Annotated in this window: 57 protein-coding genes (1 of these 57 running past the window's edge); 53 read left to right on the top strand and 4 right to left on the bottom strand. The window is 58.8% G+C overall.

The window, feature by feature from the left end; translation table 11 throughout:
* From H4Q31_RS14190 to yjcZ, 17 genes are all read left to right on the top strand, one after another.
* Window positions 1-578 carry the final stretch of a 2-isopropylmalate synthase gene (locus H4Q31_RS14190; RefSeq protein WP_185179719.1) on the top strand. The gene continues 976 nt to the left of window position 1, outside the view, so 578 of the gene's 1,554 nt are visible here — the last part of the coding sequence; its start codon lies beyond the left edge, outside the window; the stop codon is at window positions 576-578.
* 114 nt (window positions 579-692) lie between these two features.
* Window positions 693-1,886 carry an aminotransferase-like domain-containing protein gene (locus H4Q31_RS14185; RefSeq protein ID WP_185179718.1) on the top strand — a complete coding sequence of 398 codons (1,194 nt, stop codon included), beginning with the start codon at window positions 693-695 and terminating at the stop codon, window positions 1,884-1,886.
* Between the two features lie 435 nt (window positions 1,887-2,321).
* A complete protein-coding gene (leuB, locus tag H4Q31_RS14180; RefSeq protein ID WP_185179717.1) occupies window positions 2,322-3,401 on the top strand; it encodes a 3-isopropylmalate dehydrogenase in 1,080 nt (359 codons plus the stop codon).
* Window positions 3,402-3,539: 138 nt separating this feature from the next.
* The gene (locus H4Q31_RS14175; RefSeq protein WP_185179716.1) at window positions 3,540-4,088 is read left to right on the top strand and encodes a peroxiredoxin; all 549 of its coding nucleotides are present in this window, start codon (window positions 3,540-3,542) and stop codon (window positions 4,086-4,088) included.
* Window positions 4,089-4,280: 192 nt separating this feature from the next.
* Complete coding sequence (locus H4Q31_RS14170) at window positions 4,281-4,706, top strand: hypothetical protein (RefSeq protein WP_185179715.1); 426 nt, start codon at window positions 4,281-4,283, stop codon at window positions 4,704-4,706.
* Between the two features lie 128 nt (window positions 4,707-4,834).
* Window positions 4,835-5,653, top strand: a complete 819-nt coding sequence (gene sigI, locus H4Q31_RS14165; protein WP_260440159.1) for an RNA polymerase sigma-I factor — start codon at window positions 4,835-4,837, stop codon at window positions 5,651-5,653.
* Window positions 5,650-7,059, top strand: coding sequence for an anti-sigma factor domain-containing protein (locus H4Q31_RS14160; RefSeq protein ID WP_185179714.1), 1,410 nt, complete (start codon window positions 5,650-5,652; stop codon window positions 7,057-7,059). The genes sigI and H4Q31_RS14160 overlap by 4 nt, the downstream gene beginning before the upstream one ends.
* A 159-nt stretch (window positions 7,060-7,218) precedes the next feature.
* On the top strand, window positions 7,219-8,595 hold the full coding sequence (locus tag H4Q31_RS14155) for a two-component system sensor histidine kinase NtrB (protein ID WP_185179713.1): 1,377 nt from the start codon (window positions 7,219-7,221) through the stop codon (window positions 8,593-8,595).
* A gap of 119 nt (window positions 8,596-8,714) precedes the next feature.
* On the top strand, window positions 8,715-9,215 hold the full coding sequence (locus H4Q31_RS14150; RefSeq protein ID WP_185179712.1) for an FUSC family protein: 501 nt from the start codon (window positions 8,715-8,717) through the stop codon (window positions 9,213-9,215).
* Between the two features lie 107 nt (window positions 9,216-9,322).
* A complete protein-coding gene (locus H4Q31_RS14145) occupies window positions 9,323-11,650 on the top strand; it encodes a xanthine dehydrogenase family protein molybdopterin-binding subunit (protein WP_185179711.1) in 2,328 nt (775 codons plus the stop codon).
* The gene (locus H4Q31_RS14140) at window positions 11,647-12,477 is read left to right on the top strand and encodes an FAD binding domain-containing protein (RefSeq protein ID WP_185179710.1); all 831 of its coding nucleotides are present in this window, start codon (window positions 11,647-11,649) and stop codon (window positions 12,475-12,477) included. The genes H4Q31_RS14145 and H4Q31_RS14140 overlap by 4 nt, the downstream gene beginning before the upstream one ends.
* 17 nt (window positions 12,478-12,494) lie before the next feature.
* Window positions 12,495-12,968, top strand: a complete 474-nt coding sequence (locus H4Q31_RS14135) for a (2Fe-2S)-binding protein (protein WP_185179709.1) — start codon at window positions 12,495-12,497, stop codon at window positions 12,966-12,968.
* 154 nt (window positions 12,969-13,122) lie between these two features.
* Entirely contained in the window at window positions 13,123-13,908 is a 786-nt protein-coding gene (locus tag H4Q31_RS14130) for an ABC transporter ATP-binding protein (protein ID WP_185179708.1), read from the top strand.
* Window positions 13,905-14,711: an ABC transporter permease gene (locus H4Q31_RS14125; RefSeq protein WP_185179707.1), complete on the top strand. Its 807-nt coding sequence runs from the start codon at window positions 13,905-13,907 to the stop codon at window positions 14,709-14,711. Before H4Q31_RS14130 ends, H4Q31_RS14125 begins: the two co-directional genes overlap by 4 nt.
* A 5-nt stretch (window positions 14,712-14,716) precedes the next feature.
* Window positions 14,717-15,499, top strand: coding sequence for an ABC transporter permease (locus H4Q31_RS14120; RefSeq protein WP_185179706.1), 783 nt, complete (start codon window positions 14,717-14,719; stop codon window positions 15,497-15,499).
* 96 nt (window positions 15,500-15,595) lie between these two features.
* Window positions 15,596-16,318 carry a class I SAM-dependent methyltransferase gene (locus H4Q31_RS14115; protein WP_185179705.1) on the top strand — a complete coding sequence of 241 codons (723 nt, stop codon included), beginning with the start codon at window positions 15,596-15,598 and terminating at the stop codon, window positions 16,316-16,318.
* Window positions 16,319-16,416: 98 nt separating this feature from the next.
* The gene (gene yjcZ / locus H4Q31_RS14110; protein WP_185179704.1) at window positions 16,417-16,515 is read left to right on the top strand and encodes a sporulation protein YjcZ; all 99 of its coding nucleotides are present in this window, start codon (window positions 16,417-16,419) and stop codon (window positions 16,513-16,515) included.
* 195 nt (window positions 16,516-16,710) lie between these two features.
* Here yjcZ and H4Q31_RS14105 read toward each other — a convergent pair whose 3' ends face one another.
* Window positions 16,711-17,181 (bottom strand): hypothetical protein, encoded by a 471-nt coding sequence (locus H4Q31_RS14105; protein WP_185179703.1) that lies wholly within the window; start codon window positions 17,179-17,181, stop codon window positions 16,711-16,713.
* Between the two features lie 160 nt (window positions 17,182-17,341).
* Here H4Q31_RS14105 and H4Q31_RS14100 point away from each other — a divergent pair, with 160 nt between their 5' ends.
* The 6 genes from H4Q31_RS14100 (at window position 17,342) to H4Q31_RS14075 (ending at window position 19,897) form a co-directional block, all read left to right on the top strand.
* Window positions 17,342-17,839 carry an Hsp20/alpha crystallin family protein gene (locus tag H4Q31_RS14100; protein WP_185179702.1) on the top strand — a complete coding sequence of 166 codons (498 nt, stop codon included), beginning with the start codon at window positions 17,342-17,344 and terminating at the stop codon, window positions 17,837-17,839.
* 35 nt (window positions 17,840-17,874) lie between these two features.
* A complete protein-coding gene (locus tag H4Q31_RS14095; RefSeq protein WP_185179701.1) occupies window positions 17,875-18,099 on the top strand; it encodes a hypothetical protein in 225 nt (74 codons plus the stop codon).
* On the top strand, window positions 18,096-18,620 hold the full coding sequence (locus H4Q31_RS14090) for a hypothetical protein (RefSeq protein ID WP_185179700.1): 525 nt from the start codon (window positions 18,096-18,098) through the stop codon (window positions 18,618-18,620). Before H4Q31_RS14095 ends, H4Q31_RS14090 begins: the two co-directional genes overlap by 4 nt.
* A 5-nt stretch (window positions 18,621-18,625) precedes the next feature.
* Window positions 18,626-18,907, top strand: a complete 282-nt coding sequence (locus H4Q31_RS14085) for a hypothetical protein (protein ID WP_185179699.1) — start codon at window positions 18,626-18,628, stop codon at window positions 18,905-18,907.
* Between the two features lie 36 nt (window positions 18,908-18,943).
* Entirely contained in the window at window positions 18,944-19,402 is a 459-nt protein-coding gene (locus H4Q31_RS14080; RefSeq protein ID WP_185179698.1) for an Hsp20/alpha crystallin family protein, read from the top strand.
* Window positions 19,403-19,483: 81 nt separating this feature from the next.
* Window positions 19,484-19,897, top strand: a complete 414-nt coding sequence (locus H4Q31_RS14075; RefSeq protein WP_185179697.1) for a hypothetical protein — start codon at window positions 19,484-19,486, stop codon at window positions 19,895-19,897.
* Window positions 19,898-19,932: 35 nt separating this feature from the next.
* Here H4Q31_RS14075 and H4Q31_RS14070 read toward each other — a convergent pair whose 3' ends face one another.
* Both H4Q31_RS14070 and H4Q31_RS14065 read right to left on the bottom strand, forming a co-directional pair.
* Window positions 19,933-20,430 (bottom strand): hypothetical protein, encoded by a 498-nt coding sequence (locus H4Q31_RS14070; RefSeq protein ID WP_185179696.1) that lies wholly within the window; start codon window positions 20,428-20,430, stop codon window positions 19,933-19,935.
* A gap of 18 nt (window positions 20,431-20,448) precedes the next feature.
* On the bottom strand, window positions 20,449-20,919 hold the full coding sequence (locus tag H4Q31_RS14065; protein WP_185179695.1) for an Hsp20/alpha crystallin family protein: 471 nt from the start codon (window positions 20,917-20,919) through the stop codon (window positions 20,449-20,451).
* A 163-nt stretch (window positions 20,920-21,082) separates the two neighbouring features.
* Here H4Q31_RS14065 and H4Q31_RS14060 point away from each other — a divergent pair, with 163 nt between their 5' ends.
* From H4Q31_RS14060 to H4Q31_RS13985, 16 genes are all read left to right on the top strand, one after another.
* Window positions 21,083-21,313, top strand: a complete 231-nt coding sequence (locus tag H4Q31_RS14060; RefSeq protein WP_245347157.1) for a hypothetical protein — start codon at window positions 21,083-21,085, stop codon at window positions 21,311-21,313.
* Window positions 21,314-21,337: 24 nt separating this feature from the next.
* On the top strand, window positions 21,338-21,595 hold the full coding sequence (locus H4Q31_RS14055; protein ID WP_185179693.1) for a hypothetical protein: 258 nt from the start codon (window positions 21,338-21,340) through the stop codon (window positions 21,593-21,595).
* Between the two features lie 12 nt (window positions 21,596-21,607).
* Entirely contained in the window at window positions 21,608-21,841 is a 234-nt protein-coding gene (locus H4Q31_RS14050) for a hypothetical protein (protein ID WP_185179692.1), read from the top strand.
* A gap of 30 nt (window positions 21,842-21,871) precedes the next feature.
* Window positions 21,872-22,108, top strand: coding sequence for a hypothetical protein (locus tag H4Q31_RS14045; RefSeq protein WP_185179691.1), 237 nt, complete (start codon window positions 21,872-21,874; stop codon window positions 22,106-22,108).
* A gap of 111 nt (window positions 22,109-22,219) precedes the next feature.
* Complete coding sequence (locus H4Q31_RS14040) at window positions 22,220-22,345, top strand: sporulation protein YjcZ (protein WP_185179690.1); 126 nt, start codon at window positions 22,220-22,222, stop codon at window positions 22,343-22,345.
* Between the two features lie 176 nt (window positions 22,346-22,521).
* The gene (locus tag H4Q31_RS14035; protein WP_185179689.1) at window positions 22,522-23,529 is read left to right on the top strand and encodes a LacI family DNA-binding transcriptional regulator; all 1,008 of its coding nucleotides are present in this window, start codon (window positions 22,522-22,524) and stop codon (window positions 23,527-23,529) included.
* Between the two features lie 77 nt (window positions 23,530-23,606).
* Window positions 23,607-25,400 (top strand): L-fucose isomerase, encoded by a 1,794-nt coding sequence (locus tag H4Q31_RS14030; RefSeq protein WP_185179688.1) that lies wholly within the window; start codon window positions 23,607-23,609, stop codon window positions 25,398-25,400.
* 19 nt (window positions 25,401-25,419) lie between these two features.
* Window positions 25,420-27,090, top strand: a complete 1,671-nt coding sequence (locus tag H4Q31_RS14025) for a ribulokinase (RefSeq protein WP_185179687.1) — start codon at window positions 25,420-25,422, stop codon at window positions 27,088-27,090.
* An 83-nt stretch (window positions 27,091-27,173) separates the two neighbouring features.
* Entirely contained in the window at window positions 27,174-28,283 is a 1,110-nt protein-coding gene (locus H4Q31_RS14020) for a glycoside hydrolase family 172 protein (RefSeq protein WP_185179686.1), read from the top strand.
* Window positions 28,284-28,325: 42 nt separating this feature from the next.
* Entirely contained in the window at window positions 28,326-29,447 is a 1,122-nt protein-coding gene (locus tag H4Q31_RS14015) for a glycoside hydrolase family 183 protein (RefSeq protein WP_376698250.1), read from the top strand.
* A gap of 180 nt (window positions 29,448-29,627) precedes the next feature.
* Window positions 29,628-31,043, top strand: coding sequence for an ABC transporter substrate-binding protein (locus H4Q31_RS14010; protein ID WP_185179684.1), 1,416 nt, complete (start codon window positions 29,628-29,630; stop codon window positions 31,041-31,043).
* 74 nt (window positions 31,044-31,117) lie between these two features.
* Window positions 31,118-32,005: a carbohydrate ABC transporter permease gene (locus tag H4Q31_RS14005; protein ID WP_185179683.1), complete on the top strand. Its 888-nt coding sequence runs from the start codon at window positions 31,118-31,120 to the stop codon at window positions 32,003-32,005.
* 24 nt (window positions 32,006-32,029) lie between these two features.
* On the top strand, window positions 32,030-32,854 hold the full coding sequence (locus tag H4Q31_RS14000; RefSeq protein ID WP_185179682.1) for a carbohydrate ABC transporter permease: 825 nt from the start codon (window positions 32,030-32,032) through the stop codon (window positions 32,852-32,854).
* Between the two features lie 28 nt (window positions 32,855-32,882).
* Window positions 32,883-35,117, top strand: coding sequence for a DUF6259 domain-containing protein (locus tag H4Q31_RS13995; RefSeq protein ID WP_185179681.1), 2,235 nt, complete (start codon window positions 32,883-32,885; stop codon window positions 35,115-35,117).
* A gap of 73 nt (window positions 35,118-35,190) precedes the next feature.
* Entirely contained in the window at window positions 35,191-37,143 is a 1,953-nt protein-coding gene (locus H4Q31_RS13990; RefSeq protein WP_185179680.1) for a DUF4185 domain-containing protein, read from the top strand.
* A 120-nt stretch (window positions 37,144-37,263) separates the two neighbouring features.
* The gene (locus H4Q31_RS13985) at window positions 37,264-38,262 is read left to right on the top strand and encodes a zinc-dependent alcohol dehydrogenase family protein (protein ID WP_185179679.1); all 999 of its coding nucleotides are present in this window, start codon (window positions 37,264-37,266) and stop codon (window positions 38,260-38,262) included.
* Between the two features lie 174 nt (window positions 38,263-38,436).
* On the opposite strand, the gene H4Q31_RS13980 is transcribed toward H4Q31_RS13985, so the two are convergent.
* Window positions 38,437-39,333 carry a helix-turn-helix domain-containing protein gene (locus tag H4Q31_RS13980; protein WP_185179678.1) on the bottom strand — a complete coding sequence of 299 codons (897 nt, stop codon included), beginning with the start codon at window positions 39,331-39,333 and terminating at the stop codon, window positions 38,437-38,439.
* Between the two features lie 165 nt (window positions 39,334-39,498).
* On the opposite strand from H4Q31_RS13980, the gene H4Q31_RS13975 reads away from it, so the two are divergent.
* The 14 genes from H4Q31_RS13975 (at window position 39,499) to H4Q31_RS13910 (ending at window position 57,386) form a co-directional block, all read left to right on the top strand.
* A complete protein-coding gene (locus H4Q31_RS13975; RefSeq protein ID WP_185179677.1) occupies window positions 39,499-39,924 on the top strand; it encodes an RbsD/FucU family protein in 426 nt (141 codons plus the stop codon).
* Between the two features lie 29 nt (window positions 39,925-39,953).
* A complete protein-coding gene (locus H4Q31_RS13970; RefSeq protein ID WP_185179676.1) occupies window positions 39,954-42,431 on the top strand; it encodes a GH116 family glycosyl-hydrolase in 2,478 nt (825 codons plus the stop codon).
* A gap of 92 nt (window positions 42,432-42,523) precedes the next feature.
* The gene (locus tag H4Q31_RS13965) at window positions 42,524-44,386 is read left to right on the top strand and encodes a beta-L-arabinofuranosidase domain-containing protein (RefSeq protein ID WP_185179675.1); all 1,863 of its coding nucleotides are present in this window, start codon (window positions 42,524-42,526) and stop codon (window positions 44,384-44,386) included.
* Between the two features lie 44 nt (window positions 44,387-44,430).
* A complete protein-coding gene (locus H4Q31_RS13960) occupies window positions 44,431-45,513 on the top strand; it encodes a glycoside hydrolase family 172 protein (RefSeq protein WP_185179674.1) in 1,083 nt (360 codons plus the stop codon).
* 298 nt (window positions 45,514-45,811) lie between these two features.
* Entirely contained in the window at window positions 45,812-46,663 is an 852-nt protein-coding gene (locus H4Q31_RS13955) for a bile acid:sodium symporter family protein (RefSeq protein ID WP_185179673.1), read from the top strand.
* A gap of 8 nt (window positions 46,664-46,671) precedes the next feature.
* Window positions 46,672-47,328, top strand: coding sequence for a bifunctional 4-hydroxy-2-oxoglutarate aldolase/2-dehydro-3-deoxy-phosphogluconate aldolase (locus H4Q31_RS13950; protein WP_185179672.1), 657 nt, complete (start codon window positions 46,672-46,674; stop codon window positions 47,326-47,328).
* Window positions 47,325-48,125: an MBL fold metallo-hydrolase gene (locus H4Q31_RS13945; protein ID WP_185179671.1), complete on the top strand. Its 801-nt coding sequence runs from the start codon at window positions 47,325-47,327 to the stop codon at window positions 48,123-48,125. Before H4Q31_RS13950 ends, H4Q31_RS13945 begins: the two co-directional genes overlap by 4 nt.
* 18 nt (window positions 48,126-48,143) lie before the next feature.
* A complete protein-coding gene (locus H4Q31_RS13940; protein WP_185179670.1) occupies window positions 48,144-49,574 on the top strand; it encodes an aldehyde dehydrogenase family protein in 1,431 nt (476 codons plus the stop codon).
* A 76-nt stretch (window positions 49,575-49,650) separates the two neighbouring features.
* Window positions 49,651-50,565, top strand: coding sequence for an ABC transporter permease (locus H4Q31_RS13935; RefSeq protein WP_209703521.1), 915 nt, complete (start codon window positions 49,651-49,653; stop codon window positions 50,563-50,565).
* A 37-nt stretch (window positions 50,566-50,602) separates the two neighbouring features.
* Complete coding sequence (locus H4Q31_RS13930) at window positions 50,603-51,484, top strand: carbohydrate ABC transporter permease (protein ID WP_185179668.1); 882 nt, start codon at window positions 50,603-50,605, stop codon at window positions 51,482-51,484.
* Window positions 51,485-51,528: 44 nt separating this feature from the next.
* Window positions 51,529-53,115: an extracellular solute-binding protein gene (locus H4Q31_RS13925; RefSeq protein WP_185179667.1), complete on the top strand. Its 1,587-nt coding sequence runs from the start codon at window positions 51,529-51,531 to the stop codon at window positions 53,113-53,115.
* Between the two features lie 67 nt (window positions 53,116-53,182).
* Window positions 53,183-54,331: a galactonate dehydratase gene (gene dgoD / locus H4Q31_RS13920; protein WP_185179666.1), complete on the top strand. Its 1,149-nt coding sequence runs from the start codon at window positions 53,183-53,185 to the stop codon at window positions 54,329-54,331.
* A gap of 35 nt (window positions 54,332-54,366) precedes the next feature.
* On the top strand, window positions 54,367-56,331 hold the full coding sequence (locus H4Q31_RS13915; protein ID WP_185179665.1) for a beta-galactosidase: 1,965 nt from the start codon (window positions 54,367-54,369) through the stop codon (window positions 56,329-56,331).
* 11 nt (window positions 56,332-56,342) lie between these two features.
* Entirely contained in the window at window positions 56,343-57,386 is a 1,044-nt protein-coding gene (locus tag H4Q31_RS13910; protein WP_185179664.1) for an iron-containing alcohol dehydrogenase, read from the top strand.
* The last annotated feature ends 5 nt before the right edge of the window (window positions 57,387-57,391 follow it).

The following is a 57,391-nucleotide window of genomic DNA, read 5'->3' as shown; positions in this document are numbered from 1 at the left end:
TACTCGGCAAGCACTCCGGCCGCCATGCGTTCCGCGAGAAGCTCGTCGATCTCGGCTTCGAGAACTTGACCGAAGAACAGCTGAACGCTGCATTCGGCAAGTTCAAGGACTTGGCCGACCGCAAGAAGGAAGTCAGCAACGAGGACATTATTGCGCTGCTGGAAGAGAAGCTGGTTGAGATCCCGGAAGTATTCGCTCTCGAACAGTTGATCGTATCATTCGACAGCCATGCTACGCCGACCGCGAAGGTCCGGCTGAAGACGCCGCAGGGCGTCGTGGAGACGACATCGGAAGGCAACGGTTCTGTCGACGCGATCTACCAAGCGATCGGTTCGCTGGCGCAGGTGGAAGCAATTCTCGACGACTATATGATCAAGTCGGTCTCGGACGGCACGGACGCGCTGGGCGAAGTGCATGTCGTGCTCATGAAGGGCGACGTCAGCGCACAAGGCCGCGGCATCAGCACGGACATTCTCGAAGCGAGCGCACGCGCTTATGTCGATGCCTTGAACAGGCTCTCCGACAAGCGCAACGCGCCGCGCAGCCGCAAAGACCGCGACAACGTCACGCTGGTGTAGCGCAGCAATTGTTAACGACAGGCAAGCAATAGAACCGCCGCCCCATTGGACGACGGCAATATCATTGCGGGGCCGTATTTAGCAAGGCTTCGCATAAGAAATGGGGAACTGCGAATGAAATACCGTTTTTCCGCTAGAATGGGAAGCTTCTCTTCGTCGGCGGTTCGAGACATTCTGAAGCTCACGCAAGGCAATTCCATCGTCTCCTTCGCCGGAGGACTGCCCGCCGAGGAGCACTTCCCCGTCAAGGCGATCTCCGAAGCGTTCCAAGGCGTGATGGAGCAAGGCAAGAAGGCGCTGCAATACGGATTGACGGAAGGATTCCTGCCGCTCCGCGAAGCGCTCTGCAAACGAATGGCCGCGAAAGGGATGAACGTCACGCCGGACAACATGCTGATCGCGACCGGCTCGCAGCAAGTCATCGATCTGCTGACCCGAGTCATTATTGATCCGGGCGATGTCATTCTGGTCGAGCGTCCCACTTACTTATCCGCCCTGCAAGTATTCCAATCCTACGGAGCGGTGCTTGTCTCGGTGAACGGCGACAGCGATGGCATTGACCTGGATGATCTAAAGGCAAAGCTGGCGCAATATAAGCCGAAAATGCTCTACGTCATCCCGACGTTCTCGAATCCGACGGGCAAGGTGTGGAGCGAGGAACGCCGCCGGGGAACGCTGGAGCTGTGCCGCAATACGGATACGCTCATTCTCGAGGACGACCCGTACGGCGAATTAAAGTTCGGCGACGCATCGAAGAGCTATCCGTCGTTGTTCTCGTTGGATCAGCATCCGGAAGGCTCCTGCGTCGTCTACACGAGCACCTTCTCCAAGACGGTCGCGCCAGGGCTGCGCACCGGCTGGGCGCTCGGCGACTCGGAAGTGATCCGCCAGCTCGCCCGTACGAAGCAAGCGGCCGACCTGCAGTCCAGCTCGCTGGACCAGCAGACGCTGCATTACTTGCTGGAGCACTTCGACCTGGATGGCCATATCTCCCGCATTCGCACGGAGTACGAATCGCGCATGCGCGTGATGGCCGATCTGCTGAAGCAGCACGATTGGCGCGGCGCCAAGTGGGAAGAGCCGAAGGGCGGCATGTTCTTCTGGGTGGAACTGCCGGAGGAAGTGAATACCGCTGAACTGCTCAAGACTGCAGTCGAGCTTGGCGTGGCGTTCGTGCCGGGCTTCACGTTCTTCGCCGACAATCCGCAGATGAACGCGATGCGGCTGAACTTCTCGTACAATGACGCCGCGGTAACCGCGACCGGCATGGAGCGCCTCAACAAGGCGTTGTCCGGCGTATTGGTGTAGCGCGAGAGGCAGAGGCGATAATAGACCGTTCATCTGGGCCAATGCGGCCCGGGTGAACGGTTTTTTTTGTGAAGCTTAGGGGGGATGGGCTTGGCAGATGTATTTTTGACACATTTAGAGGCTTATCCCTTCTGCTCAGCGCAGGGTCGTGTTCGGGGTTATGTTCAGGGGGGCTGGCATGATGTGTCCCGGCGACTGATTGCTGACGTATGGGGATAGGCCTATAAATGTCGTAAAAAGAGGTGTTGCCGCAAGGAAGGCTTTAAAATGAGGGGGGGGGATTGGAAAGATTAGGTGTGAAGGTTCACCGCGCAGAGTCTCTAATAGTTTGAATCTATAAAAACGATAGCTTTTATCTATTTTGCCAATGGGGCGATCTGTGCTACAACTGATATAGTGCTTGATTGGACAATTGATAACGGGAGTGAATGCGAAATGGCAGAGGTAAAGAAAATCGCCGTCATCGCCGGCGACGGAATCGGCCCTGAAGTGGTGGGCGAAGCGATCAAAGTATTGAGAAAGACGGAAGAGCTATTCGGCTACAAATTTGAGTTGGAGCACGGCTTGTTCGGCGGTATTGCAATTGATGAGAAAGGAACGCCGCTGCCGCAGGAGACGCTTGACATGTGCAAACGCGCGGATGCGGTTCTGCTCGGCGCGGTCGGCGGACCGAAGTGGGACAACAATCCGAAGGAGCTTCGCCCGGAGACCGGCCTGCTCGGCATCCGCAAAGCGCTCGGACTGTTCTCCAACATCCGCCCGGCGGTCGTGTTCGACTGCTTGAAGGATGCCTCGACGCTCAAGCCTGAAGTGCTGGAAGGCACCGACCTGATCGTTGTCCGCGAGCTGACGGGCGGGATCTACTTCGGTGAGAAGTTCCGCCGCGAAGGCGCGAACGGCCAAGAAGCAGTCGACACTTGCGTCTACAACGTGCAAGAAGTCGAGCGCATCGTGCGCCAGGCGTTTGAGATCGCGCAGAAGCGCAGCAAGAAGCTGGCTTCCGTCGACAAAGCGAACGTGCTCGAGACGAGCCGCCTGTGGCGCGAGACGGTTAACCGCATCGCACCGGAATATCCGGACGTCGAGTTGGAGCATGTGCTCGTCGACAACTGTGCGATGCAGTTGCTCCGCCGTCCTTCGAGCTTCGATGTGATCGTCACCGAGAACATGTTCGGCGACATTCTGAGCGACGAAGCCGCTATGCTGACCGGTTCGATCGGCATGCTATCGTCCGCTTCGCTCGGCGAAGGCAGCTTCGGCCTATATGAGCCGGTTCACGGCTCCGCGCCTGATATTGCAGGTCAAGGCATCGCCAACCCAATTGCGACGATTCTGTCGGTGGCGCTTATGTTCCAGCTCACTTTTGGCTATGCTGAAGCAGGGCAAGTCATCGAAGAGGCGGTTAAGAGCGTGCTTGACGCAGGGCACCGTACCGGCGATATTGCAGTCGATAAGAGCAAGGCGATCGGCACTTCCGCGATGGGCGACCTGATCGTTGCCGCTATGAGCCGTTAATTAACGAAACTTCTTATTTAGAATCACTATAAATAACTACTGATTCTATATTGATTTTCGTTCTCAGTAGTGGTAGGATTCTAAATGAGACAATCGTCCCGGCTACATAATGGTCGGCATTACAGGGGGTAATCTTTAATGGCAGAACGTTTGGTGGGCCGTCCGGCTCCGGATTTCACGCTTGAAACAGCGCTTGGCGACGGCACTGGCTTTGGCAAGGCATCTTTGTCCGACTACAAAGGCAAGTGGCTCGTATTCTTCTTCTATCCGCTCGACTTTACCTTTGTATGCCCGACGGAGATCACTGCTCTCTCCGATGCGGCAGAACAATTCAAGGCGCTCGACACCGAGATTCTCGGTTGCAGCGTAGATAGCATTCACAGCCACCGTGCTTGGATCAACACGCCGAAGAACGACAACGGCCTCGGCAAGCTGAACTTCCCAATCGCCGCTGACATCACAAAGAAGACGGCGAAGGATTACGGCGTCCTGATCGAAGAAGAAGGCGTCGCTCTGCGCGGCCTGTTCATCATCGATCCGGAAGGTGAACTCAAATATCAAGTCGTTAACCATAACGACGTCGGCCGCAGTGTGGAAGAGACCCTGCGCGTGCTTCAAGCGCTGCAATCCGGCGGTCTGTGCCCGATGAACTGGAAGCCGGGCGACAAGACGCTGACGGCGAAGTAAGATTCTTAAGGATCTTCTCAAGCTCCAGTATAGGCGCATGCTTAGGCATGCGTCTTTGCTTTTTCCGCCGAAATGCGTCAAAATCATCGGGAAAGGGCAAAACATATTCGGCAGGAATTCCGTTTAAGTTAAGAGAATATAGTGAATAGCACGGATCGTTCGAAGACGTTCTTGTTCGAGGAGGGGAAGACGATGAGTTTCTGCTGCGGAGCCAGCATGATCGGAACGAAGGGAACGTTGACGCATTACCGTACGCGCATCCATAACGTGCCGATACTGTTCTGCCCGGTATGCCATCGCGTGGAAGTCCATTATCTGGTAGAGAACGAATACGAGATATTAGCGGAGTATGCTCATGGCGACGGAGCCTCGGATGTCGACTTCCACGATTACGTTGACGAATCGGACAAAGCGTTAAGCGAGAATTGCGTGAATCACGAGGAAGAAGATCCGGCGGCTATCGTGCAGAATCAGATCGACATGGCGCTTGATCTATTGTCGTTCGCCAAGCAGCTCGGCGACGGGGAATGGGAGCAGCAATTGAAGAGGCGGCTCGGCGTATTAGCTGGGCGTAAGCATAAGCTGCGGCTCAAGCGGATGTCCGGCGGACCCTATTAGCCGTCTATCCTCCTAGACCTTGCTGAAGCAGAACACGATCCGACCGAGGACGAATAGCCCCTTCTTGCAGGGGCTTTATTTTTTTGGGACGACCCCCTCATATGGGATTCGAGGAACGAACGATATAAATGTGGGGTGAGCTCTTGCTGCTCTTATTATGGAGAAAATGGACCGGACGAGGAAGCGCTGCTCCGGCCGCCGTCCCCGCCATGCTTCCGGAAGAGGCAGTAGCGGCGATCCAGAACGGCGACGAAGCGCTTCGCAACGAATGGATTATCCAATACGAACCGTTTATCGCGAAAACGGCTAGCAAGTTCGCCAAACGATACATAGATCCGGAGCGTGACGACGAGTACAGCATTGCGCTCACAGCTTTCGATGAAGCGATCTCGCGTTATTCTCCTGATGCGGGAAGCAGCTTCCTATCCTTCGCATCGCAGGTCATTCAGCGCAGGCTGATCGACCATTTGCGCCGGGAACAGCGGCATGCCGCAGCTGTACCATACAGCGCGCTGCAAGGCGACAGGGACGAGGATACGTCGCTGCTCGCCGCGATCGAAGCGCAAGAAGCAATCGAGGTATATGCACGCGATCGCGCGGCTGAAGAACGCAGAGCCGAGATTGAAGCGCTGACGGCGGAGCTTGCGCATTATGGCATATCGTTCGCCGATCTGAGCGAGCAATCGCCGAAGCATCAGGACTCTCGCGATATGCTGTTGGGCATCGGAAGGCGGCTTGCGCAGAACGCTGTTTTATTTGGCATGCTCGCCGACAAGCGTCAGCTTCCATTGAAAGAGTTGTGCGAAATAGAGAACGTATCCCGCAAGACGCTGGAGCGCAATCGGAAATATTTGATTGCGGTCGCTTTGATCGCTAGAGGACCATATCCGCTCATGCAAGAATATATCATTCCATCGCCGGCTACAAAGGAGGAGGTAGTATCATGAACCGCGCTGTCGTGATGTCGTTGGAAGGCAAGAAGGCGGTCGTCCTCGCTCCAGGCGGGCAATTCATCCGGGTGCCCAACCGAGAACGCCTGCAAGTCGGCGATGAGATTGAACTTGAAGAGGGAGCGCAACGCTTAGGCGTGCGCGGCAATACCCGCAGAAGAGTGTGGACTGCAGGCTCGGCAGCTTGCGCCGCGGCTATTCTGCTTCTGGCGGGAAGCTTGTGGCTGCGTCCGTCGCCCGTCGTGGCCTATGTGTCGATGGACGTGAATCCGAGCTTCGAGCTCGGTATCGACAGCAAGGAACGGGTGGTTGAGCTTCAGGCGCTGAATCGAGATGCCGAGCCGATTGTCGCCGAATTGAAGTTCAAGGGCAAGGATGTCGGCGAGGTCGCGGAGGTCATTGCGGAAGAATTGGCGGAGCGTGAGCTCTTAGTAGGCGCGGATAGCGAGGTCGTACTGGCCAGCGTCGCCGTGAAGAAGGTCGATGAGCAGTGGGAAGCCGAAGTGACGGATAAGCTCAGACAAGCGATCGAGAAGGCGGGAACGACGGAGCCTGCCGACCCTGCTGATCCAACCGGAGAAGGCGCAGCTGCTGGCGAAGGAACGGCTGTTGGCAATGGTTCGCAACCGTCGACTGCGCCCGAGGTGACGACCATCTCGCTGCCGAAGGAAGTTCGGGAAGAGGCGAAGGAGAACGGCGTATCGGCAGGCAAGATGGCCTTCTGGTTGAAGGCCGAGAGCCAAGGACACCAGGTGTCCCTTGAGGAGCTGAAGAACAGCTCGATGAAGAAGATCGCGGAGTCTTGGGGCGGCGTCAAGCAGGTATTCGGAGACAGCGAGTTGTCTTCGTCTGAGGGAAGCTCGGATTGGAAGAACCTGCTGCAGAACGCACAAGAGATAGCTAAGGATAAGGCAAAAGAAAAAGAGAAAGAGGAGGAAAAGGAAAAGGAAAAGGAAAAGGAAAAGGGATCGAAGAATTCCGGCCTTCCGTCCAACACAGCAGGAGGAGGGATCGGATCGGCTTCCACCGGCAATAACGGCTCGCCCGCGAAGCGCGGCGATAGTCAGACGAAGGATAAGCCGGGGCGGGGCGTTCCGAATCAGCTCCAGGAGAAGGACCAGGATAAGGACCAGGATAAGGATAAGGATAAGGATAAAGAAAAGGATAAGATGAAGGATAAGGACAAGGACGAAGACGCCGGTAATCGCAAGGCCAGCGGTAGCGAAGCTGGCCTCGGCTTCGGCAGCGGATCCGGGATCGTTGGCAGATTCGGCTTCGACAACTCGAACGACTTCGCGGGAAGCAGCGCTAGTATGAACGGACGTCAGAATATCGGCTTTGGCAGAGGCTCGACTCGCGATCTCGAGTCTAGCATCCGTGAGAATATAGGCTTTCGGAGATAGAGAGACAACAATTTTGAAGGAAATTGTCCGATTCGACAATCGTTCAAGCCATTCGACATGATCTCTCATTGACAGTCATCTGCCCGAATGACTATGATAAATGTGAAATTTTGTCGGCTAGTCTTATGGCTAATAACGGTATTTCCTGGAGGTACCTATATGGAAGGCTGGGAAGCACGTTATTTCCCCGCCTTGGCCAACTTCGTGCTATTCGAAGGGAGTCAAGGCAAGGAAATTGCGGATTTGCGGCTTGAGCTGCTGGGCGTTCCAACCGATGTGATCCTTCGCCAACATGAAGAGAGCGTGCGAATTCTGCTCTTGAACGCCGAGATGGAAGACCGGATGACCGTTATTCACCGGTCTCTTTTATTTCTTGTCGAAATTCTGGCTGCGCTGCGCCTTCCGGAGGCGGCTGCAGACCGGGAGGAAGACCATGATCAGCTAAAGGCTGCGCTAGTCCAAGCGCTGCCAATCCCGGGGGAGAAGCCAAGCCAATTCGAGACAGTGCTTCAGCATATGGATAGCGGCATCGCACTGTTCAGCGCGGACGGGCGATTGCGCTTCCTGAACGTTCAGATGGCGAAGCTGCTGCAAGCTCCACGGCGTATGATGATCGGCAATACGTTTAAACAGCTACTTTTCCACCCCTACCTTCGCAAGCCGGTACGGGCGGTCTTCCTGCGCATGTACAAGGAAATGGTTCTCTACCGCCGGTTCTATTCGGAATTCCAAGATGCGGGCGGCCGATTCGTGCTGGTCAGCATCACGCAGATCGAAGAGCTCGGCGGCGACTATCTGGTCAGCGTGAAGGATGTATCCGAGTATAAGCATATCGAACAGACGGCGCTGCAGAATGACAAGCTGGCGATGCTCGGCAAGATCGCCGCTTCGATCGCGCATGAGATTCGCAATCCGCTCACGTCCATTCGCGGCTTCATTCAGTTGCTTAGGCCGTATCTCGAATCGGTTGGCAAGCAAGAGTATGCCCGGATCATTCTGTCGGAGATCGACCGGGCGAACGACATCATCTATGAATTCCTTAACTCCTCCAAGCCGTCAGCTCCTATGAAGCAGAGGATAGCGGTCGCTTCGCTCATTAAGGAGACGATTCTGCTCACGGAGAGCGAAGCCCATATGAAGGGCTGCGAACTTCAGTACGAGATCTATGACCCGGACATCTGCGTCGCCGTTGACGTCAAGCAGATCAAGCAAGTGCTGCTGAACATCGTCAAGAACGCGATGGACGCCATCCTAAGTGCCGGAGACCGGCGCAAAGGGCTTATCGCGATCTCTGTTCGCCGGGAGGGGCGCATGGCCGCCATTCGGATCCGCGATAATGGCAAGGGCATGGACCGGGCAACGCTGGGACGATTGTTCGATCCGTTCTTCACGACGAAGGAGGAAGGCAACGGGCTGGGACTGTCCGTCAGCTACCGGATCATTCGCAACCATGGCGGAACGATCCAGGTCGACAGCCAGTTGAACGAAGGGACGGAGTTTATCATCTATTTGCCGCCGGATATGGATCGGGAGTAGGAAGCAAGTCAAGCGCGAATAAGGAATATTTCTGGCCGATGCCGCTAACCCCGGTATCGGCCAGTGGTCTATAGCGCAATCTATTCCGTGTCATTAGAAGAAGGAACGGAGGAACACTCGTGAGCAAGACGGCATTCGCGGGATCCCAGCCCTCCATCTCGAATTTGCTCCTGACAGCGCTGAAGATGGCGCTCGCTTCCGGCATCGCTTGGGAGCTTGCTAAGCTGGCAGGCTCCAAGCATCCCTTCCTCGCGCCAGTCTCCGTCATTCTGTGCATGCAGCCTTCTGTTCAGCAGACGCTGCAGTTCTCCCTCTACCGTGTGGCCGGGACTGTGATCGGCGTCATACTGACGGTTATCGCGTCGATCTGGCTCCCGCTCGCCTCGTGGTCGATGGCGCTGCTCATTGTATTCGGCTGCGCCTTGTCCCTGGCAGCGGAGCGCCATCCGACGCTCATTCGCGAAGTGGCTTTGAGCGTTGTGCTGGTCTTGGAGCTGCAGCGGCAATCCGAGAGCTACGCGATCGACCGTATCCGCGATACGTTCATCGGCGTCGGTGTCGCGTTGGTGCTCCATCTGCTCGTACTGCCGCCTAAGGAGCAGCCGCAATCCTCATCCTAAAGCGAAGCTAAGGCGTAAGCTGCGCTGCCGCCCGTGAGCAGGCATATCCTCTCTTGTCCCGCCCATATAAATGAGAGATCAACGGGCACGGACGGGAGGGAAGCGTGATGGAGACGATCGGCCAGAGCGTGCCGAAGAAGGAATCGCCGGACAAAGTGTCGGGTGCCGCTATGTATACGGCTGATCGAATCGAAGCGCGCATGCTCCATGCGCGGTATGTGATCAGCCCGTATGCGCATGCGCGGATCGCCGGTGTCGACGCGGCCGAGGCGTCGCGCATGCCCGGCGTGCGGGCGATCGTGACCGGACAGGACAGCGACGTGTTGACCGGAGAGGAGCTCAGGGACCGGCCGGTTATCGCACGGGATCGGGTTCGGTACCAAGGAGAGATCGTCGCCGTCGTCGTCGCGGATACGGAAGCGCAGGCGAAGGGGGCGGCGGATGCTGTTCGCGTCCGCTATGAGCCGCTGCCAGTCGTCCATTCGCCGGCGGCGGCGCTGCGTCCGGACGCTCCGATTCTGCATGAACGGCTGGGCGAATACGTGCGAGGAGCGGGCGTCATTCCGATCCCGGGCACGAACGTCGCCAGCGTCATTCGGATCGCGAAGGGTGACATGGAACAAGGCTGGGCCGAGAGCGAGATCGTCGTGGACAACCGCGTCACATTCGGTCCCTCGGATCACGCTGCGATGGAGACTCGGAGCGCGATATGCGAGATTCGCCCGGACGGGCATATCGTCATCGAGTCGTCCACACAGGTTCCCTTCGCCGTCAAGAAGTACATCGCAAGCTACTTCGGCATCGATTCGGGGTTTATCATCGTGAAGACGCCGTTCGTAGGAGGCGCCTACGGCGGCAAGACGGCGATCCATCTCGAGCCGATCGCCTATTTGGCGTCCCGCGCCGTCGGCGGGCGGAAGGTTAAGCTGGTGAACACCCGCGAAGAGGATATGGTCACTTCGCCGGGGCGAATCGGGCTTGATGCCGTGGTGAGGCTGGGAAGCACGAGAGACGGCCGTATTCAGGCGGCGCAGATCCTTTATCATTTCGATGGTGGGGCTTATAACGATAAGTCCAGCGACGTCGCTAGAGCGGCGGCTGCGGACTGTTCGGGCCCTTATGCGATCCGCAATCTCCACTGCGAATGTCTGACCGTCTATACGAACCATACGTTTCCGGCTGCCTTCCGGGGCTACGGCCATTCCGAGCTGACGATGGCGATGGAGCGGGCGATCGACAAGCTTGCCGACACGCTGGGCATGGATCCGTGGGACGTTCGGATGATCAATTCCATCAAACCCGGAGATATTGCGCCAACGCGAGACCGGCTGACCCGGAGCAATCTTGGCGACATTCAGACGTGCCTGCGGCGGCTGAAGGAGCTCTCGGATTGGGAGAGCTCCTTCAGCCGCGTGGACGATTATAAGGTGCGTGCCACAGGGATCTCCTGCTTCTGGAAAAATTCATCGATCGACTCCGACGCGGGCTCCGGCGCGATCCTGTTGTTCAATCCGGACGGAAGCGTTAATCTCGAGACGGGCGTCGTGGAGATCGGAACAGGCACGAAGACGGTCCTCGCCCAGATGGTGGCGGAGCGGTTCGGGATGAGCGTCGACCGCGTGCACGTGAAGTTCGCCGTCAACACGCTGGACACCCCTGAGCATTGGAAGACGGTCGCAAGCCGGGGAACGTTCATGGCGGGAAGGGCAGCGCTGAAGGCGGCGGACGATGCGATCCGGCAGCTGAAGGACATCGCCGCAGCCGTGCTGAAGGTCGTCCCGGAGGATCTGGCGATCGGCGGCGAGAAGGTATTCTTGCGCGATGATCCGAGTCTAAGTATCCCCGTGAAGGACATCTGCTATGGCTACAAATACCCGAATGGCCATGCGATCGGCGGCCAGATCATCGGGCGAGGCGTCTATATCCAACGAAGGATCGAACCGCTCAATCCGCTCACCGGCGAAGGTACGCCGGGACCGGAATGGGGCGTCGGCGCGCAGGCGGTGGAGATCGAGCTGGACTTGCGCGACTGCTCCTACCGGCTGCTCAGATCGATCTCGGTCATCGACGCGGGGCGGGTGCTGAACCTGAAGGGGGCGCTGGGGCAAGTGATGGGCGCATCTGCGATGGGGCTCAGCTATGCCAGCCGCGAAGCGTTCTACTACAACGCAGACGGGCAAGTGCTGGATCCGACGCTTCGCGACTATACGCTGATGCGGTACGGCGAGAACCCGGCGTACACCGTCGAGTTCATCGAGAACCCTTGTCTCGAAGCGCCATTCGGCGCCCGGGCGCTTGGCGAACACGGGCTGATCGGAATGCCTGCCGCGCTCGCAAGCGCCGTATCCCGGGCGGCGGGCGTGCGATTGAACGTGCTCCCGCTCTTCCCGGAGACGGTGTGGCGCGCTAGGAACGGAGGCGAAGGCACATCATGATCGGCTTCGACTTCGATTATTACAGGCCGTCTTCCATCGAAGAGGCCGTCAGCGTCTATCAGAGACTGGAGGGGCAGGGCAGGCATCCTGTCTATCTGTCGGGCAGCACGGAATTTATCACGTTCGCCCGAGTAGGTTTGATGTGCAGCGGCGCTGTCATTGATCTGAAGGGCATTCCGGAGTGCCGTATGCTTGCCGCCGGAGAGCGGGAGATGACGTTCGGCGCCGCGCTTACGCTGTCGGAGCTCGACGATTCGAAGGCATTTCCGCTGCTCGGGGATACAGGAGCGGGCATCGCCGACCGGACGTCTCGCAACAAGATTACGCTGGGAGGCAATGTGTGCAGCCGCTTGATATACAAAGAAGCGGTGCTGCCGCTGCTGCTGACGGACAGCGATGTCGTGGTTGCCGGATCCTCTGGCATTAGGCGCGTCCCGATCTCGCGGCTGTTCGACCGCGAGATGCGCCTTGGCCGAGGGGAGTTCCTCGTCCAATTCATCGTGGGTTCGAGCTATCGATCGCTTCCATATGCGAGTGTGAAGAAGAGGAAGGCAAGCGCCATCGATTATCCTGTCGTCACTGTGACGGCTCTCGCGGCGCCGCAAGGCGTTCGTTATGCCTTCAGCGGCTTGTGCGCGTTCCCGTTCCGATCCGAAGCAGTGGAGCGGGCGCTGAACGAACGCGGACTGCCGCCGGAAGAGCGGATTCGTCTGGCGGCCGGCATGCTGCCTGAGCCGATTCTAAGCGACGTCAAGGCGTCAGCGGACTATCGGGAGCTCGTCTGGCGGCTGACGCTGACAGATGTGATGGAGGCGCTGGAGAGCTGAATGGGGGGAGCTGCGGAATGAGACTCGAGTGGCGCATTAACGGCGAGGGTCGGAGCGCTGATATTCGGCCGGCGGATCTGCTGCTTGACGTGCTCCGGGAGAGCTTCGGCTTGACCGGTGCGAAGCCCGGCTGCCGCAACGGGGATTGCGGAGCGTGCACGGTAATGGCGAACGGCTTGCCGATGAAGTCATGCTTGATGCTGGCCGTCGAAGCGGCGGGCCAAGACATCGTGACGATCGAAGGGCTGGCGAACGCGCCGGCGCAGCGGGCGTTCATTGAGATGTTTGCTTTTCAATGCGGATATTGCACTCCGGGGTTCATCCTGAACGTTCATGCGCTTAGCCTCGCCCATCCGCAGGCCGACGAAGCGACGGTGAGGAGCTGGCTGCAGTCTAACATCTGCCGCTGCACGAGCTATGAAGAGATTCGCGAAGCCGTCTATTCGGTGCTGGGGAGTGCCCGGGGGACCATCGATGCAACGAACGGCTGATTCTGCCCTCGGAGCGATGACCGTAGCCCGTAGTGCAGGAACGGCTGCGCATCGCGGCTCAGAATGAAGAACTTCATGGCTAGCGGCTGTTAAACAAAAAAACGACGCGCTTGGCGTCGTTTGGCTATTTTAGATAGTATTCAAGAGAACATAGATGTCCTCGCCATCTGGAGCGCTGGCCGAAGACGACGCCGATCTCTTGGACGCAGGCAGCTCTGTCTTGCCAAGGCGTATACCCCATGATAGAGCATGCGCCGCCGTCCGGCACAAGAATGCCGAGCTGTGGTGGGATGTGCCCGTGATCGACTCGTACGAGCTGCTGCGCGATATTTACAAGGTGCCGGATGCTGTCTACCGCGCCAACCTGTCAATGCTGACGGAGACGCTCCAGCTTCAGCAGTTGCTGCACACGCCGGTGCGTCAGCTCAGCCTCGGACAGCGGATGCGCTGCGAGATTGCGGCTTCGCTGCTTCACGGCCCGCGAATCCTGTTCCTGGACGAGCCGACGATCGGGCTCGACGCGGTCAGCAAGCTGGCGGTGCGGCAGTTTATCCGTACGCTGAACGAAGAGAAGGGCGTCACGGTCATTCTGACGACGCACGACATGAGCGATATCGAGGCGCTGGCCGAGAGAATTCTGCTGATTGGCAAAGGCACGCTACTGTACGACGGTTCGCTCACCCGGCTGCGCGGAAGATTCGGCACCCGCCGGACGATTACCGCAGAATACAGCCCGAGCCATCGGCCGCTGGACATTCCAGGCGCGCAGACGGTCTCTTGGTCGCCGGAGAGGGCTATCCTTAGCGTCGATACGTCACAGACGCCGATCGCTGAGCTGCTGGCTTCCCTATCCGCGCAGGTTGAACTGGCGGATGTGGCCATTGAGCCCATGCCCGTCGACGAAGTGATCGCGGGGCTGTACCGGGAGCTTCGCCTATGAGAGTGTTCGTATCCATCTGGAGACTCCGCTTCCTCCTCGGCATGCAATACCGCACCGCGGCTCTGGCAGGCGTCGCCACGCAGCTCTTCTTCGGTCTCATCTTCATCATGATCTACGTCGCCTTCTACGCCCAAGGTTCAGCTAATGCCGCTGACATCTCTCTGGAACAGATCGTCTCCTACGTGTGGCTGCAGCAGATCTTCCTCTCCTTCATCATGCTCTGGTACCGCGACAACGAGATCTTCCAGCTCATCACGAGCGGCAATATCGCATATGAGCTTTGCCGGCCCTTCGGCATCTATTCGTTCTGGTATGCCAAGCTGCTTGGCCAGCGGCTGTCCGCGGCCGTACTGCGCTGCCTGCCGATTCTGTTCGTCGTCTACTTCCTGCCTGGGCCTTATCGGCTGCAGGCGCCGCCATCGCCGGCAGCGCTTACTTGCTTCCTGCTGTCGCTGCTGCTCGGGCTGCTGCTCGTCGTCAGCGTCTCGATGCTCATCTATATCTCCGTCTTCTGGACGATGTCCCCGACCGGCTCGACGCTGGTGATCTCGGTTGCGGGCGAATTCTTCGCCGGCATGATTATCCCCGTCCCGCTCATGCCGGAATGGCTGCAGAAGACCGCCAACTTCTTGCCGTTCCGCTGGTCGGCTGATTTCCCGTTCCGCGTCTATTCCGGCCAAATTCCGGTTCGCGAAGCGATCGGCCAAATCCCCGCCCAACTGCTGTGGATTGCGGCGCTGCTCGCATTCGGCGGTTGGAGCCTGCGAAGAGCGTTGCGCAAGCTTGTCGTGCAGGGAGGCTAAACAGCATGAACCTATATCTGAAATACTTGTCCATCCAGTTCCGATCGCAGCTGCAATACCGAGCCTCCTTCTGGCTTCTGACGCTGGGCCAATTCTTCATTCCATTCTCCGTCTTCGCAGGCCTCTATCTGCTGTTCGATCGGTTCGGGCAGCTGCAGAGCTGGAGCTTCTTCGAAGTCGCGCTCATCTTCGGCGTGATCCATATGGCATTCTCGGTCAGCGAATGCTTCGCTCGCGGCTTCGACGCCTTCTCCTCGCTGATTGTGCGCGGCGACTTCGACCGGTTGCTCGTTCGTCCCCGAAGCATGGCGCTGCAGGTGCTTGGTTCACAATTCGAGTTCACGCGATTCGGCCGCATGCTGCAGAGCGCGGTCGTTCTGGCATGGGCGATTGCCAATCTGCCGATCGACTGGAGCTTCGCCAAAGCCGTTACGCTGCTGCTCATGATCGCGTGCGGAGTGCTGATTTTCACCGGGATCTATATGCTGTTCGCGACGATGTGCTTCTGGACCGTGCAGGGGCTGGAAGTAGCCAATGTCTTCACGGACGGCGGCCGCGAGATGGCGCAATATCCGCTGAACATCTATGGGAGATGGGTGAAAATGTTCTTTACGTTCGTCATCCCGTTCGGCTGCGTGAACTACCTGCCTATGCTCTATATCCTCGGCCGAACCAGCGGTCCTTCGATCGGTTATATGGCGATGCCGCTGGCTGGCGCGCTGTTCATGCTTCCCTGCCTGCTCATCTGGCGGATCGGCGTGAGGCATTACCGTTCCGTCGGCTCGTGAACGGGAACTTAATTGCACATTTCTAGACGAAATCGGGAACCGCTCCGCCCTCTCCTCCATATACCTATTCCAGCAAGGATGAATGGAGGAGACACGATGGAATATTTGGATTTGCTCTCGCGGCTTGGCGTGCCTTCCGCGCACCCAGGAGGCTTCTCGGCGACTCGGCGAGCGGCGGAGAAGCTGGGGCCGGGACCTCTCCATATTCTGGAAGTGGGCTGCGGAACGGGCAAGACGGCTTGTTATTTCGCGAAGCGCGGCTATCGGGTAACGGCGCTCGACATGCATCCCGTCATGTTGGACAAAGCGAGGAAGCGCGCGGAGAACGAGGGCGTCCGGGATATTCAATGGGTGGAAGGGAGCGTCGAAGCGCTGCCGTTCGAGGACGGGACGTTCGACGTCGTCTACGCGGAGTCGGTAACGATCTTCACCAGCGTATCGAATTCGCTGAAGGAGTATTATCGCGTGCTGGCCCCGGGCGGCAGGCTGATGGACCGCGAGCTCGTGCTGTTCGCGGAGATGCCGGAGCCGGTCTACAAGGAGATTCGGGATTACTTCAAGTTCGATAAAATTCTGTCGCCGGACGAGTGGGTCGAGCAGATCCGTGCGGCCGGATTCGAATGCGAACGTCCCGAGCTGGACGCGATGCGCGCGTTCGAGAACAGGGCCGATCCGAGCGAATTCCAGGAGCTGGAGCTAAGCGAGCTGTTCGACCCGGAGGTCGGACAAGGCATTATGAAGTATGCCGACCTGATGCTGGCGCAGGAGCCTTACTTTAGAGCTTGCGACTTCTTGGCGGTTAAACCGGGGAAATTTTGACAATAGGAACAAACGTCCAACCGAGTGCTTAGCCGTCGTCATAGGATGCAGTGTGATGTATTCATCACAATCTTCGAACAAATGGAGGATGAGGAAACATGAGTGCTGGAGTAGGCGGATATGGCGGCGGCGCAGCGTTCGTCCTTGTACTGTTCATTCTTCTGGTTATCATTCTCGCGGCAGGTATCTACGTCTAATTTAACTCTTCATTCTCTTGCCAGTCAGAGGCGACTCTGGCTGGCTTTTTTTTGTGTTCATTCTTCGGGAACCGAGAATAAAAATAAGAATAGGCAAGGTTAGCGTACCGGCGAAGAACGAGCGAGGCCGGGCGACAAAGCGAAGCGCCCCCGCGGAGGGCTGGACCGGTCCGCAGGAGCGCTTCTAAGAATAAGTTAAATCTTTAAGCCGCCGAGCAGAGGAATGATCGTCCGGAGCATGCCGAAGCCCATCCGAATGCCGGGCCATGCCTTGCCGATCATGCCGATCATGTTCATGAGGCCGCCTCCGCCGCCTGCATTGGCAGCTGCGCCGCCGGCATTCCCGCCGCCGAACAGGCCGCCAAGCAGGCTGCCGCCGCCGAAGAGTCCGCCGCCGAGCGGATTGGCGCCCGGACCGCCGGGACCTCCGATGCCGCCAAAGCCGCCCCATCCGCCGAGACCGCCAAGTCCGCCGACAGGCGCGCCTTGGCCGAGCGGACCGAACAGGCCGGCGAGTCTGGCTTTGTCGGCGCTGCGGATCGTAGACGTCTTCACCTTGCCTCGGCCCTTGCGGCCGTATACGGTCAGCTGTCCGCCTTCCACTTCGGTAATCCATCCAATCCAGTAGCTTCTGTCCTTCAGGACGATGCAGACGGGCTGGCCCATGTAACGCCGGGCTTCTTCCGCGGTTAAGCGCAACGTTCTTGCGGTAGCGATGCCGATTACCCCCTCACGATGCAAAAGTTGATTCAGCATATGCAGGCGGGTATCGCTCCGCTTGTACGATTACCGTACATTTATGCAATATCGGGTCGAGGAGGCAGCTATGGAGCAAGATCGAACGAATCTGCCGAAGGATTTCTATACGCAGGCCAGCGAGGTGCTCGGCGAAGACTTCTGGCAAGAGATCGGCGAGCTGCTGCCGAATTCGGGGCCTCGCATCGACATTTACTATACGCAGCAATCAGTTGTTGTGCTTGCGGAGCTGCCCGGCTTGCAACGGACGGATCAGGTCAAGATTCAACTGCGGGGGCAGACGATTGAGCTGGAGGGGGAGATCCCTTGCCTATATCCGGTCACCCGCAACCGCATCTCGCTTAGCGAACGGTTCTTCGGCCCGTTCCGCCGAACGCTGCAGCTGCCGAAGCCCGTAAGGACTGAGCCGATCAAGGCGAAGTATGCGGAAGGCTTGCTGATCGTCACGTTCCCGATCGATGAAGCGGATCGCCAGACGGAGATTCCAATCGAGTTCGGAGCGGCGGGGCAGCCGGGTTCGCCAGCGCCGCCGGATCTATCCGGCTCGACCGGCGCATCGTCAGAATAGACGGCTTAAGAGCTCTTGCGACAGGAGGGGAGTCCATGGTCGACATATGGTACGGGGAATTCCGCGTCGGGAACGTCTCGAACGGATCGGGGATCTACGCCGGGAGCAACCAGCAATGGAAGTATAAGCGCGCCTCCAAGCAGAACCAAGCGTTCGGCGCCGTGCGCGGCCAAGGCAGCCTGGTAACGGAGATCAAGGTGCGGCTGTCCGACCGTGACAAGATCGACTCGGATTCCAGCGGACCTCCGCCCAAGCCGTGAGCGATCGGTTCGGCTTCGGCAGGCGAGCCAGGACCGAGAAGCTGCTGAGCGACATCCGCGCTCGTCTCGAGGAGATGGAGACGCGGTTCCGCCGGTTCGAGGAGAGCCTGGAGCGTTCGGAAGGCGGTCAGCCGCAGCAGCCGCACGTTCAGATCGAGAACGTCCATATTCACCAGCCGGTGCTGGAGAAGCTGGAATTCCGCCTTGACGCCTTGGACATCGAGCAACTGAGCGGCTCGCTTAATCTGGGCAACAACTTCGGCGCGAAGTGGGCCGGCATCCGTGAGACGGACAGCGGGACAGCGGCAGGCAAGAAGGCGAACGGAGCGGCAGCGGGCACGAACGCCGGCAGCGCTGCTGGCGCAGCAGCTGGCTTGAAGTCAGATGCCCGCAAGATGACGAGCGGGGCGAGCGGCGCGAACCGAAGCGGCGCTCATTCGGCAGACGGCGTCTCCGGCACCGATGCCGGAGACGGACTGCGGCGGACGCCTTCGGGCTACTGCTGGAACAACCGGAGGTGATGGCAATGGCCTCGTTCTTATCCCCCCAATTCGTCATCGGGTCGATTCGCATCGGCTCGGTGGAGAATGCCTCGTGCATCAATATGGGGAACAATTGGCCGGCGGGCTTCGAGAGCCATCAGAAGCTGACGCAAGGCTTCGGCTCGGTGAGCGGGGACCGGAACTGGGTGGCGGGCATCCGTTCGCTGCTTAACGATTCCGACTTCCTGGATATGCTGAATATTTCGGATACGGACGTTCCCGATTGGCTGCGCGGTATCATTTCGGAAGGCGCGAACATAAAGTAGGGCAGAAGCTATACACCGAAAGGGCAGTGACTAGGGATGAACAGATGGAAGCCTCTGGACGTCGATTGGAAGGAATTCCAGAATGATCTGTTCAGTCAGGTGCCGTTCGTCGGGAAGTCGTGGAACCCGAAGGGCATCGAGAACTTCGTTGAGCGGACGATCCGCAGCTATTTGCCGAGATCGATGTTTGGCAACGCCGGCTTCTCGCCGTTCGCCGCCGCGATCGATTACGACGTATTCGAGACGCACCGCTCGATCTTCGTCAGATGCCGCGTGCCCGAAGACGTCTCGCCGCGGAGTCTGCGGTTCTACGCGAACAGCCGGCAGCTGAGAATCGAGAGCGGCGACCATTCGGAGGATATTACGCTGCCGGGGGAGATTAATCCGAACCGGACGATCGCGCGGTATCGCCAGGGCGTGCTGGAGATACGGATGCCGAAGGTTGGCCGTTCCGAGCCGTTCCAGGAGATATTTATCCGCGATGGGGGCAAATGAACAGGCGAATAAGCGGACGAAGCATATGTTATCCCGACAGGCGGGCGAATCGTCTGAATCCTGAGGAGAGGAGACTTATGCTTGATTCCCATATCGCCTATTACGGTTGAGAACATCATGCCACATGTTGGACGGCCCGCATATGCGGTTCTGCGCGACGGCAGCTGCCGCGTCGGCATCATCCGGGGCTGCAGCGAAGGCAACCTGTACCTGGACGTCGCGCCTGGCGGACTGTCGCTGGCGTCGGTCAAAGGAACGAAAGCCGGAGACGCCTTGATCAAAGCGATGAAAGCCAGGAACGTTAAGGGAACAGCTGCCCGCAACGTCAAGGCCGTCAAGCCGTGCAAGCCCGGCAAAGTGAGAACGAAAGCTTGGGGCTTCGGGCCTTACGGCGGCTACGGCTACGGCGGCTGGGGCTGGGGCTGGGGAGCCGCGGCGGCGATTGGTCTAGCGGCAATTGCTGCGCTCTTCTTGGTTCCGTTCTTCTTCATCTGACGATCGATAGGCTGTCCGCCAAGCAGGCGCCGCTGCTACTTGGCCGGACGGCCTTCTGTCTGTCTGGCGCGAATGCGGCAGCGCGGGGAATGGCTCCCGGCTTCTTCGGAGCCGGCCGCGGAGGAATCCGCATGGGCGGAGCCCGCGGCGGAGGAGGCCGGCGGGGAAGAAGACGAAGGCGCCGAAGCTCTGGCGGAAGCTCCGTCGGAAGCCCTAGCAGAAGCTCTAGCAGAAGCTTCTGCGGATGCGATCGGGAACAGCTCGTCCTGCTGAGGCGTTCCATGATAGGTGACGCCGATGTTCAACTGTCCCTCTAGCGAGTCGATCTGAAGCGTGCCGAGATGGCTGCTGAGATCCACCTTCTCGATCACGACTTTGTCGGCATGGCGAATGAGCAGAGGCGGGGCCGAGCGCACATCGCTCTCTAGCTGGCCGAGACGGTTGTCCAGATCGGACAAGCGCTGCAGAATCGCCTCTCGGCTGCCGGCGGATTCCGGCTTTATGATCCGATGGAACCAATCAAGGAACGGCATTGCGCACACCTCGCCGCTTCATTCGATGTCAATCTTCTTCTTCCAGGCCGGCGTCACCGGAATGCGGACAACCAGCGTGCCGTGGCGGAACGTCGCGCTGACATTGGCAGATTGGCCGTCGATGCGCGCCGGCAGCTCGATCGCACGTTCGAAGGGACCCGTGAACCGCTCTGTCCGGGCAGCAGCCTTCCCGGGGAAGAGCGGCTTCGCTTCGCCTTGGACATACAGCGCCTCGTCGTTCAACGAGATATGAAGATCCTGTTTGTCCACGCCCGGCAAATCCACGAGGATGATCCATTCCTCTTCAGAGGTCAGCATGTCGACGGCGGGGAACGGTCCGGTCTGCGCTTGCTTCGGCCCCGGGCGGGTGAGAGGGCTGCCGAGGGAGGACGGGTCTGCCGGCTGCTGCTCGAATACGTCGGACCAGAAGTCATTGCCCGCGAAGCTCTTGGCGAACTCCAGCCATTTGTTGATCTTGTCGGGATTCATTCGGCACAATCCCCTTCGGATGTAATGGGGCGTATGGTTTATCCTATTTGAGCTCGGGCTCGTTCATGCCAGGAAGGCGGGACTTCTCGGGCTCCTCTCGACATATAATCCGAGCTTGGGGAGTAGACTTAAAGATCAACCAATGGCAGGAGGGGAAAAAAAGTTGTTTGTGCCCGCCTCTATTCAGATTGGCAGCATAGAGCTGAACAACTGCGACCATGCCGGCGCCGTCTCCTTCGGCGTCAACCACAAGCTGAACCGGAACGTTAGAGCCAAGAAGAATCAAGGCTTCGGCCAGCAATTCGCCGATCAGACGCTGCGCTTCGCGGCCATTCAGCTGCTGCTCGACGAAGAGAGCTCGGATTCGATCAGATCGAAGGCTGACAGGCGTTAATCCATTCGAGAGGGGAGTCGAGGCATGCGCTTGCCGAATCCGCCCAATATCATAATTAACATTCATATGATCAAAGTGAATTCGTTCGAGAACGCGTCGGCTATCAACGTCGGGCAGAATCTGCTCGCCGAGTGGCACAATTCGGACAAGAAGAATATGGGCATCGGACAGAACATGGGCGACGGAGCCGGATTCTTGGGGACGAAGAGCATGGTCGACGACCGGGATCAGGTCGACTCTGCCTCTTCCTTCGAATCGGATTGGCTGTCCGTTCCCCGCTAAGGAGGGGCGAACATGCACTTCTCGCCGGTCATGGTGAATATTCTGGGCTTGAAGCTGAATACGCTTGATCATGCTTCGGTTCTTAATCTGGGGCCGAGCCAGCACATGGATCAATTCGTGTCCTACAAACGCAATCAAGGCATAGGAGAGCAGAACGGAGACTTGTCGCCGACCATCCTGCCGGCAACCGCGGTGTTCGATTGCGATCTGGTCGACAGCGCCAGCGTCAAGGCAAGCGTCCTCTAACAGTCACCCAAGATGAAAGGTTGTGTGAAGATGATCTTCTTTACCCCGACGGCCATCAATCTGCTTGGCCTCAAGATCAACACGGTGGACAATTCGAGCGTCGTGAATGCGGGAGCGCTGCAATATATCGACCAGTTTGTCTCTTACAAACGCAATCAGGGCTTCGGCGAGCTGAACGGCGACCTGTCGCAAGTCAATGTGCCGCTCTCGCTCATGAACGATCCGGATCTGATCGACAGCACCTCGAACAAAGCCAGCGCGGTATAGTTAAACGCGGATTTGTGCGGCCGCCTGTGCGTTCGTCCTGTCCTTATGTCCATCCCCGCCATATGCTGAAGTGTGATGACCTATCACAATCGGGCTAAGGTGGTGAACGGAATGGGCTATCCTGTAGGCGGTGTCGGATGCGGAACCGGCGGAACCGGCGGCTATGGGGCTATCGGATTTGTACTGGTGCTCTTCATCCTGCTGGTCATCATCCTTCGTGCGGGCATTTTCGTTTAATCGCCGTTACGCGCAATTCTCTTAAGCTCCGGCTGATGCCGGCGCTTTTTTTTTTTTGCTGTCTAAAATTAAGGTTGACAGACAAGCGGCTCCTCCTTTATTCTGACTGTGTAATCGATTACGTAAACGATTACGCAAGCGTTTGCAGCATGGCTTAATTTTGAGGTGAATGGCATTTGGCCAAGGCAACGATTAAGGAGGTAGCGGCGGAAGCGGAGGTTTCCACAGCTACTGTATCCCGAGTATTGAACGACAGCGGCTATGTGAGCGACGAGATCAAGGAACGCGTCATGGAGGCGGTAGCCAAGCTGAACTATCAGCCGAGCGCGATCGCCAGAAGCTTGAAGCAGGATAAGACATTTATGATCGGCGTGATCGTGCCCGATATCTCGAACCCATACTTCATGGGCATCTCGCGGGGAATCGAGGACGTCGTCGGCGTGGAAGGCTTCCAGCTCATGTTCTGCAGCTCCGACGAATCGCCCGAGAAGGAGAGCCGCCTGCTGCAGCTGCTGCAGGAGAAGCGCGTTGACGCTATTGTGCTCGCCACGGCTGGCGGCAACGACGAGGCGATCCGATCGCTGGCCGCTTCCGGCATGCCGATCGTGCTGGTAGACCGCAAGCTCGAGGATGAGGCGGCCGGCCAGACGCTCGATTTGGTCGCGGAAGACAATACGGAAGGCGCAAGCCGGTTGGCCGCCAAGCTGCTGGAGGACGGGCATGTCCGCATCGGCGTCGTGAACGGCCCTGCGCGGGTCAGCACCGGACGCGAACGCTACGCTGGCGTGCTGAAGGCGATGAAGGAGTTCGGGCTGGAACCGAATCCGCTCGTGTACAACGGCGCCTTCACGACGGAGGATGGCATCCGGGCAGTCCGCAAGTTCCTGCAAGCAGATTCACGGCCGACAGCCATCGTGTCGCTGAACAACCGGATGAGCCTTGGCGTGCTGCTCGAGATTGTGCGCAGCGGATGGAGAATTCCGGACGACATCGCTGTCGCCTCCTTTGGCGAAGTGGAAGCGGGGTCTCTGCTTAAGAATCCGGGACTCTATTATATCGACCAGCATCCCTATGATATGGGTATCAAAGCGGGAGACATTCTCTTGAAGCGGATCCGCAAGGAGGAGCCGCAGCTAGAGCCCGCTGTTGAGATATTCCGCAATGAAGTGAACCGAATCGGTTGAGATGGCCGATTCGGGCCACAGCCGGAAGCCGGCTAATCTGGATAATGAATCAGAAGACATGGGAGGATGAACGAGTAATGAATGTACAACCATTCTGCAATCGATTGCAGGGTTCTATGCCGAAGATCGGCATACGCCCCATTGTAGACGGCCGCCGGGGAGGCATTCGCGAATCGCTGGAAGAGGTGACAATGGCGATGGCGCAGAAGGCTGCGGATTTCCTGTCGGAAAATTTAAGACATAGCAACGGCCTGCCTGTGGAATGCGTCATCGCTGACACGTGCATCGGCGGCGTGGCGGAAGCTGCCCGCGCAGAAGAGAAGTTCGCGCGGGAGAACGTCGGCGTGACGATCTCCGTGACGTCGTCCTGGTGTTACCCGACGGAGACGATGGACCAGCATCCGACGCGCCCGAAGGCGATCTGGGGCTTCAACGGAACGGAGCGCCCTGGAGCGGTGTACTTGGCCGCTGCGATGAGCGCGCATAATCAGAAGGGACTTCCCGCGTTCGCGATCTACGGGCGCGATGTGCAGGATATCGGTGATACGACGATCGCGCCGGATGTGCAGGAGAAGCTGCTGCAATTCGCGAAGGCGGGTCTCGCTGTAGCGACGATGCAAGGCAAGTCGTACCTGTCGATGGGTTCGGTGTCGATGGGCATCGCCGGCTGTATCGTTGACGAGACGTTCTTCCAGAACTATCTCGGCATGCGCAACGAATATGTGGATATGACCGAGTTCGTCCGCCGGATGGAGCTTGGCATCTACGACAAGGCGGAGTACGAGAAGGCGCTGGCTTGGACACGCGAGAACTGCAAGCCGGGCACCGATTATCTTCCGGAGCACCTGAAGCGTTCGGAGGAGCAGAAGCAGAAGGATTGGGAGACGGTCGTGAAGATGGCGCTTATCGCCCGCGACTTGATGATCGGCAACCCGAAGCTGGCGGAGATCGGCTACGGCGAGGAAGCCCTTGGCCGCAATGCCATCGCAGCCGGCTTCCAAGGCCAGCGCGCTTGGACGGACTACTTCCCGACCGGCGACTTCATGGAGGCGATTCTCAGCTCTTCCTTCGATTGGAACGGCATTCGCGAACCGTTCATTCTCGCTACCGAGAACGATACGCTGAACGCGGTGACGATGCTGTTCGGCCACCTGTTGACGAACGCCGCTCAGATCTTCGCGGACGTCCGCACCTACTGGAGCCCGGAAGCGGTGCAGCGCGTCACGGGGCATACGCTGCAGGGCCGCGCGGCAGGCGGCATTATCCACATGATCAATTCCGGCCCGGCGGCGCTTGACGGCACGGGACGCCAGACGAAGGACGGCCAGCCGGCGATGAAGCCGTTCTGGGAGATCACGGAGGCGGAAGTGCAGGCGTGCCTCGACGCGACCGAGTGGTGCCAGGCGGTCGATTACTTCCGCGGGGGCGGCTTCTCGAGCGACTTCACGACACGCGAAGGCATGCCGGTCACGGCTGTCCGCATCAATCTCGTGAAGGGAATCGGTCCGGTCATGCAGCTGGCGGAAGGCTACACGGTCGAGCTTCCGGAGGACGTCCACAACAAGCTGGACCGCCGAACGGACCCGACTTGGCCGACGACTTGGTTCGTGCCGAACTTGACGGGCGAAGGCATCTTCAAGGACGTGTACAGCGTCATGAACAACTGGGGCTCGAACCATGCGGCGATGAGCTGCGGCCATGTCGGCGGCGACTTCATTACGCTGGCGTCGATGCTTCGCATTCCGGTCTGCATGCACAACGTGCCGGCGGAGCGTGTGTTCCGCCCGAGCGCATGGACGGCCTTCGGAGGACTGGAGCCGGTAGGCGCAGACTACCGCGCTTGCGAGGCCTACGGACCGCTGTATAAGTAGAGACGGGAGGCGTTAAAGCATGGATAGACGCTATGCGATCGGTGTCGACTACGGGACGGAATCGGGAAGAGCGCTGCTGGTCGACATCGCGACCGGGGAAGAGGTGGCGACGCACGTCACGCCCTACCCCCACGGCGTCATCGACGAGAAGCTTCCCGGTTCCGGGGTGAATCTCGGGCATGATTGGGCGCTGCAGCATCCATACGACTATCTGGAGGTGCTGCGGCGATCGGTTCCGGCCGTACTGCAGGAGGCTGGCGCCGATCCGGATCAGGTGATCGGCATCGGCATCGACTTCACGGCCTGCACGATGATGCCTTTGAACAAGCAAGGAACGCCGCTCTGTCTGCTGGATCAATGGCGGGACCATCCGCACAGCTGGGTGAAGCTGTGGAAGCACCATGCCGCGCAGGATGAAGCGACGCGGATCAATGAGCTCGCGCTTCAGCGGGGAGAGGCGTTCCTGCCCCGATATGGCGGCCGGCTGTCGTCGGAATGGATGCTCGCCAAGGCTTGGCAGATCTTGAATGAAGCGCCGGAGGTATACGAGCAGACCGACACGTTCATGGAAGCGGCGGATTGGGTCGTTATGCAGATGACCGGCGAATTCGTCCGGAACAGCTGCACGGCCGGGTACAAAGCCAATTGGCATAAGCGGGAAGGCTTCCCGTCCGAGGAATTCCTCGGCGCGCTCGATCCGCGGCTGGCTGCGCTGGCCAAGGAGAAGCTGCGCGGACCGATCAAGCCGCTCGGCACCAAGGCCGGGGGACTGACGGAGAATATGGCGCACGTCATGGGGCTTCGCCCTGGAACAGCGGTGGCGGTCGGCATCATCGATGCGCATGCTATGGTGCCGGCTGTCGGCGTCGTGAAGCCCGGCAAGCTGGTGATGGCAATGGGCACCTCGACTTGCCACCTGCTGCTGAGCGAGCGCGAGGTGCTGGCCGAAGGCATCTGCGGCGTCGTGGAGGACGGCATCGTGCCCGGCTATTACGGCTACGAAGCCGGACAATCCGCGGTCGGCGACATCTTCGCCTGGTACGTGGAGGAGGCTGTTCCAGCCTACGTGAAGGAAGCGGCGGCGACCGCCGGCATCGGTGTTCATGAATGGCTCGAGCAGAAGGCGGCCGCCGCCAAGCCGGGCGATAGCGGGCTGCTCGCGCTCGACTGGTGGAACGGCAATCGCTCGGTGCTGATGGACGCCGACCTGTCCGGCGTGCTGCTGGGGATGACGCTTCAGACGAAGCCGGAGGAGATCTACCGGGCGCTGCTCGAAGCGACGGCTTACGGAACGCGCGCCATTATCGAAGCGTTCGAGCAAGGAGGCGTCGGCATCGAAGAGCTGTACGCCTGCGGCGGACTGCCGCAGAAGAATCGGCTGCTGATGCAGATCTACGCGGACGTGACCGGGCGCGAGATCCGGATCGCCGATTCGACCCAGACGGCGGCGCTCGGCGCGGCGATGTTCGGGGCGGTGGCGGCGGGAGCGGAAGCCGGCGGCTTCGACTCCGTCGTGGAAGCGGCGCAGCGAATGGCCCGGGTGCGCGAAGAGAAGTATCGGCCGATTCCGGCGAACGCCGCCGTCTATGAGCAGCTGTATCGGGAATACAAGGAGCTGCATGACTATTTCGGCCGCGAGGGCAACGATATCATGAAGCGGCTTAAAGCGATTAAACGCGGCCAGGCTTAACCGGTTATCCGGCCGCTTCCCTTTGAACAATCTGCAATCGATTGCATAGTTCGACAATTTTTCTCACAGAAGGAGACTGCGACATGCCTAATGCCAACCAACTATCCTCTCTCAGCTTAGCCAGAGCCGGCAAGCGCAGACGCGAATCGAGCTACGACCGCAGCGGCGGCAACAAAGATTACTTCTCCATTCGTCCAGGCGACAATACGGAGATATGCAAGCTTCAAGGCGCGGGCGCTATTACGCACATCTGGATGACGATGGCGACGGACGCTCCGGCAGAGGAAGTGTTCCTGCCCCGCAAGATCGTGCTCCGCATGTATTGGGACGGCGAGCAGAAGCCGAGCGTCGAAGCGCCGATCGGCGACTTCTTCGGCATGGGACACGGGCTGACCCGCAATTATACGTCGGCGCCGCTCATGATGAGCCCCGAAGACGGCAAGGCGTTCAACAGCTTCTTCCGGATGCCGTTCGCCGACGGGGCGCGGATCACGATCGAGAGCGAAGCGGAGCAGCCGATCAAATTTTATTTTTACATCGATTATGAGCAGTACGATTCGCTTCCTGCGGAGGAGCTGCGCTTCCATGCGAAGTGGCATCGCGAATGTCCGACCGAAGGGATCACCGAGGACGGAATTGACAACGCGAACTTCGAATTCGGCGGCAAGAACACGACCGGCGAAGGCAACTACGTCATCCTCGACGCGGTCGGGCGCGGCCACTATGTCGGCTGCAACCTCAATATTCACAACCTGCGCGACACGAGCGAATGGAATTGGTACGGCGAAGGCGACGACATGATCTTCATCGATGGAGAACCTTGGCCGCCGACGCTGCACGGCACGGGGATGGAGGACTACTTCAACACCGCTTGGTGCCCGCAGCAGGAGGTGTGCACGCCGTATCACGGCATCATCTTGGGCGGCGGCCCGAATTGGAGCGGCAAGATCTCGACCTACCGCTACCACATACTCGATCCGATCATGTTCGAGAAGAGTCTCAAGGTGACGATTGAGCATGGGCACAACAATCATCGGAGCGACGATTATTCTTCCACCGCCTACTGGTACCAAGCGGAGCCGCACCAGCCGTTCCCTGAACTGCCGAAGGTAGCGAAGCGTCTGCCTCTGCCGGATATCAAGCCGTTTAACCAGGCTAGCTTGGACCGGATATTCGGGCATCAGAACCCGTAACTGCGTGCGAGGAATCTCAAGCAAGGAGGGATGCGCTTGAAGGTGAGAATGATATCGCTGACGGCGGGTCTCGCCTTGCTTCTGTCCGGCTGCTCCGGCAGAAGCGAGGCGAATCCGCAGCTCGGCGGCGACAAGGACGGGGCGTTCCTGCTCAAAGGAGTCAGCGACGTCGAACAAGTCTCTCAGATCACCGGCGCCGATTCGCCGAACAAGACGGACCAATACGCCGTCTTCGGAACCGATCTCGGCTCGATGATCAACGACGGCGACAAGACATACTTCGTGTTCGGCGACACGTTCGCGACGCGGGCGGAAGGCCAAATCGGAGGAGGCGGCGACTACTGGCGCTCCAACACGATGGCCTATACGACCGACGACAACCCGGCAGACGGCATTACGCTGGACGGCATGATCGTAGATGAGATCGGGCTCGCCAAAGAGCTGCTGCCATCGAAGAAGACTGACTTTGACGAGATGACGAAGATACCGACGTACGGCATCGCCGCGAACGGCGCGCTGTACTTGTACTATATGTCGGTGAACCACTGGGGCGATTCCGGACAGTGGGACTCGAATTATGCCAGCACCGCCAAATCGACGGACGGCGGACAGAACTGGACGCTGCTGGACGATCTGAAGTGGCCGGGAGACAGCAACTTCATTCAAGTAAGCCCTTACAAGTTGAAGGTCGACGACAGCCATTCGGACATCTACTTCTGGGGCATTCAGTCCGGACGCTTCGGCGACGGCGGGGTGAAGCTGATGAAGGTCGCCGAGCCGGACATCGAGACGGCGGATGCGTACCTGTACTATGCAGGGCAGGACGAGAAGGGAGAGCCGATCTGGAGCTCCGATCTCGCACAGGCGAAGACGGTAGTGGACGATACGGTGGGCGAATTGTCCGTCGTATGGAACCCGTACCTGCAGCGGTGGCTCATGACTTACCTTCGGGAAGGCCAAGGCGTCGTCATTCGCGAGGGGCTCGCGCCTTGGGGGCCATGGGGGGACGCCATCGATCTAGTGACAGCGGGCGAGCAGCCCGGCCTGTACGCTCCGTTCATGAACGAACGGTATATCGCGGATGGCGGCAAGACGATCTACTTCACCCTATCGCTCTGGAACCCCTACAACGTCTTCTGGTTTAAGGCTTCGCTCGAAAAATGAAAGCGGATACAAGACTTGCAGGATAAACGAACCCTTCAACATGACCTGCGAATCCCGCAAGATCAGCAAATCTCGCAAGATCAGCAAATCTCGCAAGACCCGCGAATCCGCAAGACCCAAATCCGGTTTAAACGCATCGCGTTTAAATAGCAACACCACAATTAAAAGGGAGGATTCACAATGCAAGCACAAACGAAAAAAAGCTTGGCAGTCCTCGTAACGGCACCGATGATTCTGTCTCTCGCCTTAACGGCGTGCGGAGGCGGCTCGAACAACGGCTCGAACGCCGGCCCTTCGCAGAGCGCCGCTTCCAGCCCTTCCGGAAGCGCCAGCGCGAGCGCCCCGGCTAACGCTCCTTCCGGGGAACCGGTCACGATCGAAGTATGGGCGAACAAATTCGAGGACACGACGTCCGAATGGTTCAAGAAGTGGACCGACGAATTCAACAAGTCGCAGAGCAATGTCAAGGTGAACCTGACGATTGTGCCGGGAGACGCTTGGGCCCAGAAGATGAAGGCAGCGCAAGCGGCGGGCAAGGCGCCGGACGTCTGGACAATCAGCTACAACGGCGTCGCCAACTCCGCCAAGCTGGGAGAGATTCAAGCGCTGAACGATCTGATGGATCAGACCGTGTTCGACGATCTCTACGACAACATGAAGGACTTCGTGGCAGTGGGCGACAAGTATTACGCTTATCCTTGGCTGGTGGAGCCGTCCACCGTGCTGTACTACCGGAAGGATATGTTCCAGGAAGCGGGTCTTGATCCCGAGAAGCCGCCGGCCACGTGGGACGAATTGCTCGCGGATGCTGAGGCGCTGACGAAGAAGGGCGTCTTCGGCTTCTCGACAGCCCAGACCGCGGCGGAGATCGGCTGGTCAAGCTGGGGGCTGCAGTACAACGCTGCCGGCCATCTGCCGATCACCGATGATTGGTCCAAAGCGGACCTCGCGGATGAAGGCTTCAAGAAGCTGGTCAGCTTCTACCAGCAAGCCTATCAATCCGGCTCGATGCCGAAGCAGGCGCTGGCCGGCTATACCGACGCCAAGCCGTTCGGCGAAGGCAAGATTGCGATGATGGCCAACGGCTCCTGGGCCATCGGACAGATCCGCAACGACTATAAGGATATCGTCGATAAGGTCGGCGTCGCTCCGATGCCGACAATCGACGGTAACCCGAACAACACGACGGCTACGCTCGGCGGCTGGTCTCTCGCCGTGGACGGCAAGTCGAAGCATCCGAAGGAAGCGGCTTCTTACATCCAATATCTGCTCGCCGGCGATCCGAACGTCGTGCTCGACTACTTCCGCGGGGCGCAATTCTCCAAGTTCACGCCGCGTAAGTCTGTCGACGAAGCGATGGCAAGCGATCCTGAAGCATCGAAGGATGCCGTTCGTGCGATGATCGCCGAGAAGATCGTTCCGTATTCCAAGCCGGAGCCGATCTATCCGTGGGATATCAGCTTGGCGTTCGCTACTGCGATCGAATCCGCGATGAAGGGCACCGATGTGGATAAAGCGCTGGACAAAGCGGAGAAAGACATTAACGACTTCATTACGAAGAACAAGACGGCAGGCACGAATCCGAAAATGCAATAACCGGAAGCGTTCCGGAGGCGGACTGTCCGCTTCCGGAACGTTCGCCGCATCCCCACAAACGGAGATGAGCGTAGATGTTCAAGAGAAATTTCCGCCAGGATAATGCGATGGCCTACACGATGCTGCTTCCGATCCTGGCGCTGCTAACGATATTCGTCATCATTCCATTCGTATACTCGCTCTACGTCAGCTTCTACAACTGGAGCTTCTATCAAGAATCCACGTTCGTCGGCTTCCGCAACTATTACTTGGTTCTGACGGACGATGTGTTCGGCAAATCGGTATGGATCGGTCTTAAATTCACGTTGATGGTCGTTCCGTGCACGTTGATTCTCTCGTTCCTGTTCGCCAACATCATCAAGAATATTGGGCCTAAGATGGGTTCCTTCGTCAAGACGGCCATTTATATTCCAACGATTATCTCAGGTATCGTGGCATCCGTTATCTTCGTCTTCATCTACGACTATACCGGCGGTCTCGCGAACTATCTGCTCGGTTTATTCGGCGTAGAGCCGAAGGCATGGCTCGCCGATGTCGGCTCCGCGCTTCCGAGTATCGCCGCTCCCGCCGTCTGGCTGGGATTCGGCATCACCTCCCTGATCATGCTGGCCGGCCTCTATGACATTCCGGAGAGCTATTACGAAGCGGCCGAGCTTGAAGGCGCCGGCGCCTTCAAGAAGATGTGGTATATCACGATCCCGCTCATGCGCAATATCGTTCTCTATTTGCTCGTGACCGGCTTCACGGCGAACATCTCCCAATACGAGCTGTCGCTCGTCATGACGGGCGGCGGTCCGCTCGACGCGACGACGACGCCGAACCTGTACATCTTCAACCACTTCCGCAACGACGTGATGGTCGGCAACTCGATCGCCGCTTCGCTTCTGTTGTTCGTGGTACTGGGCGCCATCTCGGCGATCATCTTCAGAGTACTCAATTCGGAGAAAGCGGTAGACGGGTGACGGACCCGGAAGGAGGATACGGACATGCAGAAGAGAGGCTCGATCCAAAGCGGCTTGCTGACGATCGTAGGCGGGTTGGTGGCGTTTGTCGCCTTATTCCCGCTGATCTGGGTCGTCATCGCGGGCTTCAAAGGCAAGACAGAAGTATTGGCGACGCCGTTTCGATTTTTCCCCAAGCAATGGTTGACCGAGAATTATGCCGAGATATTGGGCGATCCGTTATTCAGCCGGGCGATGCTCGTTACGTTCGGAGGCGCGGTGCTGTTCGCGGTGCTTACCTTGCTGATCAATTCCAGCGCGGCTTACGTGTTCGCCCGCCTGGAGTTCCGCTTCAAGAAGATCTTGTGGGTCTACGTCATTATGACGATGTTCGTCCCCGCGATGTCGATTCTGCTCACTTCCTTCATCGTCGTTAACAAGCTGGGCATGCTCGACACGCTCGCGGTGCTGGTGCTGCCGGGCATTGCCTCGGCCGGACAGATGTTCTTCATCCGGCAATTCTATCTGAACATCCCGCTCGCGCTCGAAGAAGCGGCGCTCATCGACGGTGCGGGACGCTTCCGGATCTTCACCAGCATCTTCATCCCGATGTCGTTCCCGGTCTTCGTGATCGTCGGAATCGGGGCATATCTGGGGTACTGGAACTCGTTCGTCTGGCCGACGATGACGATCACGAATCCAGACCTGACTCAAATTATGCAGTACTTGTACAACTTCCGTTCCGAACGCGGCTCCGAGATGGGGCTCTTGATGGCAGGCACCGGGCTGGCTGCCGCGCCGACGCTCATCCTGTTCTTGATCTTCCAGCGTTACATCATCAAGGGTATCAAAATCTCCGGCTTGAAGTAACCGGCTTGGTATAAGGAGGTTGACGAAGTTGATCGTACTGGAGAACAAACGCATCCGACTGGAGTTCAGCGACACGGACGGCACGATCCGTTCGCTGCGCGACGCGCATAAGGGAATCGAGTATACGGCGGAGTCGGCGGGAAGCGAGCCGTTCCGGCTGGAGACGGATGAAGGCGCGAGCGGCGCCTTCTCGTCCTTCGAGTGGTCGGCGGCGAAGGACGAATGCGGCAGTGTCTGGCAAGTGTCGTTCACTTGGCGGACGGAGGCGGGCGTGACGGTGACAGCACGGGCGGCGCTGGCATCGGAGGAAGGAGAAGTCAACTTCGACTGCCGCGCCGAGAATGGTTCGGAGCAGAGGCTGCACAGCCTGGAATACCCGATCTTCCCCAATCTGCAGGCGATAACGGACGAGGGGCGGGACGATTATGCCGCGCATCCGTTCGCAACCGGCGTGAAGGTGCGAAGCCCGCTCAAGCATTTCGCTCAGGAGGGAAGCGGCTTCCGGTACATGCCGTACCCGGAGAGCTTCTCCGGCGCGACGATGCAGTTCTTCTGCTATTACGGTTTGAATCGGGGCGGGCTGTACTTCGCGGCAATGGATGGCGAGGGTCATCCGAAGTGGCTCAATTTCTACAAGAATGGGAGCGGGCTTCTGGAAGCATCATTCATACACGGCTGCGAGGATATCGGTCCCGGCAAGGGAATATCGCCGCCGTATCCGGTGCAGGTGACGCTGCTGGAAGGAGGCGGCTGGCACGAGGCGGCAGATCGTTACAAGACATGGGCGATTCGGCAGAAATGGTGCTCTCGCGGGCTCGCGGCGGATCGCGCGCCGGCGGAGGGCTTCGAGTGGCTGTACAAGGAGATGGGCGTCGCCACATTCGGGATCAATGCGGGCTCGGACCGCACAGCTTGGCTGCGCAAGTACCACGAGCACATCGGGACGCCGATGTTCCATGTGCTCGGGCCTGACTGGACGAACGCGCCGCAGACGTTCGGCTGGGGCGTACCCGGCGGCTTCGACGACTGGTTCCCGACGCGGTTCAACGCGGACAATCTCGCGGTCATGAAGGAATACGGCGACCGCTATGCGCCGTTTGAATTCGACTATCTCTATCACTTCGGCGGCGCGGACGGCGAGCTAGGACGAGCGGCCGCTCAGAAGTTCCCGGACAATAAGAAGAGCGTCGATGCCTACAAGTTCCCGTTCCTCTGCCCGGCGCATCCTTACGCCCGCGACTTCCATGTGCGCAGGGACGCGGAGCTGCAGCGGACTGTCGGGGTGGATGCGATCTACTACGACATCTCCGCCAACAACATTATGAAGGTATGCATGGATGATTCGCACGGCCATTCGGTCGGCGCGGGACGGCAGATCGAAGAGGCCTACCGCCGCAATTACGCCGATACGAAGGCCGCGATGGCGGAGGTCGCCGGGAAGTACGTGCCGATGGGCACCGAGATGATGAACGAGACGATGCTGGACTTGATCGACTACTATCAGGCGCGCGCAGGCGGGCAGCCGGCGGCGCCGCTTGAGCTGTGGCCGGTTCGAGATCTGCTGAAGACGGGCGATGCGGAGCTGATTCCGATGTTCGCTTATGTCTATCACGAATACGGCGCGCTGCGGATGGACGGCTGGGGCAAGCTGGTCCAAGAGATCGGCAATCTCTACTTCTTCACAGTGGCGCGCACGTACTTGTGGGGCGGACTCTATGAGCTCAATTACGAGTACAGCCCGATGGAGGCGCTCGAAGACGGCCAGGAGAACGGGCCGGAGGAGCATTATTACCGGTTCGAACCGCGCGGGTACGCGTTCTCTACCGAGCGTGCGGCCTACCTCGGTTTGTACGCGAAGCTGCGGGTCGGCGCCGCGAACAAGTATTGGGCGTACGGCCGGATGCTGAAGCCGCTAACGTTCGAGAGCGAGCGAATACGCGCGGAATGGTTCCACTACAACCACGGCAAGGAGACGCCGGAGTACAATGATTCCGGCGCGCTGGAAGTCGACGCCGTCGTACATTCCGCTTGGCAGTTCAAGGAGGAGAGCGTGGGGCTGTTCTTCGCCAACGCGAGCGGCGAGACGCAGCGGGTGCGCGTCCGGCTCGAACCGGGAGCTTACGGCGTGAATGGATGGGCCGGGCGGCTGTATGCGGCGGCAGGCGGGGAAGAGCCGTTCGCAGGAACTCCTTCCGCTTCCGGCGAGCTCGAATTGGAGCTGCCGGCGTACGGTATCGCGATGCTGGAAGGGAAGAAGGCTTGACCGTCGTTTGACCGATAGATGTCTACTCTGTCAGTCATCAGGACCTAATCCCTTATTAAGGAAGGTGGAAATGATGAGAAAGACCCGAGTATGGACAGCTTGTCTAGCTATCGCCTTAACGGTTGGAGCGGTGCAGATCGGCACAGCGTCAGCGCTGACGCCGACGGGAACGACGATGATCTCGCGAGTGACCGGCGCGACGCCTTCGGGAGAGACGCTGCCCAATCCGAACCAAACGGCGGCCAACTACAATGTCGGCGGGACCGATCTGGGCATCGTGTGGGACAAGGGCGGCGGGCAATACTTCATCGCATTCGGCGATACGAACGATAACGCCGGCAACTGGACGCGCAGCAACGTGCTGGCGATCTCTTCAGACACGAACCTGTCGGACGGACTGACGTTCGACACGATGATCCAGAGCTCGCCCGGCTACGCCAAGGAGATTCTGTCGTCCAAGAAGATCAACAATGACGAGATGTCGGTGATTCCGACGGCGGGCGTGACGGTCGGCAATCGCAGCTACATTCATTACATGTCGGTCCATCACTGGGGAGATGCGGGCCGCTGGTACACGAACTATTCCGGGATCGCCTACTCCGACGACAACGGCCAGACTTGGACGAAGAGCCAGGCGGCGAAGTGGTACAACAATACGTCGACGTGGGACGACAACTTCCAGATGGCGGCGTTCTTGAAGGATAGCGGGTTCGTCTACATGTACGCCACGCCGAACGGCCGTTTCGGCAACGTCTCCTTGGCCCGCGTGCCGGAGAACAGCTTGCTGGACATCAATGCTTACCGATATTGGGACGGCAATGGCTGGGTGGCCAGCGAAGCGGCTGCGCGGCCGGTGGCGATTGGCGTCGCCGGCGAGATGTCCGTCGCGTACAACACGTATTTTCACCGTTATATCATGACGTATCTGAATGAAGACCGCCAAGCGATCGTCCTGCGCGACGCCCCGACGCCGATCGGTCCGTGGAGCGGGGAGAAGATTCTCGTTCCGGGCAACTTCACGGGGCTTGGCCAATACAACGCCTTCATGCATCCGTTATCCAATAACGGCCCCGACTTATACTTCATCATGTCAACCTGGTATCCCGACTACAACACGCATCTTATGAAGGCGACGCTTACGAGCGATATGCTGGGCGACAACATTATCTCCGATCCGAGCTTCGAGACGCAGACCGAGACGCCGATTGAGGCGCCATGGTATGTCACGGGAGAAGGCGGCATCGACCGGAACCTCGGCTATGCCCGAACGGGCCGGGACAACGGTTATGTGCGCAACGGCAGCGGCTGGAACGCCATTAAGCAGCGCATTGCCGTGCAGCCGAATACGAACTATACGCTGACGGGCTGGGTAAGGACGTCCAGCAACAACACCGAAGGCTACTTCGGCGCAAGGCTGCCGAACGACGGCGCCGTCATCAGCGAGACGAAGTTCGGCAATCTGCCGGACTATACGCAGCTTACCGTTCACTTCAACTCGGGCGGCAATTCCATCGTCGAGCTGTACGCAGGCCTGTGGGCGGATGGCGACACGTGGCTGCAATTGGACGACGTCAGCGTCCTGAAGGACGCGAACCTCGTCGGCCATGCCGGCTTCGAATCGCAGCCGTCCTCGCAGTTGACGTCGCCTTGGTACGCGAACGGGAATGCGGGCGTCGACCGGAACCTCGGCTACGCGCGCACGGGAGCGAACAACGGCTTCGCGCGTTATGACAGCGGCTGGAACGCGATCAAGCAAGAGGTGTTCGTCGAGCCGAATACGAGCTATACACTGACGGGATGGGCGAAGACGTCGAGCAATAACGCCGACGGGTACTTCGGAGCCCGGCTGCTGAACGGTGGAGCTATTCTGAACGAGACGAAGTTCGGCAATCTGCCGGACTATACGCAACTGAGTGTAACTTTCAATTCCGGCAGCAGCCACAGCGTCGAGATCTACGCCGGCATGTGGGCGTACAACGGAGATACGTGGATTCAAGCGGATGATATCAGCTTAATGAAGAATTAAACGATTCACAGGAGGGAGCCGCTGCGGCTGCGGTCTCCCTTCTCCGTCTAGGCCGGCAGCTGCCGAGACCTATTGGAGTCATAGCTAATCTATCAAGCCAACTAAGAGAGGTGGAGCACGATGAAGGCGCTTGTGATCGAGAAGCCGCATCAGGCGGTCATGAAGGAAGTGCCCGATCCGATCGCCGGAGCGGGGGAGGTCGTCATCCGCGTCGAGCGGGTCGGCATTTGCGGAACGGATTTTCATATTTTCGAAGGGGAGTTCCTGTCTCCTTATCCGATCATCCCAGGGCATGAATTCGCCGGTACGATCCATCAGCTCGGCGAGGGCGTGGAAGGCTTCGGGGTCGGAGACCGCGTGACGGCGGATCCATCGCTGTTCTGCGGCCGATGCGCCTATTGCCTGACCAACCGGGGCAACCAATGCGAGAATTGGGGAGCGCTCGGCAATACCGTGGACGGCAGCATGGCGGAATTCGTCAAAGTCCCCGTCCGTAACGTCGTGAAGATCCCGGACTCGATGTCGATGGCTACCGCCGCGTTCATCGAGCCGATGGCTTGCGTCGTCCACGCGATGAACCGGCTGCAGCTGCAAGCGGGGCAATCCGTCCTGCTGTTCGGCGCGGGCGCCATGGGACTGCAGCTCGTGCAGTCGTTGTCGCGTCTCGGCGCAGGGAAGCTGACGGTCGTCGACGTGTCGGATCGCAAGTTGGAGCTGGCGCGGTCGCTCGGTGCGACGGAATCGGTGAACGCGAAGAGCCAAGCGGATGCTTTGGCCGGCCGCAAGTTCGACGTCGTCGTCGACGCGACGGGCATTCCGGCCGTTATCGAGAAGGCGATGACGCATCTCGGCAAGACGGCCAAATATCTGCAATTCGGCGTCACGCCGAAGGACGCGCAAATCCGGGTCAATCCGTTTGACGTCTATCACAAGGATTGGACGATTCTAGGGTCGATGGCGATCAACTATACGTTCCTGCCGGCATTCGAGTGGGTGAAGGAAGGGCGCGTCCAGCTCGAGCCTCTTGTATCCAAGGTGATCACGCTGGAGGAGACGCCGGAATTCCTGGCTAAGCCGAAGGACCCGGAGCTGCTGAAGGTGCAGATTCGGATTCATTGAGAGGCGGCGCCTTCGTCCGCATTCGCGGCAACGGCAGCCTCTTCTAACGACTCCGCCTCTAACTTCGACTTTGAGCTGTACGGGACCAACGCGGTCAAAGTCGCCCGGGTGACCGGGGCCACGCCCGCAGGGGAGACGCTGAGGACCGCTCTTCAACTAGCGAAGCACGGCGCGTCATTCCCCGGAGTAAGCGCGAGCGTATTGGCGCGGGGACACGCCCTCGGCTTGCTTGAACGCCTTGCTAAACGCATAGACGCTGCCGTAACCGACCTCCTCGGCGATGGAGGATAACGAACGCCGGCTGAAGACGATCAGCTCCTTGGATTTCTCGATGCGCCTGCGGATTTGGAATTGGTGCGGAGACAAGCCGTATTTCTCTTTGAACAGGCGGGAGAAGTGGAACACGCTCAGGCATGCGATCTTAGACAGCTCTTCCAGGCTTACGGTGCTGTTGTAGCGTTCTACGATGTGGGTCACGGTCTGCTCCAACGCCTTCTCGTGCAGAGAGAGCAGCGGGTTCTCCAGCGTCTCGATCCCTTTCGCCAGCTGGTGAAGCAAGAGAAGGACAAGCGACTTCTGCAGGATAGCGAATTCCTCGTCCCTTCGGTCGTAGGCGTGAATCAGCTTCATCAGCGTATGGTGTACCTCGCCGTGATTGCCGATCCGAATGAGATCGGGCATGCCCAGCGCATCGCCGAGCAGATCGGGACGAATGAGGCGAAGCTCCTCCGCGGTGCATTCCTCCCGGGATTTGAAGTTGACCGGAACCGTCTCGAAGTTGTCCTCGTACATGACGTCGAAGTGGATATGGGGCATCCAGCACTCTCCTTCGGAGCCGAGGAATTCGTGCTCGATGCCTGGCTTGATCAGGACAATGTCGCCGGGAATAACGGTATGCAGCTTCTCTTCGATGCGCAGACGGAGCGTTCCTCTCTCCATATAAAGCAGCTCATAGTCGAAAATAATGCGAGGCTTCAGCCTCATCTCCGGCGTGCGGTGGTTAAAGGCGCGGCGAACGTTGGGCGACATCTGCCTTAGCAGCTTAAGGCGAAGCTCCGCTTCGGTATTCATCGAATAACCCCTCCATGATAGCAAGATCGGATAAGTAATCACAAGCGAAAGTAAAGCGAATATGGATGGGATTTGATAAGATCAGGTTGCAAACGTTGTCATGCAAAAGCAATTTCCATTATAAAACGAGATGCGATTCGGGGCAATGGACAAGGGGGACACGGCATGTTGAAAGGCATATCCAATCGAATCTCGCCGGATCTGATCAAGGTGCTGATGGAGATGGGCCACGGGGACGAGCTCGTGCTGGCGGACGGCAACTTCCCGGCGGCCAGCCATGCGAAGCGGCTCGTTCGCTGCGACGGCCATGCGATTCCGGAGCTGATGGCGGATATTCTGAGCCTGCTGCCGGTGGATGCGAACGCGAAGCACGCGTTCGCGCTCATGAAGGTCGATCCCGGCGATCCGGCGGAGACGCCGATCTGGGAGCAGTACCGGGCGATCGCCGCAGAGCATTCCGGCAATGACCAGCCGTTCGAGCAGATGGAGCGTCAAGCGTTCTACGATAGGGTCAAGAATGCGTATGCGGTCGTCGCTACGAGCGAGAGCGCTCTCTATGCGAATCTGATCATCCGCAAGGGCGTCATCTAAACCGTATATCGAGAGGGGAGAAGATATCGATGGCCAAGGCAGAGACACGGGGAATCACCGGGAATGAGACGAATTCACGCGTCTTCGGCCGCACCTATCCGGGGACCGCGGCGGAAGCCGCGTTCCCGCTGGGAGGCATTGGCACGGGCAACGTATCGCTCGGCAGCCGCGGGCAGCTGAGAGATTGGGAGATCTTCAACAATCCAGCGAAGGGAACGGCGATGCCGAACACGTTCTTCGCGATTCGGGTGCAGCCGGAAGGAGGCGAGCCGATGGCGAGAATATTGGAGTCCAAGCTGCAGCCGCCGCATTCCCTCTCCCACGGCTATCACCCGCTGTCGTCCGCCGGGCTGCCTAGAATGGCCCGTTCGGAGCTTGCAGGCGCTTATCCGGTGGCCCACGTGGCGCTGGAGGACGACAAGCTTCCGATCCGAGCCGAGCTGGAAGCCTATACGCCGATGATTCCGCTGAACGCGGAAGATTCCGGCATCCCGGGCGCTTACTTGACTTACCGGATCACCAATACGGGGAATCGGCCGGCAGAGGTCGTCGTGGCTGGATCGCTGATCAATCCGATTGGCGGCATCACGTACGACCGGTTCAGCAACCTGCATTGGGAGATGCCGTGCGGCCAGAATGTCAACGAATTCCGAGAGGAGGATTCGTACGCCGGCCTCTATCTGCATTCGCGCAAATGGGAGACGTCCGACGTCAAATACGGCAATCTTGCGCTTATGACGACCGGCAAGAACGTCACGTACAAGCGGGCATGGCTGCGGGGGGCTTGGTACGATTTTCTCCAAGAGTTCTGGGACGACTTCACGTCGGACGGGCGGCTGACCGATCTCGGCTACGAGACGCCTTCGGACGAGCACAAGACGGATACAGGCTCCATAGGTGTCATTGAGACGCTTGCGCCCGGCGAGACGAAGTCGTTCGAATTCGTGCTGTCCTGGTACTTCCCGAATCGAATGAACGGCTGGTACGAGCATGTTCGGGATACGCGGCCGGGCCGGGAGACGGCGCGCAATCATTATGCGACCCGCTTTTCCAGCTCGTGGGACGCCGGCCTCTATCTGCTTCGCAACCGGGAACGGCTGCGGGAGGAGACGTTCCGGTTCCGCGATGCTCTCTTCAGCAGCACGCTGCCGGAGCCTGTCCTGGACGCGATTGCCGGGAACATGCCGGTGCTGCGGGGCACGACATGCTTCTGGCTGGAGGACGGCGCGTTCTACGGCTTCGAAGGAACGTTCGACGACCTCGGCAGCTGCGAAGGCTCGTGTACGCACGTCTGGAATTACGCGCAGACGCTGGCGTTCCTCTATCCGGATCTGGAACGGAACTTGCGGGAGACCGAGTTCCTGCTTGAGACAGACGAGGCGGGCCGAATGAACTTCCGGGCGATGAAGCGGTTCGGCGTTGACTTCATGTGGGGAGACCGGGTGCCGCACGCCGCCGCGGACGGCCAGCTCGGATCGGTCATGCGTCTATACCGGGATTGGAAGCTGTCCGGCGACGACGCCTTCCTCCGGCAGCTCTGGCCGCATGCGCAGCGCGCGCTGGCCTATGCGTTCAAGCAGTGGGACACGGACGGCGACCTCGTCCTGGACGGCGAGCAGCACAACACGTACGACATCGAGTTCTACGGACCGAATCCGCTCATGGGCTTCATGCTGCTCGGCGCTTTGAAGGCCGCGTCTGAGATCGCGGGCTATCTCGGCGAAGAGGAGGCTTCGCGGCGCTACGCGGAGCAAGCCGCTGCGAGCGCAGAGCGGTTAAGCGAGCTGACGTGGAACGGGGAATATTTCGTGCAGCGGCTGGACGACCCGGACAGCCACAAGTACCAGCACGGGATCGGCTGCCTGTCGGATCAATTGTTCGGCCAGCAGCTCGCGCATCTGTACGGGCTAGGCGACCTGATCGACGGGGATAAGCTTGCCAGCGCGATCCGAGCCGTCTACCGGCACAATTTCCTCGCCGACTTCTCCGAGCATGCGAACTGCCAGCGCACGTACGCTTTGAACGACGAGCAAGGCCTGCTGCTCTGCTCGTGGCCGAACGGCGGCCGGCCGAAGCTTCCGTTCGTCTATTCCGATGAGGTGTGGACGGGGATCGAATACCAGGTAGCGGTGGAATTGATCTATCAGGGGGCGCTGGAGGAAGCGCTGAGCGTGGTGAAGGCCGTGCGCGATCGGCAGGACGGCTTCAAGCGAAGCCCGTGGAACGAGGTCGAATGCGGCCATCACTACGCGCGCTCGATGTCCAGCTGGGGGCTGCTCATCGCGCTCAGCGGCTTCGAATACGACATGGCGCGCGGGCGCATGAGCTTTAGCCCGGCCGTGAACGAGGACGGCTTCTCTTGCTTCTGGAGCACCGGCAAGGGCTGGGGCGTGTACCGTCAGCGCAAGGACGAAGCGACGGGCATCCTTCGGTTCGAGGTCGAGGTTCTTCATGGAGACTTGAGCGGCGTGGAAGTGTCGGCCTGCGGCTACTCAATTACGCTGTAACGTGATGAAGCGATGAGATGGCGGCTCATCGACGTTACGACATTTCGATCCTGAGCAACGAGAACCATCCCTACGAACGAGGTGAACTTATCATGCCATTGCAGCCTTCCGCATACATGAATTTGCCGCTTGGCAGCATTAAACCTGCCGGTTGGCTGAAGGATCAGCTGCGCATCCAGGCGGACGGCTTCACCGGCCACCTGGAAGAGCATTGGCCCGACGTCGGGCCGGACAACGGCTGGATCGGCGGAGCCGGCGACAGCTGGGAGCGGGGTCCCTACTACTTGGACGGCTTGCTGCCGCTGGCGTATCTGCTCGAGGACGAGAAGCTGATCGCCAAGGCGAACCGCTGGATCGAGTGGACGCTGAACAGCCAGCGGGAGGACGGCGGCTTCGGGCCGACGTTCATCCACACGGTGAACCTCGATGTCAATCTCCAGGTGGATTGGTGGCATTACATGATCATGCTGAAGGTTCTGATGCAGCATGAAGAGGCCGCGGGCGACGCGAGGGTCGTGCCCTTCCTCATGAAGTACATGCGATACGTTCGCAGCCATATCGAAGAGCAGCCGCTGGACGGCTGGGCGAAGACGCGCGGCGCGGAGATGCTGCTGTGCATCCTCTGGCTGCACAAGAAGACGCAAGAGCCGTTCCTGTTGGAGCTCGCGCGCATCGTAGCCGGGCAGACGACGGATTGGACGGCGATTCTGCACGACTTCCCGTTCTGGCGCAAGGTGGAGCATTGGGACTGGCGGACGCATGTCGTCAACGTGGCGATGGGCGTCAAGACGCCGGGCGTTCTGCATGAGCTGACGGGAGACCCGAAGCAGCTCGAAGCGATCAAGCGCGGCATCGCCAGCCTGATGACGTATCACGGGCAGGCGCATGGCATGTTCTCGGGCGATGAATGGCTGTCGGGCACCCACCCTTCGCAGGGCGTCGAGCTGTGCGCGGTCGTGGAATACATGTTCACGATGGAGCAGCTGGTGCGCATCTTCGGAGACGGGCAGTTCGGGGACATCCTCGAGAAGGTGGCGTTCAACGCCCTGCCGGCGGCGATCTCGACAGACTGGACGTCGCACCAGTATGACCAGCAGGTGAACCAGATCGTCTGCAACGTCGCGAAGCGCGACTGGAGCAATGGCGACGAGGCCAACCTGTTCGGCCTCGAGCCGAACTTCGGCTGCTGCACCGCCAACATGCACCAGGGCTGGCCGAAGCTGGCTTCCCATGCATGGATGGCGGCGCCGGGCGGCGGCTTGGCGGCGGTCAGCTATGTGCCCTGCCGCGTGTCGGCCGTCGTAGGCTCCGGCGTTAAGGCTCTTCTGAATGTCGATGGCGCGTACCCGTTCCGGGAGACGGCCCTGATCCGAATCTCGCTTGACCGGGCGGAGGAGACGTTCGCGATCGATTGGCGCATCCCGGCTTGGTGTGAGCGGCCGTCCCTTCTCGTGAACGGGGAGGCTGTCGAGCTGCACGTGTCGCGCGGGTTCGCCACCGTCAAGCGAGTCTGGAAGGATGGCGATACGGCGCTTCTGTCGCTGCCGATGGAGATTAAGCGAAGCGTACGCGGCTCTTATGCCGTCAGCGTCGAGAGAGGTCCGCTCGTCTACGCGCTTCCGATCGTCGAGAACTGGCAGCTGCTGAAGCAGCGGGAGAGGTTCCACGACTGGGAGATCTATCCCGCCGCGCAGTGGAAGTACGGCTTGCTGGCCGATGCGGAGAGCCGAGCCGAGGAAGCGCCTGTCCCATTCCAGCCGTTCGACGCGAGCCGAAGCCCGGTGAAGATCGTCACGAAGGGCAAGCTCGTCCGGAACTGGCGGATGGAGGGCAACAACGCCGATGCGCCGCCGCTCGTGCCGGACACGGAAGGTCAGCCGGCTGTCGAGCTGGAGCTGGTTCCATACGGCGGCACGAAGCTGAGAATCGGAGAGTTTCCTTCCGTATCGAACTAATATTTTCTACAACACATTCCTAATTGCGAGAGAGGCGGATCCGAATGAACGGATTTAACGGATTGAATATGGGCTTGGGCAACTTGGCGCTGCTGTCGGATGCGAAGACAAGATCGATCAGCCCGGAGAACTTCACCGGTGAGAAGGGCAAAGGAGCTATGGCGATGACGGGAACGGGCGCAGGCCCTTCCCGCGAGCTGGGCATCGGTTGGAAGGTGTCCCCTTCCGTCGAGATCGAGCCGGGCGCGACGTTCACGATGGGCGAGATTCAAGGACCCGGCGCGATCCAGCATATCTGGCTGACCTGCTTCCCGACGTTCTGGCGCAATATGATCTTCCGCATCTACTGGGACGGAGAGGAGCAGCCGTCGGTTGAAGTGCCGGTCGGCGACTTCTTCTGCAACGGCTGGCAGGAGCGCACCAACGTCAACTCGCTGCCGATCGCGGTTAATCCCGCAGGCGGCATGAACAGCTACTGGCAGATGCCGTTCCGCCGTTCTGCGAAGGTGACGATGGAGAACCGCTCGCCTGACAAGGCCGTGCTGTACTATCAGATCGACTATACATTAACGGAAGTGCCGGAGGATACCGCCTACTTCCATGCTTCCTGGCGCCGGACGAACCCGGTTCCGTACAAGGAAGTGTTCACGGTGCTCGACGGCGTTAAGGGCAAAGGCCATTACGTCGGCACGTACCTCGCTTGGCAAGTGAACAACAAAGGCTGGTGGGGCGAAGGCGAGATCAAGTTCTACATGGATGGCGATGGCGAGTTCCCGACGATCTGCGGCACCGGCACCGAAGACTACTTCGGCGGCGCATGGAACTGGGAGCAGCCGCAAGGCACGTATTGCACGTATTCGACGCCGTATCTGGGCATGCACCAGGTCATCAAGCCGGACGGTCTGTACAACAGCCAGACGCGGTTTGGCATGTACCGCTGGCATGTGATGGACCCGATCCGGTTCGAGCAGGAGCTGCGCGTCACGATTCAGGACCTCGGCTGGCGCTCCCACGGACGCTATCTGCCGCAGCAGAGCGATATTGCCGCCACGGCGATCTGGTACCAAGCGGAGCCGCATGCGCCATTCCCCGCTCTCCCAGGCAACGACGAGCGCGAAGTGATTTAATGTAGTGACCTCAAGACGAGAGACGTAACCGCAATCGCGGGCCTCTCGTCTTTTTTAACAAAAATATCATTAATTTACTTCAATCCATTGACCAAAAGATCATTATGTTATAACGTTGTTATATAACGATAATATCCAAGATTGGAAGTGAGAACAGCCATCCGTTAAGCATTCTATCAATGGCGCGCCTATGAATTTCTGGAATCGGACATTCGACAAGTTTAATGCCGTTCTCTTGCCGCTAATGATATTGACGGGCTTCTTATTCCATCGCACACTCGGGGACGCGGCGGGAATTGTGCCATTATTGTTCATGCTTCTGACGCTGCTCACCTCCTTGGGATTGAAGGCACAAGACATTCTGGACGTGGGACGCAATTACCGGCCGACTCTGATCGCCCTGACAGCGAGCCATATTCTATATCCAGCGGTCGTGTTCGCGATGATGAAGGCATTCGGGCTGGACGGCTCTATTGAGCAAGGCGTCATCCTGTCGCAGATCATGCCGGCCGGCGTCACTGCCGTAGCGTGGGCGGGACTGGCCAGAGGGCATATCGGAACCGTCGTATCGATGATTACCATCAGTACGGCGATCGCACCGGCGGCGGTTCCCTTGACGCTCATCCTGTACTACGGCGAGAGCATCGGATTCGATACGGCGGAGATCGCGTTCGGGCTTGCCGTATACGTGCTGGTCCCCTGCGCGCTGGGCATGCTGTTCGGACATTTGGTTCCGCAACGGGGAGAACGCGCGAAGAGTGTGACGTCCCTCGTCTCGAAGGCGCTGCTGCTCATCATCGTTCTGCTCAATGCGGCTTCTGTCGCAGGGCCTGCCATGCGAGGCGGCGGACAGATCGGCAGAGCGGCGATGCTGATGGGGGTCTTGATCGTTGGCGGCTATGCGATTAACTGGGGTGTGCTCTACGTTCTGAAGCTGCAACGACCGTTGGAGATCGCTTATACCTTCTCTAGCAGCGTTAGGAATTACACAGCGGCCCTTGTTCTGGCCCATTTGTATTTACCGCCGGACGCGGCCGTTCCGATCATGGCTGCCGTCTTGCTGCAGCATCCGGCAGCACTGCTTGCCAACGTGCTGTTCTCTCTTCGGTTCCGGAATCGGAGAATGCAGCCATCTATTGCAGAAAGGTAGGACAACAAGTGAATGATGCTAAGCGGTTTCTAGCCGAGCAAAGTCAATTTCCGCTCGTGATGATTTACCGCGGCTTGAAGGCCGATGATTGCCTTGCAGTCACCGAGACGCTTGCCGAGGCCGGCGTCAGATACTTCGAGGTCACGATGAACACCCCTAACGCGGCGGATATCATTCGGCTGCTTCGGAGGCGGATGGGAAGCGAGGTGCGCATCGGCGCCGGCACGGCGCTGACGGTCAAGCAGGTACGCCAGGTCGCGGACGCAGGAGCAGGCTTTATCATCTCGCCTAATGTCAACGCGGATGTGATCCGTGCGACCAAGGACGCCGGCATGCTGTCGGTTCCCGGCGCGTTCACGCCGACGGAGGTACTGCGCGCCTGGGATAGCGGGGCGGATATCATCAAGATTTTCCCGATCAATGTGGTCGGTCCCGAATATATCCGGCAGCTTCGAGGTCCGCTGGAGGACATTCCGTTCATGGGGACGGGCGGCGTCCGTCTCGACATGGCCGAAGAGCTGTTCCGCGCCGGCGTATGCTCGATCGGACTGAGCGTCCATCTGCTTGGCCCAGAGCTGGTCCAGAACCGCGATTGGAAGGCCGTTGGCCGAAGGGCGCTGCAATTCCGGGACGCGGCGCGCGCCGCGAGCGAGGCGGGGTTATGAATCGGTTCGCCACTCTCCAGCAATTGTTAAAGCCGAAGACGGGAGAGATTGCCTTATCTTGGACGGGGCAAGCGGGATTCTCCTTCAAGGATGCGTCCGGCCTCGTCATCCATGTCGATCCCTATCTCTCGAATGTGTGCTCGCGGTATGTCGGTTACCACCGGGTGATCGAGCCTCCCGCAAGCGCGGAAGCCTGGAGAGGCGATCGCTATCTGTTCACGCACGATCACCGGGACCATCTGGATGAGGAATCGGTGCCCGTGATCGCGGCGAACAACCCGGACGCCTTGTTCTATGGCCCTCCGTCCTGCATCAGCAGGCTGCTTGAATTGGGGCTCCATCCGAAGCGGCTGATCACGGTCCGCAGGGGAGAGTCGAAGAAGATCGGAGACGCACGGATTCGGGCCGTCTTGGCCGTCCATACCGAGGACAGCGTAGGCTACATCCTTACTATTGGAGGGACGAAAGTCTACATCACCGGAGATACGGTCTACTCGGACGAATTGATCGGAATCGCCGGCGACCGGCCGGACTTGATGATGTGCTGCATCAACGGCAGATTGGGCTGCATGAATATTGAGGATGCCGTTCGGCTCGCCTCGCACATCCAACCGGCGATCGCGGTGCCGATGCACGTTCATATGTTCGCCGAGAATACCGCCAGCCCGGAGGAATTCGTCAGACAAGCGAAGCTGCACAGCGGTATAACGCAAGGCATCGTAATGGAGCACGGCGTCTGGTACTTCTACGGCCAAGCACAAGGCTGGCGCAAGGCCGAGCAGCTTGAACAAGGTTGAACAAGGGAGAGGATTGTCATGACGATCAAGCATTACGCTCTGCCGATCGGCGGAGAGCTGATGGAGACGGGGGCTGCTCTCGACGTCTACGACAAATACAGAGGCCGGGTTATCGCCACCGTCGCCGTCGCGGACCGAAGGACAGTGGATCTGGCCGTCGCTGCGGCCAGCAGGGCCTTCGAGACGATCCGCCTGTCTCCGTATGAACGATTCTCCATCTTAAAGAGAACGAGCGAATTGCTGCTGCGGGAGAAGAAAGCGCTTGCGGAGCTGATTACGGCCGAGACAGGCAAGCCGATCGCCGATTCGCTAACCGAAGTGGAACGAACGGCGCAGACGGTGGAGATCTCGGCAGAGGAAGCCAAACGAATTCACGGGGAAGGGGTTCCCGTGGAGAGCGCCCCCGGCGCCGAGAACCGAATGGCGTTCACGATCCGGGTGCCGATCGGCGTCGTCTGCGCCATTACGCCGTTTAACGTGCCGCTCAACCTTGCCGCCCACAAGATCGCCCCGGCTCTGGCCGCGGGCAACGCCGTGGTCGTTAAGCCGGCCTCCGCGACGCCGCTGTCCGCGATTCGGCTAGCGCAGCTCATGGAGGAGGCGGGGCTGCCGAAGGGGCTGCTGAACGTCGTCGTCGGCTCGGGGGAGACGGTCGGGAGCTGGCTGGCGCAGGATCCGCGAATCGGGCTCTATACGTTCACCGGGAGCCCGGAGGTTGGCAGGAGGCTGAAGCAGGATACGGGATTGCGCAACGTGCTTCTCGAGCTGGGGAGCAATTCGGCCGTTATCGTGCATGAGGATGCGGACCTGGAATTGGCCGCCGATCTATGCGCGGCGAAGAGCTTCGCCAACGCGGGCCAAGTGTGCATCTCCGTTCAGCGGATCTATGTTCACGACCGCGTCTGGGAGCCGTTCGTCGGCCTGCTGGCGGAGAAGACGAAGGCGTTGATCGCGGGAGATCCTTACGATGCCTCCACCCAGGTCGGGCCGATGATCAGCGAGAAGGAGGCGATTCGGGCGGAGCGCTGGATCAAGGAGGCTGAATCGGCCGGCGCCACGATCGAGTGCGGCGGCATTCGGAACGGCTCGGTTCTGCAGCCGACCATCTTAACAGGCGTCGATGACGCTATGAAGGTCGTGTGCGAAGAAATATTCGCTCCCGTCGTCGGCCTCATGAAGTATCGCGATCTGGACGGCTGCATCGCGGCAGTGAATCGTTCGCGCTACGGCTTGCAAGCGGGAATCTTCACGCGGAATGCTGAGGCTGCCTTCCGGGCGGCGCGAGAGCTTCGCGTAGGAGGAGTCATCATCAACGACGCTTCCCAGTTCCGGGCCGACCAGATGCCGTACGGAGGCGTGAAGGAGAGCGGCTGGGGCAAGGAAGGTCCGAAGTATGCGATCCGAGAGATGACGGAGGAGCGGATTGTCGTTTGGAATCTCGGCACATAATCCCAGCGGGGGGAAAGGGGTCATCCAACACGCTATGGAACAAGTCGCGAAGCAAACGCCGCAAGGCGGGCTAGTCATGCGGAAGCCCTCGGTATGGCGGACCTATCGGAAGCACCGCGGTATATTGCTGATGCTCGTCCCGGGACTTCTATTCTATGTAATCTTCCATTATGCGCCTCTATACGGCATTCAATTGGCTTTCAAGGATTTCCGGATTATGGACGGCATCAGCGGCAGCCCGTGGGTCGGATTCGACCATTTCAGAACGTTGTTCTACGGCTCGGACCAGTTTCCGTTGATTCTAAGAAACACGCTGATTATCAGCTTTCTGCACATCATCTTCGGATTTCCGGCGCCGATTGCGCTCGCGCTGTTATTCAACGAGATCCGCTCGAAGCTGTTCAAACGGATTACGCAGTCGATCTCATATTTGCCTCATTTTCTGTCGTGGGTCGTGCTTGCCGGCTTGCTGACCACGATTCTATCTCCCTCCGAAGGCATTCTGAACTATCTTCTCGGGCTGTTCGGCGTCGAACCGATTTACTTTATGGGCGATCCGCACTACTTCCGGTTCACGCTCGTCGTCTCCGGGATTTGGAAGGAGATCGGATGGGGCACCATCGTTTATTTAGCGGCGCTGGCCAGCGTCGATCCGCATCTGTACGAAGCCGGCATCGTGGATGGGGCAAGCCGTTGGAAGCAGACGCTGCACATTACGATTCCGAGCATCCTGCCTGTCATCGCGGTCATGCTGCTGCTGAGGATCGGCGGCATTATGGAAGCGGGCTTCGACCAGATATTTAACTTGTCCAACGCGGCCGTATCCAACGTCGCCGACATTCTCGACACCTACGTCTACCGGGTCGGCATCGGCCAGTTCCAATACGGCTTGACGACGGCGGTCGGCCTGTTCAAGAACGTGGTCGGCTTCCTCATGCTGATTCTGGCGAATTACGCCGTCAAGAAGATGGGCCAGGAAGGGATATTCTAACCGGACTTTCCGGGAATCGACGCCAGGAGGTGGAGCCATGAATCTGATGACGCGCGGGGAGAGAGTCTTTCAGGTCTTTCTGGTCTTGTTCATTACGCTGATGTGCGCGGCGATGCTGTATCCTTTCGTTCATCTTCTGTCGGTATCGCTCAGCACGCCGGCAGAAGCGATTCGGCCGGGTCCCCATCTATATCCGCTTGAGTTCTCGCTGGAGGCTTACCGCAAGACGTTCGAGTACGGCCTGATCTGGATCGGTTACCGCAACACATTAATAAGAGCAGCCGGGGGAACTTTTATAGCGCTATTTATGATTGCGCTTACAGCCTACCCGTTGTCCAAGCGATATTTGCCTCATCGTTCCTTCTATACGTTGTTCATCGTATTCACGATGTTCTTCAGCGGTGGACTCATTCCGACGTATATGCTGATCAAGAATATCGGCCTTATGGACTCGATGTGGGTCTACATTTTGCCGGTTATGATCCCGACGTTCTCCTTGCTCATCATGCGCAATTTCTTCATGGAGATTCCCGACGAGCTCGAGGATTCCGCCAAGATCGACGGCGCGGGGGACTTCCGAAGCTTTGTCTCCATTGTGCTGCCCCTGTCCAAGCCTATTCTAGCCACCGTTGGGCTATGGCAGGTCGTCAACCATTGGAACGCCTGGTTCGACGCTATGCTCTACATTCAAGATCCCGGCAAGATCGTTCTTCAGATGTTCCTGCGCAAGCTGATCGTCTCGAACGAGGCGCAAGAGCTGAACGCCATGATGAACCAAGCGCCTGGCGTTGAGATCGTGACGCCGGAGACGATCAAAGCCGCCGCTCTGATGGTCTCCACGCTGCCTATTTTGGTCGTTTATCCGTTCATCCAGAAATATTTCGTGAAAGGGATATTGGTCGGTTCGTTGAAAGGCTAAGCCCGCTTAGCATTTCATAAATAACGATTGGTGGAGGGGTTCGAATGAAGGGCGGTACGCAGAAGTGGCTACACGGAGTGACGGCGGTCTTGATCGGCTCGTCGCTGGCGGCATGCAGCGGCGGAGGCGCTAACGGCTCGAGCGTTGGTACGGCAAGCGGCACGGGAGATGGACCATCAAGCGGCAGCGAGAAGCCGATCGAGATCTCTTGGCTAAGCTTTAACCCGCCGGAGAAGGACGGCACGGAGGTGCAGAAGGCGCTGGAGGAGAAGTTCAACGTGAAGTTCAAGAACATTCGCGTTGAACGACAGAATTACAATGAGCAGATGTTCTTGAAAATCAGCGCGGGCGAAATACCGGATGTCATCTATACGGAATCTCCCGGCCAATTGGCCCAATTGGCGCAGCAGGGCGTCGTAGCCGAGCTGCCCGAGCAAGAGATTCGGGATCGTATGCCCCAATACGCAGCGATGATCGATGAGATCGATCCGACGCTGTGGACTTTCGGACTGTACGACAACAAGAGCTATGGCGTCCCGTTCGCCTGGCCCATCGGGAACTTGCCGTTCCTGCCCGGCTATAATGCCAATTGGCTGGCGAAGATCGGCTATGCCGAACCTCCCAAGACCTTGGAGGAGTTCGAGGACGTAATTCGGAAATTCCGCAACGACGATCCGGACGGCAACGGGAAGAAGGACACGTACGGCATATCCGCGGCCGGTACGGACCGCCGTAACTTCACCACTTTGTTCGGCGCTTACCAAGCTAGGCCGGACTGGTATGCAGATGAGAACGGCGTCGTGTCCAACGGCCTGATCTCGGACAACTCGCGCGAAGCGTTCCGAAAGCTGCAGCAATGGTACAAAGAGGATTTGATCGATCCGGAATTCATCACGAAGAATGCGCAGGACGCTCATAACGACTTCTACAACGGCAAAGTCGGCATTCGGGATTGGATGTCGTTCCAATTCGACGAGACCGTCGGTATTCTCGGCGTTGCGTTCAAGGCCAGCAATCCGGACAACAGCATCGTCGTCGGCAAGCCGCTGGACGGTCCATACGGGCCGGGAACGGCGTTCTCCTACGGAGCCAAACAAGGCTTTGCCGCAATGGGCGTACAGGTCGAGAAGGATCCCGCTAAGAAGCAGAAGATCTACGAGATTCTCGAAGCGTTATCCACGGACGAGAGCACGTTCCTGCTCGCTTCGTTCGGGATCGAGGGCAAACACTACGATCTCGTGGACGGCAGGGCGGTCAGCAAGCCGGAATACGCTTCGGAAGCCAATAAGCTGAGTATCGGCGCCGGTCTGTTCTACGGCATGTATACGCAGAAATCCACTTATATGGAGAAGCACGATTATCCGGAATCGTCGCTGGAATTCGCGAAGCAGTTGGATCAGGGAATGGAGGGACGCAAGGTGCCGGCTGTGCTGTGGTCCGTTCCGGAGGTCACTTCCAAGTATCCGGATCTCGGCAAGCTGGAGAGCGACGCCATCATCAAGTTCATTACGGGCGAATGGAATTTGGACGGCGATTTCGACGCCTTCGTCGAGAAATGGAAGCAGTCCGGCGGCCAGGAGATCACGGATGCCATCAACGAGAAGTACAAGGGCTTGTTCGCGTCGAAATAAACAGAAGAAGCCCCCGGCGGCGGCATAGACGCCGGGGGTTAAGGACATTCGAGCGTGAGGTGCGGCAATGAAGATAACGAAGCTGGAATTGTTCAAGGTTCCTCCCAGATGGCTGTTCCTGAGAATCGAAACCGACGAGGGGCTGGCCGGATGGGGCGAGCCGATCGTGGAGAACCGCGCGGATACGGTTGCGGCCGCGGTCAAGGAGATCGGCGATTATTTGATCGGCAAGGATCCGATGCGAATCGAGGATCATTTTCAAGTGCTGTACCGAAGCGGCTTCTACCGCGGCGGGCCTATCTTGACGAGCGCGATCTCGGGCATCGACCAAGCGCTGTGGGATATTAAGGGCAAATATTATAACGCGCCTATATATGATCTGCTGGGAGGCGCTTGCCGCGACAAGATGCGCGTGTATGCATGGATCGGCGGGGACCGACCGAGCAACATTGCCGAGCAGGCGAGACAAAGGAAAGAAGCGGGGTTTACGGCGCTCAAGATGAACGCGACGGAAGATTTGAATTACATCGATTCGTTCGTCAAGATCGAGGCGGCGGTAGAGCGGATGGCTGCGGCGCGCGAAGCGGTCGGCATGGATTTCGGCATCGCGTTGGACTTTCACGGCCGCGTCCACAAAGCGATGGCCAAGGTGCTGGCGAAGGAGCTTGAACCGTTCCGTCCGATGTTCATCGAGGAGCCCGTCCTTCCCGAGAACAATGAAGCGCTTAAGGATCTCAAAGCGCATACGACGATCCCGATCGCAACCGGCGAGCGAATGTACACCCGATGGGGCTTCAAGCAGGTGTTGACGGAAGGAACGGTTGACATTATTCAGCCCGACCTGTCGCATGCGGGAGGCATTCTGGAGGGCCGCAAGATCGCGGCGATGGCGGAAGCGTTCGACGTTGCCGTCGCGCCTCATTGCCCGCTGGGGCCGATGTGTCTCGCGGCGTCTCTGCAGCTCGACTTCTGCACGCCGAACGCGATCATCCAGGAACAGAGCATCGGCATTCATTACAATCAGCAGGTCGAGCTGCTGGACTACGTCGCGAATCCTGAGGTGTTCGACTTTAAGGACGGCTTCGTCCAACGCCCCTCGCTTCCGGGGCTGGGCATCGAGATCGACGAAGAGAAGGTCCGGCAGGCCGCTAAGACCGGACATGACTACAAGAGCCCGATCTGGCGCTACGAAGACGGGGCATACGCGGAGAGGTAAACCGATAGTACCAACAGACCGAACGGAGGGTTAAGATGGATAATCAAATATTAATCGGAACCAGCTATTATTCGGAGCATTGGCCAAGGGAGAGATGGCCGGAGGATATCCGGTTGATGAGAGAAGCGGGAATCAATGTGCTTCGGGTATCGGAGCTGGCGTGGTCCCGGCTGGAGCCGACGGAAGGGAACTTTGATTTTGCCTGGTTAGACGATTTTATGGAGATGGCATCACGCGAAGGAATTCGCTTCATTCTGACGACGCCGATCGAGGGTTCGCCGGTCTGGCTGCGGCACAAGCATCCCGAAGTCGTTCGCGCGGACGAGTTCGGCCGCATCCACGCCGACAGGGGATTCCATTGCCATACGAGCCGGATATTCGCGCACTACGTCGCTCGTATCGTGGAGAAGATGGCGGAGCATTACGCGGACCACCCGGCCGTCATCGGCTGGCAGATCGACAACGAGTTGCGCGCGGTCCATTGCTACTGCGACGAATGCCGTATCGAGTTCCGCAAATGGCTAAGGGTTAAATACGGTACGCTCGATCATCTGAACGAGGCTTGGGGGACGGTATTCTGGAGCCAAATTTACAACGAATGGGAAGAGGTCGAGCTGCCCGCGGCCGATCAGTTAACCAAATCGATCAGCCAATTGCTCGATTTCTACCGCTTCTCCTCCGACGCGACGGCGAAGCATCTGAACATGCAGGTTGATATTATTAAGCGCCATGCCCCGCATCACAAAGTCACGCATAACTCGCTTGGCTTATACATCTGGCTGGATCTATACAAGCTCGCGAAGAAGCTTGACGTCATGGGAGTCGACCTGTATCCGGACGTGGATACGGATAATGTCTACACGTGTCTGAACCTGGATGTGCATCGCAGCGTGAAGCGAGACAATATGTGGATCATGGAGCAGAAGAACGGCTACTTCAATTATAGCGACTATAATCTGGCGATCGAGCCCGGGCTTGTCCGATTCTGGACGTATCAGGATATCGCCAGAGGAGGCAATGCGGTTCTCTATTACCGTTGGCGGTCCGGCAGGTTTAGCTGGGAGCAGAATCCGAACGGAATTCTTCGTCACGACGGAACGCCGCGCAGGGCTTATGACGAGATCAAGCAGGTAACTCGAGAGCTTGCCGGCTTCTCCTCCGATCTGGCGGGAACGCGGGTCGAGTCTCCGGTGGCGATCTTGCACAGCTATGACCAGATTTGGGCTTTCGAATCGCAGAAGCAGTATTCCAACTTCAATTACCGTAAGCATATTACGGCTTATTATCGCGAGCTTCTGCGCATGGGCATTACGCCGGACTTGATCGATCCGGCCATGGATCTGTCGGGATACGCGTTCGTCGTCGCGCCTTCCATGTCGATGGTGAGCGATGAGATTCGGGAGAATCTCGAGCGTTATGTCCGGGAAGGCGGCTGCCTGATCATCGGGGCGAGAAGCGGAATGAAGTCTTGGGAGAATACGACGATTGATACGCCGTGGCCAGGTCTTCTGTCGGATATGGCGGGAATCGAGATCGACGAATTCGAGGTGCTCCCGGATCATTATTCCAACGGCATCGTCTATCGCAACCGGGAATATCGGGTGAACAGCTGGTTGGATATGATCAAGCCTAAGGGAGCGGAGACGCTTGCCGCGTATACGGAGAAGTTCTATGCGGGACGGACGGCGATCTCGGTGAACCGGTTCGGGGAGGGCAGGGTGTATTACGTAGGCGTGATGGGAAGCCGGGAGTTGATCCGCGACATTCTATGCGACGTGGCGGACGAACGCGGAGTGGTCCGGCAGCAGCTTCCCGACGATGTGTTCCTTACGCGGCGATCCGACGGTCGTACTCGGTTCGCGTTCTATCTGAACTATGGCCGCGAACCGAGAACGGTGAGCCTTGCAGAAGAGGGAACGGATGCCATGACAGGAGCTGCCTTGTCAGGCGAAGCGACCATACCGGCGTTGGGCGTGCTTGTCGTCCGAACGGGCGCCTGAGCGGCGGGGTGATGCTGGTGAATCACATCGAGACGAGCTACGGACGTTCCATCCTGGCACGGGAATTGGAGAAGATCGGCGAATATATCGTGCTGACGATGGAGCCGGCGTGGACGCTTGGCGAGCCGTTCTTCCGTTCTTCTCCTCCTGCAGCCGTCGTCAACATCGATTCGCTCGATCAGGACAAATTAGATGCGTTGTATGAACGGCTGTCCGCCGGCACGCTGCGCGAAGGCGTCCGGGTTGTCGGCGCCGGCGGCGGAACGGTCCTGGACGCGGCCAAATATATGGCCTATCTGCACGGCTCCGTACCGGTGATCATTCCATCGATTACGTCCACCAACGCGCCGTTCTCGGACTACATCTCCATCCGAAGGGACGGCGGTCCGTTCGGCTTTAAGGTGGACGGTTATCCGAAGAAGGTAATCGTCGACCCGGAGTTGATCGCGCTGGCGGAGCCTCGATTCAATCGCGCCGGATACGGGGACCTGTTGTACATGCAGACGGCGCTGCAGGATTGGGAGCTGGCGCATTCGCGAGGCGTTGGGGAACCGCCGGACCCGAAGATCGCAGGGGAGATCGGCGCGTTAATTCAAGAATCCATTCGAGATGCGGCAGAGATCGGGGCGATGTCGGAGAATGGTATCTGCAAGCTGATGGCCTACACGCAGCGCTCAACGGAGCTGGTGACGGCGAATTCGTCGATGCCGATCGGCGCCGGAGCAGAGCATTTGTTTGCCTGGAACATGGATTTGTTATGCGATCGCCCTCTGATTCACGGGGAGGTCGTATCGCTTGGCATTGTGATTGCTTCCTATCTGCAGGCCGATTACCTTCAGGACAGCCGCTGGCGCGAGTTGAGATCGGCGCTGGACGGAGCCCATGTCCGTTACCGTCCCGATGAACTAGGCGTCTCCTGGGAAGATATCGAGCAGGCATTGTTGACCGTTGAAGCGTATAATCAGCGAGTTCGCGGATATCATACTGTGTTCGAGCATATCGCATGGACACCAACCCTTCTTGAACGGCTAAAGGAATATGTATATGGATCATAGTGCCT

This window comes from Cohnella lubricantis, assembly GCF_014212015.1.
In the GTDB taxonomy this organism is placed as follows: Bacteria; Bacillota; Bacilli; order Paenibacillales; family Paenibacillaceae; genus Cohnella; species Cohnella lubricantis.
Note: the sequence above shows the minus strand (reverse complement) of the source record. Positions and strands in the feature narration are given on the sequence as shown.

What these genes read in the sequence shown, in the direction of transcription:
- H4Q31_RS14185 (WP_185179718.1), top strand. Translation starts at nt 693, where the DNA reads ATGAAATACCGTTTTTCCGCTAGAATGGGAAGCTTCTCTTCGTCGGCG.
- leuB (WP_185179717.1), top strand. Translation starts at nt 2,322, where the DNA reads ATGGCAGAGGTAAAGAAAATCGCCGTCATCGCCGGCGACGGAATCGGC.
- H4Q31_RS14175 (WP_185179716.1), top strand. Translation starts at nt 3,540, where the DNA reads ATGGCAGAACGTTTGGTGGGCCGTCCGGCTCCGGATTTCACGCTTGAA.
- H4Q31_RS14170 (WP_185179715.1), top strand. Translation starts at nt 4,281, where the DNA reads ATGAGTTTCTGCTGCGGAGCCAGCATGATCGGAACGAAGGGAACGTTG.
- sigI (WP_260440159.1), top strand. Translation starts at nt 4,835, where the DNA reads ATGTGGGGTGAGCTCTTGCTGCTCTTATTATGGAGAAAATGGACCGGA.
- H4Q31_RS14160 (WP_185179714.1), top strand. Translation starts at nt 5,650, where the DNA reads ATGAACCGCGCTGTCGTGATGTCGTTGGAAGGCAAGAAGGCGGTCGTC.
- H4Q31_RS14155 (WP_185179713.1), top strand. Translation starts at nt 7,219, where the DNA reads ATGGAAGGCTGGGAAGCACGTTATTTCCCCGCCTTGGCCAACTTCGTG.
- H4Q31_RS14145 (WP_185179711.1), top strand. Translation starts at nt 9,323, where the DNA reads ATGGAGACGATCGGCCAGAGCGTGCCGAAGAAGGAATCGCCGGACAAA.
- H4Q31_RS14140 (WP_185179710.1), top strand. Translation starts at nt 11,647, where the DNA reads ATGATCGGCTTCGACTTCGATTATTACAGGCCGTCTTCCATCGAAGAG.
- H4Q31_RS14135 (WP_185179709.1), top strand. Translation starts at nt 12,495, where the DNA reads ATGAGACTCGAGTGGCGCATTAACGGCGAGGGTCGGAGCGCTGATATT.
- H4Q31_RS14130 (WP_185179708.1), top strand. Translation starts at nt 13,123, where the DNA reads ATGTCCTCGCCATCTGGAGCGCTGGCCGAAGACGACGCCGATCTCTTG.
- H4Q31_RS14125 (WP_185179707.1), top strand. Translation starts at nt 13,905, where the DNA reads ATGAGAGTGTTCGTATCCATCTGGAGACTCCGCTTCCTCCTCGGCATG.
- H4Q31_RS14120 (WP_185179706.1), top strand. Translation starts at nt 14,717, where the DNA reads ATGAACCTATATCTGAAATACTTGTCCATCCAGTTCCGATCGCAGCTG.
- H4Q31_RS14115 (WP_185179705.1), top strand. Translation starts at nt 15,596, where the DNA reads ATGGAATATTTGGATTTGCTCTCGCGGCTTGGCGTGCCTTCCGCGCAC.
- yjcZ (WP_185179704.1), top strand. Translation starts at nt 16,417, where the DNA reads ATGAGTGCTGGAGTAGGCGGATATGGCGGCGGCGCAGCGTTCGTCCTT.
- H4Q31_RS14105 (WP_185179703.1), bottom strand. Translation starts at nt 17,181, where the DNA reads ATGGGCCAGCCCGTCTGCATCGTCCTGAAGGACAGAAGCTACTGGATT.
- H4Q31_RS14100 (WP_185179702.1), top strand. Translation starts at nt 17,342, where the DNA reads ATGGAGCAAGATCGAACGAATCTGCCGAAGGATTTCTATACGCAGGCC.
- H4Q31_RS14095 (WP_185179701.1), top strand. Translation starts at nt 17,875, where the DNA reads ATGGTCGACATATGGTACGGGGAATTCCGCGTCGGGAACGTCTCGAAC.
- H4Q31_RS14085 (WP_185179699.1), top strand. Translation starts at nt 18,626, where the DNA reads ATGGCCTCGTTCTTATCCCCCCAATTCGTCATCGGGTCGATTCGCATC.
- H4Q31_RS14080 (WP_185179698.1), top strand. Translation starts at nt 18,944, where the DNA reads ATGAACAGATGGAAGCCTCTGGACGTCGATTGGAAGGAATTCCAGAAT.
- H4Q31_RS14070 (WP_185179696.1), bottom strand. Translation starts at nt 20,430, where the DNA reads ATGCCGTTCCTTGATTGGTTCCATCGGATCATAAAGCCGGAATCCGCC.
- H4Q31_RS14065 (WP_185179695.1), bottom strand. Translation starts at nt 20,919, where the DNA reads ATGAATCCCGACAAGATCAACAAATGGCTGGAGTTCGCCAAGAGCTTC.
- H4Q31_RS14055 (WP_185179693.1), top strand. Translation starts at nt 21,338, where the DNA reads ATGCGCTTGCCGAATCCGCCCAATATCATAATTAACATTCATATGATC.
- H4Q31_RS14050 (WP_185179692.1), top strand. Translation starts at nt 21,608, where the DNA reads ATGCACTTCTCGCCGGTCATGGTGAATATTCTGGGCTTGAAGCTGAAT.
- H4Q31_RS14045 (WP_185179691.1), top strand. Translation starts at nt 21,872, where the DNA reads ATGATCTTCTTTACCCCGACGGCCATCAATCTGCTTGGCCTCAAGATC.
- H4Q31_RS14040 (WP_185179690.1), top strand. Translation starts at nt 22,220, where the DNA reads ATGGGCTATCCTGTAGGCGGTGTCGGATGCGGAACCGGCGGAACCGGC.
- H4Q31_RS14030 (WP_185179688.1), top strand. Translation starts at nt 23,607, where the DNA reads ATGAATGTACAACCATTCTGCAATCGATTGCAGGGTTCTATGCCGAAG.
- H4Q31_RS14025 (WP_185179687.1), top strand. Translation starts at nt 25,420, where the DNA reads ATGGATAGACGCTATGCGATCGGTGTCGACTACGGGACGGAATCGGGA.
- H4Q31_RS14020 (WP_185179686.1), top strand. Translation starts at nt 27,174, where the DNA reads ATGCCTAATGCCAACCAACTATCCTCTCTCAGCTTAGCCAGAGCCGGC.
- H4Q31_RS14010 (WP_185179684.1), top strand. Translation starts at nt 29,628, where the DNA reads ATGCAAGCACAAACGAAAAAAAGCTTGGCAGTCCTCGTAACGGCACCG.
- H4Q31_RS14005 (WP_185179683.1), top strand. Translation starts at nt 31,118, where the DNA reads ATGTTCAAGAGAAATTTCCGCCAGGATAATGCGATGGCCTACACGATG.
- H4Q31_RS14000 (WP_185179682.1), top strand. Translation starts at nt 32,030, where the DNA reads ATGCAGAAGAGAGGCTCGATCCAAAGCGGCTTGCTGACGATCGTAGGC.
- H4Q31_RS13990 (WP_185179680.1), top strand. Translation starts at nt 35,191, where the DNA reads ATGAGAAAGACCCGAGTATGGACAGCTTGTCTAGCTATCGCCTTAACG.
- H4Q31_RS13985 (WP_185179679.1), top strand. Translation starts at nt 37,264, where the DNA reads ATGAAGGCGCTTGTGATCGAGAAGCCGCATCAGGCGGTCATGAAGGAA.
- H4Q31_RS13980 (WP_185179678.1), bottom strand. Translation starts at nt 39,333, where the DNA reads ATGAATACCGAAGCGGAGCTTCGCCTTAAGCTGCTAAGGCAGATGTCG.
- H4Q31_RS13975 (WP_185179677.1), top strand. Translation starts at nt 39,499, where the DNA reads ATGTTGAAAGGCATATCCAATCGAATCTCGCCGGATCTGATCAAGGTG.
- H4Q31_RS13970 (WP_185179676.1), top strand. Translation starts at nt 39,954, where the DNA reads ATGGCCAAGGCAGAGACACGGGGAATCACCGGGAATGAGACGAATTCA.
- H4Q31_RS13965 (WP_185179675.1), top strand. Translation starts at nt 42,524, where the DNA reads ATGCCATTGCAGCCTTCCGCATACATGAATTTGCCGCTTGGCAGCATT.
- H4Q31_RS13960 (WP_185179674.1), top strand. Translation starts at nt 44,431, where the DNA reads ATGAACGGATTTAACGGATTGAATATGGGCTTGGGCAACTTGGCGCTG.
- H4Q31_RS13945 (WP_185179671.1), top strand. Translation starts at nt 47,325, where the DNA reads ATGAATCGGTTCGCCACTCTCCAGCAATTGTTAAAGCCGAAGACGGGA.
- H4Q31_RS13940 (WP_185179670.1), top strand. Translation starts at nt 48,144, where the DNA reads ATGACGATCAAGCATTACGCTCTGCCGATCGGCGGAGAGCTGATGGAG.
- H4Q31_RS13935 (WP_209703521.1), top strand. Translation starts at nt 49,651, where the DNA reads ATGCGGAAGCCCTCGGTATGGCGGACCTATCGGAAGCACCGCGGTATA.
- H4Q31_RS13930 (WP_185179668.1), top strand. Translation starts at nt 50,603, where the DNA reads ATGAATCTGATGACGCGCGGGGAGAGAGTCTTTCAGGTCTTTCTGGTC.
- H4Q31_RS13925 (WP_185179667.1), top strand. Translation starts at nt 51,529, where the DNA reads ATGAAGGGCGGTACGCAGAAGTGGCTACACGGAGTGACGGCGGTCTTG.
- dgoD (WP_185179666.1), top strand. Translation starts at nt 53,183, where the DNA reads ATGAAGATAACGAAGCTGGAATTGTTCAAGGTTCCTCCCAGATGGCTG.
- H4Q31_RS13915 (WP_185179665.1), top strand. Translation starts at nt 54,367, where the DNA reads ATGGATAATCAAATATTAATCGGAACCAGCTATTATTCGGAGCATTGG.
- H4Q31_RS13910 (WP_185179664.1), top strand. Translation starts at nt 56,343, where the DNA reads ATGCTGGTGAATCACATCGAGACGAGCTACGGACGTTCCATCCTGGCA.